Annotated in this window: 44 protein-coding genes (1 of these 44 running past the window's edge); 18 read left to right on the forward strand and 26 right to left on the reverse strand. The window is 66.7% G+C overall.

All coding sequences use genetic code 11. The features are described from left to right. Together ACIPVK_RS09805 and ACIPVK_RS09810 are read right to left on the reverse strand one after the other, a co-directional pair. A partial coding sequence (locus tag ACIPVK_RS09805) for a DUF6531 domain-containing protein (protein WP_407611791.1) occupies nucleotides 1-1,703 on the reverse strand: 1,703 nt, incomplete at its 3' end. Nucleotides 1,704-1,855: 152 nt separating this feature from the next. Next, the gene (locus tag ACIPVK_RS09810; protein ID WP_071214649.1) at nucleotides 1,856-2,137 is read right to left on the reverse strand and encodes a pyrophosphorylase; all 282 of its coding nucleotides are present in this window, start codon (nucleotides 2,135-2,137) and stop codon (nucleotides 1,856-1,858) included. Nucleotides 2,138-2,917: 780 nt separating this feature from the next. Between ACIPVK_RS09810 and ACIPVK_RS09815 the strand changes: the two genes are divergently transcribed. From ACIPVK_RS09815 to ACIPVK_RS09825, 3 genes are read left to right on the forward strand one after another with little or no spacing between them, the layout of a single operon-like run. Then, a complete protein-coding gene (locus ACIPVK_RS09815) occupies nucleotides 2,918-5,869 on the forward strand; it encodes a hypothetical protein (protein WP_407611792.1) in 2,952 nt (983 codons plus the stop codon). Beyond that, nucleotides 5,866-7,200: a hypothetical protein gene (locus tag ACIPVK_RS09820; RefSeq protein ID WP_407611793.1), complete on the forward strand. Its 1,335-nt coding sequence runs from the start codon at nucleotides 5,866-5,868 to the stop codon at nucleotides 7,198-7,200. The genes ACIPVK_RS09815 and ACIPVK_RS09820 overlap by 4 nt, the downstream gene beginning before the upstream one ends. 31 nt (nucleotides 7,201-7,231) lie before the next feature. Continuing rightward, the gene (locus ACIPVK_RS09825) at nucleotides 7,232-11,542 is read left to right on the forward strand and encodes an FtsK/SpoIIIE domain-containing protein (protein ID WP_407611794.1); all 4,311 of its coding nucleotides are present in this window, start codon (nucleotides 7,232-7,234) and stop codon (nucleotides 11,540-11,542) included. 23 nt (nucleotides 11,543-11,565) lie between these two features. Here the strand turns inward: ACIPVK_RS09825 and ACIPVK_RS09830 are convergent, their stop codons facing one another. From ACIPVK_RS09830 to ACIPVK_RS09860, 7 genes are all read right to left on the reverse strand, one after another. Further along, entirely contained in the window at nucleotides 11,566-13,539 is a 1,974-nt protein-coding gene (locus ACIPVK_RS09830; RefSeq protein ID WP_407611795.1) for a serine/threonine-protein kinase, read from the reverse strand. A 100-nt stretch (nucleotides 13,540-13,639) separates the two neighbouring features. After that, nucleotides 13,640-14,059, reverse strand: coding sequence for a DUF3151 domain-containing protein (locus tag ACIPVK_RS09835; RefSeq protein WP_407611796.1), 420 nt, complete (start codon nucleotides 14,057-14,059; stop codon nucleotides 13,640-13,642). Between the two features lie 2 nt (nucleotides 14,060-14,061). After that, nucleotides 14,062-15,084 (reverse strand): class II fructose-bisphosphate aldolase, encoded by a 1,023-nt coding sequence (gene fbaA / locus ACIPVK_RS09840; RefSeq protein WP_407611797.1) that lies wholly within the window; start codon nucleotides 15,082-15,084, stop codon nucleotides 14,062-14,064. Nucleotides 15,085-15,238: 154 nt separating this feature from the next. Next, entirely contained in the window at nucleotides 15,239-17,104 is a 1,866-nt protein-coding gene (locus tag ACIPVK_RS09845) for a peptidoglycan DD-metalloendopeptidase family protein (protein ID WP_407611798.1), read from the reverse strand. Nucleotides 17,105-17,564: 460 nt separating this feature from the next. Next, nucleotides 17,565-18,086 (reverse strand): Imm26 family immunity protein, encoded by a 522-nt coding sequence (locus ACIPVK_RS09850; RefSeq protein ID WP_407611799.1) that lies wholly within the window; start codon nucleotides 18,084-18,086, stop codon nucleotides 17,565-17,567. A gap of 312 nt (nucleotides 18,087-18,398) precedes the next feature. After that, nucleotides 18,399-19,829 carry a M23 family metallopeptidase gene (locus tag ACIPVK_RS09855; protein WP_407611800.1) on the reverse strand — a complete coding sequence of 477 codons (1,431 nt, stop codon included), beginning with the start codon at nucleotides 19,827-19,829 and terminating at the stop codon, nucleotides 18,399-18,401. Between the two features lie 202 nt (nucleotides 19,830-20,031). Further along, complete coding sequence (locus ACIPVK_RS09860; protein WP_407611801.1) at nucleotides 20,032-20,706, reverse strand: TrmH family RNA methyltransferase; 675 nt, start codon at nucleotides 20,704-20,706, stop codon at nucleotides 20,032-20,034. Between the two features lie 161 nt (nucleotides 20,707-20,867). Between ACIPVK_RS09860 and ACIPVK_RS09865 the strand changes: the two genes are divergently transcribed. Beyond that, entirely contained in the window at nucleotides 20,868-21,875 is a 1,008-nt protein-coding gene (locus ACIPVK_RS09865; protein ID WP_407611802.1) for a magnesium and cobalt transport protein CorA, read from the forward strand. Between the two features lie 137 nt (nucleotides 21,876-22,012). After that, nucleotides 22,013-22,807 carry an HAD-IIA family hydrolase gene (locus ACIPVK_RS09870; protein WP_407611861.1) on the forward strand — a complete coding sequence of 265 codons (795 nt, stop codon included), beginning with the start codon at nucleotides 22,013-22,015 and terminating at the stop codon, nucleotides 22,805-22,807. 28 nt (nucleotides 22,808-22,835) lie between these two features. Here the strand turns inward: ACIPVK_RS09870 and ACIPVK_RS09875 are convergent, their stop codons facing one another. From ACIPVK_RS09875 to ACIPVK_RS09885, 3 genes are all read right to left on the reverse strand, one after another. Then, on the reverse strand, nucleotides 22,836-24,041 hold the full coding sequence (locus ACIPVK_RS09875; RefSeq protein WP_407611803.1) for an amidohydrolase family protein: 1,206 nt from the start codon (nucleotides 24,039-24,041) through the stop codon (nucleotides 22,836-22,838). Nucleotides 24,042-24,292: 251 nt separating this feature from the next. Then, nucleotides 24,293-25,681 (reverse strand): xylulokinase, encoded by a 1,389-nt coding sequence (gene xylB, locus ACIPVK_RS09880; protein ID WP_407611804.1) that lies wholly within the window; start codon nucleotides 25,679-25,681, stop codon nucleotides 24,293-24,295. A gap of 14 nt (nucleotides 25,682-25,695) precedes the next feature. Next, complete coding sequence (locus ACIPVK_RS09885; protein ID WP_407611805.1) at nucleotides 25,696-26,526, reverse strand: DeoR/GlpR family DNA-binding transcription regulator; 831 nt, start codon at nucleotides 26,524-26,526, stop codon at nucleotides 25,696-25,698. A gap of 134 nt (nucleotides 26,527-26,660) precedes the next feature. Between ACIPVK_RS09885 and ACIPVK_RS09890 the strand changes: the two genes are divergently transcribed. After that, nucleotides 26,661-27,998 carry an MFS transporter gene (locus ACIPVK_RS09890; RefSeq protein WP_407611806.1) on the forward strand — a complete coding sequence of 446 codons (1,338 nt, stop codon included), beginning with the start codon at nucleotides 26,661-26,663 and terminating at the stop codon, nucleotides 27,996-27,998. Between the two features lie 58 nt (nucleotides 27,999-28,056). Continuing rightward, nucleotides 28,057-29,544 (forward strand): mannitol dehydrogenase family protein, encoded by a 1,488-nt coding sequence (locus ACIPVK_RS09895; RefSeq protein ID WP_407611807.1) that lies wholly within the window; start codon nucleotides 28,057-28,059, stop codon nucleotides 29,542-29,544. A gap of 84 nt (nucleotides 29,545-29,628) precedes the next feature. Here ACIPVK_RS09895 and ACIPVK_RS09900 read toward each other — a convergent pair whose 3' ends face one another. From ACIPVK_RS09900 to ACIPVK_RS09920, 5 genes are all read right to left on the reverse strand, one after another. Beyond that, nucleotides 29,629-30,186, reverse strand: a complete 558-nt coding sequence (locus ACIPVK_RS09900) for a gluconokinase (RefSeq protein WP_407611808.1) — start codon at nucleotides 30,184-30,186, stop codon at nucleotides 29,629-29,631. Beyond that, the gene (gene manD, locus ACIPVK_RS09905; protein ID WP_407611809.1) at nucleotides 30,183-31,412 is read right to left on the reverse strand and encodes a D-mannonate dehydratase ManD; all 1,230 of its coding nucleotides are present in this window, start codon (nucleotides 31,410-31,412) and stop codon (nucleotides 30,183-30,185) included. Before manD ends, ACIPVK_RS09900 begins: the two co-directional genes overlap by 4 nt. A gap of 56 nt (nucleotides 31,413-31,468) precedes the next feature. Beyond that, complete coding sequence (locus ACIPVK_RS09910) at nucleotides 31,469-32,923, reverse strand: mannitol dehydrogenase family protein (protein ID WP_407611810.1); 1,455 nt, start codon at nucleotides 32,921-32,923, stop codon at nucleotides 31,469-31,471. Next, nucleotides 32,920-34,329: a glucuronate isomerase gene (gene uxaC / locus ACIPVK_RS09915; RefSeq protein ID WP_407611811.1), complete on the reverse strand. Its 1,410-nt coding sequence runs from the start codon at nucleotides 34,327-34,329 to the stop codon at nucleotides 32,920-32,922. The genes ACIPVK_RS09910 and uxaC overlap by 4 nt, the downstream gene beginning before the upstream one ends. 82 nt (nucleotides 34,330-34,411) lie before the next feature. Continuing rightward, nucleotides 34,412-35,428, reverse strand: coding sequence for a LacI family DNA-binding transcriptional regulator (locus tag ACIPVK_RS09920; RefSeq protein WP_407611812.1), 1,017 nt, complete (start codon nucleotides 35,426-35,428; stop codon nucleotides 34,412-34,414). 299 nt (nucleotides 35,429-35,727) lie between these two features. Here ACIPVK_RS09920 and ACIPVK_RS09925 point away from each other — a divergent pair, with 299 nt between their 5' ends. The 4 genes from ACIPVK_RS09925 (at nucleotide 35,728) to ACIPVK_RS09940 (ending at nucleotide 41,224) form a co-directional block, all read left to right on the forward strand. Then, nucleotides 35,728-36,633 (forward strand): TRAP transporter substrate-binding protein, encoded by a 906-nt coding sequence (locus ACIPVK_RS09925; protein WP_407611813.1) that lies wholly within the window; start codon nucleotides 35,728-35,730, stop codon nucleotides 36,631-36,633. Beyond that, nucleotides 36,630-37,139: a TRAP transporter small permease gene (locus ACIPVK_RS09930; RefSeq protein WP_407611814.1), complete on the forward strand. Its 510-nt coding sequence runs from the start codon at nucleotides 36,630-36,632 to the stop codon at nucleotides 37,137-37,139. Before ACIPVK_RS09925 ends, ACIPVK_RS09930 begins: the two co-directional genes overlap by 4 nt. A gap of 2 nt (nucleotides 37,140-37,141) precedes the next feature. Beyond that, nucleotides 37,142-38,452 (forward strand): TRAP transporter large permease, encoded by a 1,311-nt coding sequence (locus ACIPVK_RS09935; RefSeq protein WP_407611815.1) that lies wholly within the window; start codon nucleotides 37,142-37,144, stop codon nucleotides 38,450-38,452. 393 nt (nucleotides 38,453-38,845) lie between these two features. Then, on the forward strand, nucleotides 38,846-41,224 hold the full coding sequence (locus ACIPVK_RS09940) for a glycoside hydrolase family 3 N-terminal domain-containing protein (protein ID WP_407611816.1): 2,379 nt from the start codon (nucleotides 38,846-38,848) through the stop codon (nucleotides 41,222-41,224). Nucleotides 41,225-41,324: 100 nt separating this feature from the next. On the opposite strand, the gene ACIPVK_RS09945 is transcribed toward ACIPVK_RS09940, so the two are convergent. Continuing rightward, the gene (locus ACIPVK_RS09945) at nucleotides 41,325-41,636 is read right to left on the reverse strand and encodes an ArsR/SmtB family transcription factor (RefSeq protein WP_407611817.1); all 312 of its coding nucleotides are present in this window, start codon (nucleotides 41,634-41,636) and stop codon (nucleotides 41,325-41,327) included. Nucleotides 41,637-41,749: 113 nt separating this feature from the next. Here ACIPVK_RS09945 and ACIPVK_RS09950 point away from each other — a divergent pair, with 113 nt between their 5' ends. Continuing rightward, nucleotides 41,750-42,850, forward strand: a complete 1,101-nt coding sequence (locus ACIPVK_RS09950; RefSeq protein ID WP_407611818.1) for an NADH:flavin oxidoreductase/NADH oxidase — start codon at nucleotides 41,750-41,752, stop codon at nucleotides 42,848-42,850. 244 nt (nucleotides 42,851-43,094) lie between these two features. On the opposite strand, the gene ACIPVK_RS09955 is transcribed toward ACIPVK_RS09950, so the two are convergent. The 6 genes from ACIPVK_RS09955 to ACIPVK_RS09980 are packed head-to-tail and all read right to left on the reverse strand — an operon-like array spanning nucleotide 43,095 to nucleotide 47,862. Further along, complete coding sequence (locus ACIPVK_RS09955; protein ID WP_407611819.1) at nucleotides 43,095-44,165, reverse strand: LLM class flavin-dependent oxidoreductase; 1,071 nt, start codon at nucleotides 44,163-44,165, stop codon at nucleotides 43,095-43,097. Nucleotides 44,166-44,183: 18 nt separating this feature from the next. Beyond that, entirely contained in the window at nucleotides 44,184-44,390 is a 207-nt protein-coding gene (locus ACIPVK_RS09960; protein WP_407611820.1) for a 4-oxalocrotonate tautomerase family protein, read from the reverse strand. Nucleotides 44,391-44,404: 14 nt separating this feature from the next. Next, nucleotides 44,405-45,889 (reverse strand): aldehyde dehydrogenase, encoded by a 1,485-nt coding sequence (locus tag ACIPVK_RS09965; RefSeq protein WP_407611821.1) that lies wholly within the window; start codon nucleotides 45,887-45,889, stop codon nucleotides 44,405-44,407. A 3-nt stretch (nucleotides 45,890-45,892) separates the two neighbouring features. Then, complete coding sequence (locus ACIPVK_RS09970; protein WP_407611822.1) at nucleotides 45,893-46,630, reverse strand: alpha/beta fold hydrolase; 738 nt, start codon at nucleotides 46,628-46,630, stop codon at nucleotides 45,893-45,895. A gap of 15 nt (nucleotides 46,631-46,645) precedes the next feature. Next, nucleotides 46,646-47,197 carry an amino acid synthesis family protein gene (locus ACIPVK_RS09975; RefSeq protein WP_407606878.1) on the reverse strand — a complete coding sequence of 184 codons (552 nt, stop codon included), beginning with the start codon at nucleotides 47,195-47,197 and terminating at the stop codon, nucleotides 46,646-46,648. After that, nucleotides 47,194-47,862, reverse strand: coding sequence for an amino acid synthesis family protein (locus ACIPVK_RS09980; protein WP_407611823.1), 669 nt, complete (start codon nucleotides 47,860-47,862; stop codon nucleotides 47,194-47,196). Before ACIPVK_RS09980 ends, ACIPVK_RS09975 begins: the two co-directional genes overlap by 4 nt. Nucleotides 47,863-48,877: 1,015 nt before the next feature. Between ACIPVK_RS09980 and ACIPVK_RS09985 the strand changes: the two genes are divergently transcribed. Together ACIPVK_RS09985 and ACIPVK_RS09990 are read left to right on the forward strand one after the other, a co-directional pair. After that, nucleotides 48,878-50,311: a purine-cytosine permease family protein gene (locus ACIPVK_RS09985; protein WP_407611824.1), complete on the forward strand. Its 1,434-nt coding sequence runs from the start codon at nucleotides 48,878-48,880 to the stop codon at nucleotides 50,309-50,311. Nucleotide 50,312: 1 nt separating this feature from the next. Continuing rightward, nucleotides 50,313-50,909 carry a cysteine hydrolase family protein gene (locus tag ACIPVK_RS09990; protein WP_407611825.1) on the forward strand — a complete coding sequence of 199 codons (597 nt, stop codon included), beginning with the start codon at nucleotides 50,313-50,315 and terminating at the stop codon, nucleotides 50,907-50,909. A gap of 158 nt (nucleotides 50,910-51,067) precedes the next feature. Here the strand turns inward: ACIPVK_RS09990 and ACIPVK_RS09995 are convergent, their stop codons facing one another. Then, entirely contained in the window at nucleotides 51,068-51,748 is a 681-nt protein-coding gene (locus ACIPVK_RS09995; protein WP_407611826.1) for a GntR family transcriptional regulator, read from the reverse strand. Nucleotides 51,749-51,859: 111 nt separating this feature from the next. Between ACIPVK_RS09995 and ACIPVK_RS10000 the strand changes: the two genes are divergently transcribed. Together ACIPVK_RS10000 and ACIPVK_RS10005 are read left to right on the forward strand one after the other, a co-directional pair. Continuing rightward, nucleotides 51,860-52,843: a flavin reductase gene (locus tag ACIPVK_RS10000; protein WP_407611862.1), complete on the forward strand. Its 984-nt coding sequence runs from the start codon at nucleotides 51,860-51,862 to the stop codon at nucleotides 52,841-52,843. Between the two features lie 73 nt (nucleotides 52,844-52,916). After that, entirely contained in the window at nucleotides 52,917-54,545 is a 1,629-nt protein-coding gene (locus ACIPVK_RS10005) for a BCCT family transporter (RefSeq protein WP_407611827.1), read from the forward strand. A 78-nt stretch (nucleotides 54,546-54,623) separates the two neighbouring features. On the opposite strand, the gene ACIPVK_RS10010 is transcribed toward ACIPVK_RS10005, so the two are convergent. Continuing rightward, a complete protein-coding gene (locus ACIPVK_RS10010) occupies nucleotides 54,624-54,977 on the reverse strand; it encodes an ArsR/SmtB family transcription factor (RefSeq protein ID WP_407611828.1) in 354 nt (117 codons plus the stop codon). 152 nt (nucleotides 54,978-55,129) lie between these two features. Between ACIPVK_RS10010 and ACIPVK_RS10015 the strand changes: the two genes are divergently transcribed. Together ACIPVK_RS10015 and ACIPVK_RS10020 are read left to right on the forward strand one after the other, a co-directional pair. After that, nucleotides 55,130-56,758 carry an ABC transporter substrate-binding protein gene (locus ACIPVK_RS10015; protein ID WP_407611829.1) on the forward strand — a complete coding sequence of 543 codons (1,629 nt, stop codon included), beginning with the start codon at nucleotides 55,130-55,132 and terminating at the stop codon, nucleotides 56,756-56,758. Further along, on the forward strand, nucleotides 56,755-57,671 hold the 5' portion of the coding sequence (locus ACIPVK_RS10020) for an ABC transporter permease (RefSeq protein WP_407611830.1). Its footprint extends 97 nt past the window's final position; 917 of the gene's 1,014 nt are visible here — the first part of the coding sequence; its start codon is at nucleotides 56,755-56,757; the stop codon falls past the right edge of the window. The genes ACIPVK_RS10015 and ACIPVK_RS10020 overlap by 4 nt, the downstream gene beginning before the upstream one ends.

Genomic DNA, 57,671 nt, shown 5'->3' on the forward strand with positions numbered 1-57,671 from the left:
TCGATGACACCTACCAGCCGTCCCCTGGCATCGGCGATCCAGGCGTTGGAGCGGGTCCCGTCCGCGTCGGAGACCACCGTGAGGCGGCCGGGCAGGTAGGCGAACCGGGTGACGCGGCCGAAGGCCGAGACCTGGGTGCGCACCCGTCCGTGCTCGTCGTAGGTGTTGACGGCCTCTTCGACGCCGGCGGCGTCGGTGACCGCCTCGATCAGGCCCGCGTCGTTCCAGCGGTAGCTGCGCACCCCGCCCGGCCCGGAGGCCGAGAGCAAGTGACCGTGCTCGTCGTATTCGAACTCCACGCGGCGTCCGTCCGAGGCCGTAAGCACCGCGATCCGCTCGCCCGCGAACTCGGCGCGCACCCAGCGGCCGCGTTCATGCGCCAGCTCCGCGATGCGTCCCTCGGCATCCCGGCGCACCAGCAATGCGGTGCCGGGGCCGGTGTCCGTGGACAGCCAGGTCCCCGCCGGGGTGAACATCCGGCGGCCGCCGGCGTTGTCGCGCACCACGAGGACCTCGGAGGCTTCAGTGGCGAACCTGCTGCGTTCGACATCATCGAGGGTTTCGGTGCCCAGCCAGGAACTTTCGCCGTCGGCCCGGTCCCAGCCCTCGCCGCGGCGGGGGAACCACAGGTGGCGCCCGTCGGCCAGCACCATCCAGGCGCCTTCGTCCTCCAGCTCGAGGCGGGTCTCGAACACCGAGGCCCAGCCAAGTCCGAAGACGCCCACGCGGTCGTCGAGGGAGTTGTAGGTCCTTGTGGCCACCAGCGCCGCCGCGGCCCCCGAGAATCCGAGGTCCACCTCGGTTTCCAGGAAGTTGCCGGTGGAGGTGTTTACCGGGTCGTTCGAATACCCGGTAGTCGGAGGGGCACCGAGGGCAAATGCCGCGTCGATGGCGATGTCCTGGCGGGTAGCTCCGACCCCTTGCGCGGCCAGGGCCGCCAAGAGCGAGGAGTCGGCAAGCCGCGAGACGTTTCCCTCCCCGCCGGCGGCGGCGAAGGCGTTGGCGATGGTCAGGGCCCAGGCGACGTCTTGTTCGTTGGCCTCGAGCCACTTGTCGAATCCGTTGACGACCCCGTTGGCGTGCAGGGAGCCATGGCTGCAGCGGGCCGCGAAGTCAGCAAGGTGTCCGCGCAAGGCCGCGGGCCTGCCGGCAAGGTCGGAATTGAGGTTCGCCGAACCCGTGGCGAAGGACCGAAGGTCGCTGGGCCGCGCCGCGGATACGCCGGCATTGGAGCCACCGCCCGGGGCGGGTGTCTGCCGGACGCCTGTCACCGGGGCCGAAGCTTGGATGCTCACTTCCTGCGCCGGAGGCCCGACGGGCGGATCCTCCTCGCCGAAGACCATGTCCCATCCTCTCAGGAGGGCATTTTCTTGGCGTTCGTCCCGGCGCTGCTTCCATTCCCTGGCCAGCCGGCGCCGCTCGTTTTCCTGGCGGGCCTCTTCCTTCAGCGATCTGGCGCCGTCGGCCGCCTCGCGCAGGCGTGCCGCGAGCTCGGTCGCGTCCGCGGACGCGACGCGTGCGTTGTCGGCAAAAAGCTGTGAGAAGTGCCCCTGGAACTCGGTGCCCGCCGTCGCCACCAAGGAGGACCGGGAGCCGGACTGCCCCTCGATGCTCGACGCCGCGAGGTTGAACGCCGAGATCAGGGCGTCTGCCGTCCCGTTGTCAAACACAACGTCATGCTCAAAGACGCCCAGATCGGCCACGCAGAAACTCCCTCATCACTTTGCGGGACCAAGAAGTCCCCCGTAAAAACTACCCGAGGCACCGTCGAAACGTCGGGTAGGAAGAATGGAAAACGCCCCCGCTGCCAAAGCGGCGCCATGGCCTGCGGCAACGGGGGCTAACCAAGGACCTGCTAGTTGCCGCCACCCGCGGTGAAAATGTTCGTCGAGATCTGGTTCAGCTGGCCACGCAGCTGCTCCAGCTCGGTGCGGGCCTTGTCGAGCGCGGCTTTGGTCTCCGGCCACGTTGAACCGCGGAACTGGGAAGCGAGGGGGCCGTCCCACACGTTCGGGTCCGAAAGGACCCGTCCCTGCGCATCCAGCTGGCTGATCTGATCGGTGAAGCCACCGTTGATGATCGCCTGAATCTGCTGAATGGCAGTCTTTGCCTGCTCCGTTGATAGGACACGCGACATGAAATCCTCCAAGAATCTTGGTGATGTCCCCGCGCAAATGCGCAATTAGGAGACTCGAACATGAATAACTCTAACAAGATGAAATGCCCCGCTCCAAGTACTACGCTCTTTAATTTGTCGTGTTCTCCGGAAATTCGACAACCGGCCGGCGGCACGGGATGCGGCCACTCGGCCTGAAGATGAGGCAAGGGCTGAGTGCCTCTCGCATGATCGGCCCACGCCTCATCTCGGGTCAACACATGCTGACAAGCACAGCCAAGGTCAGTGGCAGCCATCGGATTCGAAAGCCGCTGGTTAGTTGCCCATGAAGAGTTGCCAGCAATCACCCACGCGAAAAGTCTACGAAGGCCCCACGCAAACGGAAACCGGCCTGACAATGCTGTTCAGGTCCCATGTAATCTCGCCCCTTGAACCGATAGATACGGTTGCGCACATGCGGCCAGCCAAGGACTCCCGCACAGATGCACCGACCCGACGCTCAATCCAAGAAAAATCCAACAACATGAGATAGATGGCTCCGAATAAACCGAGCCATATCCGCGCAGGGCGCTCGCTGCGGCGCATTTGGAGGCCGCACTTCATAACGACATGTCAGTGATCGGCTTTCGCCACAGTGCAGGTTTATCGATTCGAGCGGTTTACGGCCTATTATTCAAGAGGAATTTGAATCACGAAGGGGAGCAAGTGGACAGCACACGCCCACGCAAGACGAACGCCGCACGACGAACACCGAGACCGAACTTTGTCCGCACGGCGGGCGCGATCCTTACGGTAGCCGCTGTGGCCTTCACGACCTCGTGCACCAACGCACCCAACGTCGTCGGCACGCCGTCGCGCGTGCTGCAGTCGGTGAACGTAGACCTCGCCTCCAACGGTTCGATTTCCGCGGTGAACGGGACCGCCATCTCCGTGGACGACACCACGGGCGAATCCTCAAGCGCCGATACCGCCTATGTTCCGGGCGAGGTCGCCAACGACCTCCCCGTCCGCGTGAGCATGCAGTACCGCACTGCGGAGAAGACCGGCACCAATCTCGAAGAGCTCACCGGCTACACCGGACGAATCGAGATCGGGTTAACGGTGGAAAACCTGACGGTGGCCCCGCGCGACGTGACCTTCGACGTTGCGGGCCAGTCACGCACCGAACCGGTGCTCGTGGGCGCACCCATGACCATCGCCGCCTCGACGGTGCTCCCCGGCGTCTCCCCCGGCAGCATCGTCGGCGAGTCCGGTTCCGGTGCGACCGGGACCAACGGCATCATCAGCGCCTCGCCCGAGGGCGAGACCGTCATCCAGTGGGCAACGCTCCTCGCCCCTCCGGCCACAGGCGCCAGCACCACGCTGCGCCTGGTCGCCGACGTCACCGATTTCGCCACCCCGGGCATCGATCTTGCCGTGCAGCCGGGCATGTCCACCGACCTCTCGGTCGACGGCGTGCTGGCCTCCGCGTTCGACACCAGCCCCACCTCCGAGCTCGCCCTGCAGCGTCGCACCATCGACCTCATCGCCGAGGTCAACGACGTGCTGAGCCGCGCGGGCTCCACCATCACCGATGTGCGCGGAAACCTCGAAAGCACCTCGAAGACCCTGGGCGTGAGCACCGCAGCGCACCTGAAGGAGAGCAGCGATTCGCTGGCCGGAACCCTCAGCGGGCTCAAGGACCAACTCGGCTCGCTAAAGACCGACCTGGATTCGACCGTCACCGGCGCCGAGACCACGACCCTCGCGCAGCTTTCCCAGACCGTCAACACCGTCGACGCCATGCTGGGCAATACTTCGGTTGCAGTGCCGCGGGCGACCATCAAGGGCAACGGCTGCGCCGCGATCGTTGCTCCCGCCGGCGAAGCCGCGACCGTCTACTCCAGCCTCGTGCTGATGTCCGCCCAGCTGGACGGCTACGCCCGCTCGACCGCCGGCTGCCGCGACGAGGTGGCCACGGCCCTGCAGAAGACTGTGGGTCCCGCCCAGCCCAATGCGGAGACCTGCACCGAGCCGTCCCTGACCTGTGCATTCCAGGCCTCCGCAATCACCGTGACCGGCGCACTGATCCAGCTCGTGGACCAGGGCGACAAGCTGGTTGCCACTCTTCAGCCCGAGGTCATCACCGGCGCGCGGGCCCAGCACCGGATCCTTTCCGATGGAATCGATGAGCTTTCTACCCAGGTCCAGGCGCTGGACGAGGCTTCGGCCAAGGGCGAGGCCAACAAGGACCAAGCCGCCAAGGACTCCATTGCGGCCCTGAGAACTTCGGTCGAGGACGCCTACGCGCCGCTCGACGCCGTGGACGAAGAAGTCGATGCCTTGATCAAGACCGAGCAGACCCGGATCAATAAGATCCACAAGATCGCCCTTGAAACAGTCAAGCTTGTCGAAGGCTGGGATGGCGGTCCGGATGAAGTCGCTCCGGTTGAAAGCGAGAACGAACTCGACTCCATGGTCGAGCAGAGCGCTGAGCTTGCCGCCAAGCTGTGCAATCTGATTGAAGAAGATGATACAGAGGCTGAAAAACCGGAGCCGGTCGGCAGTCGGTCTCTGCTTCCCGTAGACAACAACAAACCCACCCGACGGGAGATCAATGACCTTCGCGCGTACTTGACGGCGACTCCGTGCCCTGTCGCGGATGACAGCGAATCCGGGACATCTGGCGAACTCAAGGCACCGACGGGTTACCCTGCTCCATTGGACGAGCGCTTGGAGACCCAGCGCGACGAGCTGGCCGACCAGGCCACGGACCGGAAAAATACCTGGAGCGAACAGGTCACGGAACGTGCCGATTTCTGGAACGAGCGAGCCTCTGAACAGACTGCGGCATGGAAAGACGTGGCCTCGGCGACCACGGACCCCGACTCCGGTGACCCCATCAAGGTCTCCGATGAACCCATCAAGGCAAAAATCGAGGCCGCCAAGGCGAGCCTCGATGCGATCGATAATAGTGTCGACGCGCTGGAAACCAGCGTCACCGGCGGCGGTAGCCTCAAGGGCGCCATTGACGACCTGCGCAGGCGTGTCGAGGAGGCCAAGGCAAGCCGTGACTCCATGGGTGCGGCACTGCTGACCCTGCAAGAGCAGCAGGACAGCCTCGGAACCAGCATCGAAAATGCCTTCGCGGACACCCAGAGTGCCATGACCGAGGAAGTCACAGCGCTGATCAACAGCCAGATCCGCGTCGTTTCCGCACAGGGTGCCGAGGGCAGCGACGCAGTCGTGAAGGCCTTCGACCGCTCGGTGGCCGGCCTGTCCGCCACTGCCGCCGACGTCGAGGCCAACGCCAAGACCACGGTTGACAAGCAGCATGCGGAGCTTGCCGAGCAGGATGCAGGCTTGACCGAAGCGGTCAGCAAGCAGACCGCCGCCTCGCTCGAGAGCATCGCGCAGAGCACCGGGGCCTCGACGCGGGACGTCGAAGGCGCCTCGAAGCTCCTGGCAGCGGGCCTGTCCAAGGTAATGCTCGATTTGGGCGACCGCAAGGTCAACGGGTCCGGCCTGCTCGGATCGATGGCCACCAGTGCCGCCAAGGCAGACACGGCCGACTACCAGCTGGCGCTGGCCACCAAGAACGCCCAGGGCTACGCCAACGTGCGGGCCGAGGACGTCGCCGGGATCCTGCTGCGCCAGGCACAGTTCAAGGCCTCGCTCGAGGCGGTGTCGGCGCTGCCCACCTTCCACCTCGAGGTGCCGGCGGGCGCCGCGACGCAGACGCTGTATTCGTTCCGTCTGGGAAGTGCCAAGTGAACCGTTTCGTCACCCGACGCGGCCTCATGTCCGGCGGGGTGGTTGTCGTGGCAGTGGCCGCGGTCATCGCCCTTGCGGTCTTCCTGTTCCGGCCCTCCGACGCGGCCATCGGCGATCCCGTGGAGGCAAGCGTCCCGGTGGCGCTCACCGCCGCCAACGTCCCTGCCGAGACCAAGATCGGCGTCGTGGTGACGCTCGGTTCCGGGTCCGGCGCGGCATGGAAGGACGCGGCCCAGGGCGCGGCGGTCGCCGCGCACCGCTTCTCCCTGGCGGGCACGCCCATCGCCCTGTCCACCGCGGATGACCGCGGCACCGCCGAGGGCGCCCGCAAGGCCGTTGCGAAGCTGGCCTCCGAGGGCGTTGCCGGAATCATCGTGGCCACCGACGGCCAGCAGGTGGACGGCGCGCTCGAGGCCGCCGCCGAGGCCGGGATCCCGGTCGTTCTGCCCTACTACGCCGGAACGGTTGAAGCCGACGGCGCCTCCTGGCGCATCGCGCCGACCGAGGCCCAGGTGTCCCAGGCGCTGACCGCCGCCCTTGCTGGTGCGAAGCTTCCGCTGCTCATCGACGCCGGAGGCGGAGCCCCGGAATCCGTGGCCGTCAACACGAGCGTCTCCTTCGAACCGGGTGCCGATCCGGAAGCGCTGGCGGCGGACGTCGCCCGCCGCACCGGGGTGGCGGAACCCGACAAGTCCGACGGCACGCCGGGGCGCGCCCCGGTGGCCAACCCCGTCGACGCCATCCTGCTCTCCGGCAACCCGACGCAGCAGGCAACCGTCGTCCACGCCCTGCAATCCGCCAACGTCACGGTCCCCGTCGTGCTCACGCCCGGGGCCACGAGCCCCGCGTTCTCCTCCGGCCTCGCCCAGGCCGGCGGCACCGCCTCCGGCCGGCTGTCCACCGTGGGCGCCGACGCCGGGGACGCCGCGGCCCTGCGCCCCGACGACTCCGGCCGGGCCATGTCCGGGTTCCTGGCCGGCCTGCGGGTCCTGGCGCAAGACAAGGAGGCCAAGAACCTCACCGGCGACATGGCCTTCAGCGAGGTCGCGAACGCCGCCGACTCGCGCAGCCACGATGCCGTGGTGGCCCTGGTGCGTGCGGTGTCAACCGCCGGCAGCAACGATCCGGCCAAGGTGGCCAAGGAACTCGGTACGCTGAAGCTGGGCCCCGCCGACGGCATCGCCGGGCCTGAATTGGACTTCACCCGGGAAGATGCCATGGGCGGGGAACCGGTGGTGCTGCACTTCTCGGCCCAGGACCTGGGCCTGCGCCCGCAGGGATCCGGGGACGGCGCGACCGCGTCCTGGTTCGCGCGCCCCGCCTCCGACTGATACCCCGCCCCAACGACGAAAGGAGCGCGCGGTGCGCGTGCTGATCCGGCTGGATGGCCAGCGACTCGACCGGGAGCTGGGCAGCTTCGCTCCCGGCACGACGCTCGCGCAACTGGTCGCCGCCGCCGGGGCCAGCTCCCCCGCGCCGGGCTCCACGCTGTACGTGGACACCGCCGCGGTGCCCGCCGACACCCCGCTGGAGGAGCTGTTGCTGCTGGAGGGCAGCACCATATCGCTCATCCCGCGCCCGCGCCCGGTGTCGGTGCGCGGCTGGAGCGCCACCGTCTCCGGCGGCCTGGATGCCGGGGAAGTCATCGAACTTCCCGCCCACCGGCCGCTGGTCATCGGCCGTTCCCCGCAGGCGGACCTGGTGCTGGAGACCGAAAGCGCCTCCTGGAACCACGCCAGCCTCGAACTCGAGGACGGCGGCGTGCGGGTCCGCGACTCCGGCTCCACCAACGGCACGCTGCTCGCCGGGGAACCGGTGGGCCAAGAGGGCGTGCTGGTCACCTCCGGCGCCATCCTGGTCATGGGCGGGACCACGGTGCTGCTGCGCGAGGCCCTGGTGGAGAACCGCGCCCCGGAACCCGGGTCGCTGCACAACCTCACCCCCGCGCGCACCGCGCCCTTCAACCGGCCCCCGCGCCCCGGAAACCCGCCGGAACCCGACCCGCTGTCCCCGCCGGTGCGCAAGGACGTCCCGCCGGCCTCCAAGTTCAGCTACATCACCGTGCTCGCCCCGCTGCTGCTGGCCGGGGCCATGGTGATGATGCTGGGAGATGCCCGCTTCGCCATGTTCGCCGCGCTGAGCCCGGTCATGGCCGTGGGCATGTGGTTCGAGCAGAAGCACCGCCGCACCAAGAACCTCAAGGAAGAAGACGAGCGGTTCACCGCGGCCCTGGCCGACTTCGCCACCGAGGTCGGGCAGGCGGCGGCCGTGCAGGCCACGCGCCGCCACAGCGAAATCCCCGACCCCGCCACCGCCATGCGCATCGCCGCGCTGCCCACCACCGGGCTGTGGCAGCGCAGGAGCGGCTCGGCGGGCTTCCTGGCACTGAACGCCGGGATCGGCGACGTGCCCTGGGCCCCGAAGCTCGATGACCGCTCCGCCCCCGTGCCCGACCGCCTGGTGCGCGAGGCCCTGGAGAACAGCCGGATTCCCGCGGCACCGGTGCTGGTGGACCTCACCGACGCCGGCGTCGTGGGCATCGTCGGGGACCGCGCCGGGGCCCTGGCCCTGGCCCGCTCGCTGCTCACCCAGGCCGCGGTGCACGCCGGGCCCGCGGATTTGTCCATCGCGGTGTTCTGCGACCGCGGGCGCCACGACCAATGGGCCTGGGCCTCCTGGCTGCCGCACACCCGCCGGCTGGGCACCGGCACCACCGAACGCTGGCTCTCGGATGACCGGCGGCGCAGCGCCGCCCTGCTGCGGGCCCTGCGTGAGGGAACCGACGATTCCACCGGAGGCACCACGCTGCTGGTGCTCGATTCCGAGGTGCTCACCGAGGGCCGCGACGCCCCGGCGCGCGAGCTGCTGGGCCACGGCCGCTCCGTCCCCGGCCTCGGGGTCCGCGGCCCGGGGCAGGGACCGAGGGTGGCGGGCATCGTGATCGCCGCCTCCGAGCAGCAGCTGCCGGCCTCCTGCACCACCGTCATCACGGTCGGCGCGGACGCCGCGGCATCCGTGCACGACCTCGGCGAGCTCACGAACGTGGGCGACGTGGTGCTGGCCGGCATCGGCATCGAGGCCGCCGAGCGCTGCGCCATGGACCTGGCGCGCTTCGACGACCCCGAGCTGGTGGTGCCAGGCGCCGCCCTGCCCTCCCTGGTGCGCCTGCCCGAGTTGCCGGGCATGCCAGCCCCCGACGCGGCCTCGATCCGCGCCGGGTGGGCCAAGGCCAAGGGCTTCTCCGCCCCGATCGGCACCTCCGAGTCCGGGCCGATGTCCCTGGATTTGGTCAAGGACGGGCCGCACGGGCTGGTCGGCGGCACCACGGGCTCGGGCAAGAGCGAGTTCCTGCGCTCGCTGGTCGCCGGGCTGGCCGCCCGCAACGACGCCACCCGGCTGAACTTCATCCTCATCGACTTCAAGGGCGGGGCCGCGTTCGCCGCCTGCGAGGCGCTGCCGCACACCATCGGCACCATCTCCAACCTCGACGAGCAGCTGGCCGACCGGGCGCTGCGCTCCCTCGAGGCGGAAATGGCCCGGCGCCAGCGCGTCTTCGCCGCCGCCGGGGAGGACATCGACAACCTCGACGCCTACCTGGCCACGAACCCGGAAGAGCCCATGCCGCGGCTGCTGCTGGTGGTCGACGAGTTCGCGATGCTGGCCAAGGACTTCCCCGAGGTGCTCTCCTCGCTGGTCTCCGTCGCCGCGGTCGGCCGAACCCTGGGCGTGCACATGATCCTGGCCACCCAGCGCCCCGCCGGCGTGGTCAACGACGACATCCTGGCCAACACCAACCTGCGCGTGGCGCTGCGCGTGCAAAGCCGCGACGACTCCTCCAACGTCATCGGCGTGCCGGCGGCCGCGGGCATCACCCGTGCGCAGACCGGGCGGGCCTACATCAAGCTGGGGCAGGACGAGATCACCCCGGTGCAGACCGCGCTGGTCACCGGGCGCGCGTCGCGGTCGGCCGCCACCGAGCTGGTGCTCGACGAGGTCGGGCACTTCGGGACCCCGGTGCCGCCGCGCCCCCCGGCCCCGGGCACAGAATCCGACGCCAGCGACCTGGACGAGCTCATCGTTGCCATCACCGAGGCCCACCAGGCGGCGGGCTTCGGGGTGCCGCGCCCGGTCTGGCCCGTGGCGCTGGGCGAACGCGTCCAGCTTTCCGGCTTCGCCGATGCCGAAAGTTCCGGCACCGGCCCTGCCCACCGGGCCTCCGGGATTCCGGAGGTGGGCGCGGTGCGCGGGCGCTGCATCGAGGTGGCACTGAAGGACGAGCCGGAGGCCCAGCGCCAGTCCCCGGCAGGCTGGAACCTGGCCCAGGGAAACCTGCTGCTGCTGGGCATCGCAGGTTCCGGCACCAGCACCACGCTGGCCTCCCTGGCCCTGGCCGCCGCGGCCGCCAGGGACCCGAAGGAGCTGGACCTGCTGGTGCTGGACCTCGGCTCCCGCGCCCTGGCCCCGCTTGCGTCCCTGCCGCACACCTGCGCCTACGTGGGCACCGGCCCGGGAGCCCGGGAGCAGCAGGCCCGCTTCCTGCGCCACCTGCGCACCGAGCTGGCCCGCCGACGCGCTGATCCCGCCCTGCGCCGCGAAACACTGGTGCTCATCGACGGGCTGGCCACGCTGCGCGACGAGTTCCAGGACTACGACGGGCAGGGGCTGCTGGACGCGCTGAACCGGGCGTACGCCGACGGACCGGCCCTGGGGCTGTACTTTGCCGTGTCCACGACCCGCGCCAAGGCGGTGCCCTCGGCCATCGACGAGGTCACCATCCAGAAGTGGCTCTACCGGCTGGCGGACCCCTACGACTATTCGGCATTGGGCGTGCGCGGGTCCAACATCCCCGCCGCCGTCCCCGGGCGCTGCGTGGATGCCGGGTCGCTGCGCCAGATGCACATCGCCACCCCCGCCACCGACCTGGCGGCCGCGGTGGCCACCGTGGCCGCGCGCTGGCCGGAGGCCGAACCCAAGCCCGCGGCCATCGGCAGGCTGCCCGAGGAACTCACCGTGGCCGAACTCGGCGTTCCGGCGCAGCTGGACGCCGAACCGTGGCGCTTCCCGGTCGGGTTGCGCGAGGAGGACCTGGCCCCGGGCGTGCTGGAGGTCTACGAGGGCGAGCACGTGCTCGTCTCCGGGCCCGCGCGCTCGGGCAAGTCGACGCTGCTGCTGGGCCTGGCCGAATCGATCCGCGCCGCGGCCGCCGCGGACGGGAAACCGGTGGCCGTCTGGGGCGCCTGCGACAGGCGCTCCCCGCTGGCGACCGCGGACCTGGACCGGGTGGCGGTGGGACCGGAGGACCTGCCGGCGCTGCTGGCCTCGATCCGGCTCGAGCGCGGGCCGGTGGTGCTGCTCATCGACGACGCCGAGCGCTTCGAGGATTCGGACCAGTCCCTGGCCAACCTCTTGTCCTCCGGCCAGCAGGTCTGCGTGATCGCCGCGGGCCGCTCCGCGGACCTGCGGGGGCTGTATGCGCACTGGACCAAGACGCTGCGCAAGTCGCGCTGCGGGGTGCTGCTGGTCCCCGACGTCGACTACGACGGCGAGTTGCTGGGCGTGACCCTGCCGCGCCGCGCGCCGGTGGCGGTCACCCCCGGCCGCGGCTACCTCTGCGTCGGCGGGGCATCGGCCTTCATCCAGTCCGTGGGCCCGGGCGCGGCACCCGGCGCCTGAGTCGCCGGGGTTGAGGCGGCGGACTACTCGCGGGTGGTGATGGAAAACGGGTCGCTGGCCAGGTCGGTGAAGTTGCCGACCCCGGCCCGCAGGACGCAGCTCGGGGAGACCGAAAGCGCCGTGACCACGAGCCCGTCGGCCGAGACCGCCAGGGAACCTGAGCAGCCGTCGGAGAAGCGCACGCCCTTCTCGCCGCCGGCCACCGCGGCGAGCATCGCCGAGGCCTTGCCCTTGGACGGCGAGGCGTACAGCGGGTTGAGCACATCCGGCCCGCCGGGCCACACCGGCACCAGGGTGACCGGAAGCGCCGTCTGGCTCACGGTGCGCGCCGGGGTGGTGACCTGGATGTCGCGCAGGCGCTGCACCGGGTACGCCGAGCCGCCTGCCGCCGGGTCCGACACCGCGGCGGTGGTTGCGGCGGCCGCACCTTCAAGCCATTGCTCCAGGGCGTCCGCCCCCGCCAGCTCCACGGGGATCTTCGCGCTGGCGCTCACGCTGCCCTTGGCCGGGACGGTGATCCCGGCCAGGCTCCAGCCGCATTCGGCGGAAATGCCCGTCAGGCTCGGCTGGTTGCGTGTTGCCTCGACCTGCTCCCAGGTCGCCGGCGGGCAGGAGGCGGATGCGGAGGCCCCTGGAAGCACCTCGAGGAAGGGACCGGCCAGCGGCGCCTTCTGCGCGGCGTAGGTGATGGTCAGTCGCACCTCGTGGGCCTGCGCGTCGTATTGGGCGCTGCGGCTGACCGACAGCCCGCTGGGCAGCGGGGCGTCCTGCTGGCTCGCGGTGGAATCGGCGGCCGGCGCCGCGGCCGGGGCGTCGGGCTTCGCGAGCGCCACGGCCCCCACGACGATGGCAATGGCCGCCACGAGTCCACCGGCGATCAGGGCGATGGCCTTGCCGGACAGCCACTCCGGCCGCCAGCCGGCGCGTGCGGGAACGGGTGCCGGCTGGGTTCGGGGCCGCTGCTCGGGCCGGGGCATCGAGCGCACCACGGTGTGCTGGCCCGCCTGGCCCAGGTCGGGCAGAGCGGTATCCGCGGAACTTGAAGGGGCATCGGGCGCCGGCCCGGGTTCCGGCTGCGCCGCCGCGCCGCGCAGCACGGTCACCGGACGCTCGAGGGGTTCAAACGTCTCGGGCCCTACGGCAACGGGCAGGGCCGGCAGTTCGGAGAACCGGGACGCCAGGCGGCGCAACAGCGCGGCGGCCTCCGGGGCGCCCGGCCGCTGGCGCGGGTCCTTGCCCAGCAGCGATTCGACCGCCTCCCACAGTGCGTCGGGCACCGCCAGCCGCGGCGGAATGGTGGTCACGTGGCGGTAGGCGAGGGTGAAGTCGGTGCCGGTGCCGGAGAACGGGGTCCGCCCGGAGAGCAGCTCGTAGAGCATGATGCCGGTGGCGTAGAGGTCCGCGGCGGGCCCGACCTCGCCGGCGCTGAGCAGTTCGGGCGGCATGTAGGCGGGGGTGCCCACCAGCCCGGTGGTGTGCCTGGCCCTTTCGTGCACGACCGAGGCGATGCCGAAGTCGGAAACCCGCACGGCGTTGGCGAGTCCCGGTTTCCAGGGCTCGGCAAGCAGCACGTTGTCGGGCTTGATGTCCCGGTGCGTGGTGTTGTGGGTGTGCGCGTATGCGATGGCGTCGAGCATCTCGGCGCAGATTCCCAGGGCGTCGGCGGCGGGCAGTGTGCGGCGCTCCTCGAGCATCTCGCGCAGCGACCCGCCCGGCACCAGGTCCATGAGGATGGCCAGGCGTTCACCCTCGACCACGAGGTCCCTGACCGCGACGATGTTCGGGTGCCGCAACCCCAGCAGCACGGAGCGTTCCTTCACGAAGCGTTCAACGAGGGCGGGGTCATGCGCGTGTTCCGGGCGCAGCACCTTGGCCGCGAGGTCGGGACCGCCCGAGATCGCGCTGACCCGCCATACCTCGCCTACCGCACCGGAGCCGATGGGCTCGATGAAGCGATAGGAGGCGCCGAGCGCGTCACCGGGCTGCACGTTTGCCATTCTTCTTTGCCTGCTCCTTGGTTAAGCAGCAATTGTTCGTGCCGGACCAAAAGGTCGGCACGAACAATTGCCAGCAGGGCCCTTCCAGGGCCCGGCGGGATTACTCGGCTTCGAGCGCTGCGGCCGCGAGCGGATCGGAGTCGTTGAGGAAGCGGCCAATGCGCTCGACTTCCTCGGCCTCGCCGATGGCAGCGGCGGCGCGCTGCAGAGCGTAGAGCGAACGCAGGAAGCCGCGGTTGGGCTCGTGTGCCCAGGGCACCGGACCCTGTCCGCGCCAGCCGGCCTTGCGCAGGGCGTCCAGTCCGCGGTGGTAGCCCACGCGGGAGTAGGCGTAGGACTCCACGGTGCGGCCCTCGGCGTGTGCCTCGTCGGCCAGCAGTGCCCAGCCCAGCGAGGATGCCGGGAAGGCCGCGGCAATGTCCACCGCTTCGTCTCCGGCTTCCAGCCGCGCCTTGACCTCGGTTTCCTCCGGCAACAGCGTTGCGGGGATGCCGAGGAGGTTTGCTCCAAGATCTGCCATGGTTACTTCAGCGCCTTTCCGGCGGAACCGAGCTGGTTGGCTGCCTCGACGATGCGGGCGGCCATCGACGCTTCGGCTGCCGCACCCCAGACGCGCGGGTCGTAGGTCTTCTTGTTGCCGACCTCGCCGTCGATCTTCAGCACGCCGTCGTAGTTGGAGAGCATGTGGCCTGCCACCGGGCGGGTGAAGGCGTACTGGGTGTCGGTGTCGATGTTCATCTTGATGACGCCGTAGGACACCGCGTCGGCGATCTCCTTGTCCGAGGAACCCGAGCCGCCGTGGAAGACCAGGTCGAACGGGTTGGCCTTGCCGAGCTTGGCACCGACCTGTGCCTGGATGTCCTTGAGGATCTCCGGACGCAGCTTTACGTTGCCCGGCTTGTAGACGCCGTGCACGTTGCCGAAGGTCAGCGCGGTGATGTAGCGGCCGTTTTCGCCGGATCCCAGCGCAGCAACGGTGGCCAGTGCGTCTTCGACCGTCGAGTAGAGCTTGTCGTTGATGGCGTTCTCCACGCCGTCTTCTTCGCCGCCCACGGCGCCGATCTCGACCTCGAGGATCTGCTTGGCTGCGGCGGTGCGCGGCAGCAGTTCCGCGGCGATGCGCAGGTTCTCTTCAAGGGTCTCGGCGGAGCCGTCCCACATGTGCGAGTTGAAGTACGGGTTGCGGCCGGCGGCGACCTCTGCCTCCGAGGCGGCCAGCAACGGCAGCACGAATTCGTCGAGCTTGTCGGCCGGGCAGTGGTCGGTGTGCAGGGCGATGTTCACGCCGTAGCTCTTGGCTACTTCGCGCGCGAAGGCGGCGAAGGCCAGCGAACCGGTGACCATGTTCTTGACGGAGGCACCCGACCAGTAGGCTGCGCCACCGGTGGACACCTGAATGATTCCGTCGGATTCGGCTTCCGCGAAGCCGCGAATGGCAGCGTTCAGGGTTTGCGACGACGTCACGTTGACTGCGGGGAAGGCGTAGCCGCCGGCCTTCGCAGAATCAATCATGGCGTTGTACTGTTCCGGGGTTGCGATGGGCATACTGACTCCTGTGTAGATAAGGAATTGTGGGGAGTAGACCTCGTTGGCTGCCTCCATCCTATCTACATGTGTGCTGGATCGCTTACGGGATGACGCATGGCCCCGGAGGGTGACATGCCAAGGGCGCCGGTTCACGGCGCCCTTGGCATGCTATCTACTGATCCTTGTCCACCGCACCGCCCGGAGCGGCGGGCGTTTGGCCCGTGGTTGCCGCCGCGGGCTTCGGCGCCGGCTCCACGACCTTGGGCTTGGCAACCACAACCTTCTTGACCGGGGCGGGTGCTGCCACTTTCTTGACCGGTGCCTTCGCAACCGGCACCTTTTGCACCGGGGCCGGCGCTACCACTTTCTTGACCGGTGCCTTGGCAACGGGCTTCGACTTGGCCACAACCTTCTTGGGTGCCACCGCCTTGGGCGCCGGAGCCGCAACCGTCTTCGGCTTGGCCACCGCCTTGGGCGCCGGAACCGCGACAGCCTTCGGCTTGGCCACCACCTTCTTGGGGGTCACCGCCTCGGGCGCCGGAGCTGCGACAGTCCTTGGCTGAGCTGCAGGTGCCGGCTCGGCTTCAACGACCTTCGACTCTTGCACGACCGGTGCCTTTTGAACTGCAGGAGCCTGGTTGTCGGAGTCCTGCTCAGTCGGGGCGCCATCATCCGGTTCCGTGTTCGGCGCATCGACCTTGGGTTGCTCGGCCGGCCCGCCAACCTCGGCATCGGGTGCCTGGGGCGTTACTACCTCGGGCGATTCCGGCTCGTCGTCCGGGGCCGGCGGTTCATCTGCCGGATCTGCTGGAGGCTCCTCTACGTCGGGTTCGGGCAAGGGCACCGTGACCGTCGGGACCTCATTGGGCTCCGGGACCGTAGTGGTTGGATCCGGTGCCGTGGTCGTCGGCGACTCGCTCGGTTCCGGGCTCGTCGTATGTGGCAATTCCTCCTGGGTGTCCGGGGCCGGGGCCTTGGTCGTCGGCGGCTTGGGCGCAGGCTTGGGCGCAGGCTTGGGCGAAGCGTTTGGCTTCGGGGCCGGCTTGACGGTCGGCGCCGGTTTGGTGCTGGGTTGCTCCTTGACCTGTGGCGTCGGCTTTGGCTTAGCTGCGGGCTTGGGCTTGACTGCAGACTTGTGCGTTGGCTGCGGCTCGGCCTTGAGCTTGGCCTTAGGCACGTGCCGGCTCGGCGCCGCGCCTGAAACGTAAGACCTCGGCACCCAAACCCAATGGTCCGGGGTATCCCCCGTGTTGGCCGCATGGCTGCGAGGGGCGCCGCTGTTGCGGATCGGTTCCGCCGCAATGGTGGTGTGGCGCGAATCGATCATCGGGTTCGGTTGGCCCGCGACCGGAGGCAGGAAGTTTCGTGGATCGTTCCACCGGCCGTTGATGATCACCTCGAAGTGCACATGGCAACCGGTCGAGTTCCCGGTGGTGCCGCTGAGCGCAATGAGCTGGCCTTGCTTGACCGTGTCCCCGACCTTGGCGATGAGCATTGAGTTGTGGCTGTAGCCGGTATGCACCGATGAGCCGTGGTCGATGGTGACACGCATGCCGGAATGGCCGGCCCAGGCCGATTGGATGACCACCCCGTCCGCGGACGCATACACCGGGGATCCGCAAGGAACGGCATAGTCCTGCCCGACGTGGATCTGTGTTCCCGGCCCCGTCGGGTTGTGCCTCCAGCCGTACGGGCTGGTGATATGCAAGGTCGCGACCGGATGCATAAGTTGGATTTTTCCGGGCAGTGCCCCAAGCACGCCCACCCTTTGGCCCCCGAGGGCACCCACGGCATTCTGTTGCGTGGCGATGCTCGGCGCGAAGCCCGCATGCGTCACGTAAGAAGGCACAAGGCCACCGTCCCCCGAACCGGCGCTGGTGATGCCCAGCGATTGCGACGAGATTGCGTCGACGCCACTGAACAACGAGACCCTGACCGGTTGCACATAGGCAGCGGCCTGGTAACTCACTCCCCCGGCGGGTTGTGGTGCAAGTTGGTCCTGGGCAAGGCCCAGTCCCGGTGCGCCGGAAATTGCCACGGCCGCGGCCACGGCAAGGCCCAACGCAGAAATTTGTGGAATCTTGGTTTTTGCATTGCCGAGCTGGCTCGACACACGTCCCCGATTAACTTGATGTTTTTTCATCGGTAACAGCCCCCTGTTTGAGTCACCATGAAGTTTTTGCGCAGCCAAAAATGAGGTCGGCTTTCTGGCTATGAACCAGCGAGTTGTCCGTGTCACCCCAAGCAACTGAACACTTAGCGATCACCGTAACGCACCTGCGCCAAGGAATAAAGAGATATTTGCAAGACATTGCAAATATCTTCTGTGTCCTGACCCGGGTCATCTGTGACGATTCCGCGTCAGGACACAGGTGGCGCTCGACGCTTCGGGACATCGGTTTCGGTTCGCGCGGCTCGAGCTGCCTAGGGAAGCGGGTTAACCGCATAGTTAAGTTGAGGCTTCCCCAAGTCATCGTCCGGCTCGCACCGGTGACTTTTCAATATCCGAAAAGCTCCGTGCTTGTGACCACATCGCCCAGACGCACCCCGTCGAAGGCCGTATGCCACGGCTCCAAGCCCAAATGTGCTTTCATTGCCCGTTCAAAAATTATCGGTGCGGATGTTTTCCTAAAAGGAATATTCTCCGCCTCGATATCGGAAGCTGCTCGCCTGCGTTTACCCTTGAAATCCTCAACCTTGCAGTTGCCAAGGTCGCTGGCTCCGGTTTTGTACGCCGGCAGGTATTTCTTGCTGTCAACAGCGCGGTTTTCCAGAATCTTCCAGCGTCCCGGACGAAATAGAGCGTCGAATGTCAATCCGCCAAAGAGCGTCTTGGACTGAAGCGCATCTGAAATCCTTGAACCAACTTCATCCTCTGGTGCCACGAAGTCAAAGAGCACGACGTAGTGGGAGGCCAAGTAGGAAGACACAACTTGGCCGACCGCAGCAGTTCCGTCACGGAGCGAAATGCTAAAGACGTCTCCATCTTTGAGAGTGCTGATCTTTTCCGCCTTTGCCAATGGTTTCCTCCAACGGATGCTACGGCTCCTCAAACATCAGCATGCCAGCGAGAAAGAACCGGACGCGTATTTGTCCAGGAAAATACCCGCCAGGCGTCAGGACCGATTGCCCCCCCTGATCCACTGGCCCACGACTCACCCTAAAACCATGGCCGTTCCAAGGATATACAACCCCCGCGCGACCCTTTTCGCATATGATGCGCATCAGATTTTTCCCGACCGCCAAAAGAGAAAGAGGAGCACAAAGAATATAAGCATCGAAATCTGAATCGGAATACCATTCCTGTTCCGGTTGGAAGCGACGTGGAACGACTACGAGGATTCCGCTGTGGTTGCGGGCGAAGAAGGCGTCGCCGCGATGCCGTCACCGGTGGTCGGCGCACCACTTGGCGATTCCGTGGCCGGAGTTGCGGATCTCAATTCGGGCAACTTGCTCGGCGACACGGTCGACGCACTGGTCGACGACACGCTCGCACTGGTGTATTCCGACTCTGTCGGCTCGCTGCTCGGCGAGCTGCTCGACGCGCTTGTCGGCGACTCAGTCGGTTCGGCGGACGGCGAAACAGTCGGTGTCTCGGTGGTCGGGGACGGACTGGTCGGAGGCGTTGTCGCTTCGCTAGGCTCCGGCGTCGGGTTCGTTTCGGGTGCCGGCGTCGTTGTGGGCGAGGGCGTAGCCGGTGTAGGCGTGGCGCTTGGCTTCGGCGTTGGAGTTTGCGTCGGTTGCGGCGAAGGCGTTTCTTCGGGCTTGGCTTCTTCACTTGCCTTGGGCCGCGGAGTTTCACTCCCGGGCGCCGTTGCCGTCGGTGGGGCCTTAGTCGGCCCCGGCACTTCCACCTCGATGTCGTGCCCGTTTTCGCTCTCGTTTCGAGGATCGCCGGTGTTGCGGATCGGTTCGGCCGCGATGGTCGTGCGGCGCGAATCGATTTTCGGGTTCGGCTGGCCGGGGATGACGGGCAGGAAATTCCGGGGGTCGTTCCACCGGCCGTTGATGATGACCTCGAAGTGCACGTGGCAGCCGGTCGAGTTGCCGGTGGTGCCGCTGAGTGCAACCAGCTGGCCTTGCTTGACAGTGTCCCCGACCTTGGCGATGAGCCGTGAATTGTGGCTGTAACCGGTGCGCACCGAGGATCCGTGGTCGATGGTGACACGCATTCCGGAATGGCCGGCCCACGCCGATTGGACGACGGTCCCGTCCGCGGACGCAAACACCGGGGAGCCGCAAGGAACGGCATAGTCCTGCCCGATGTGGATCTGGGTGCCGGGCCCTGTCGGATTGTTCCGCCAGCCGTAGGGACTGGTGATGTGTCTGGAGGCGACCGGGTGGATCAATTGGATCCCTCCGGGCAAAACGCCCAGCGGCCCCGCGCTTTGTCCCACGAGGTTTCCTGCGAACAGGCCGGGTGTCCCGATGGAGCCGAGCGCCGAACCGGGGTCCGAGGCATCGGCGACCTGCACCCCCGCCGCGGCGCTGGTGATGTTTTCCATGTCCCAGGCAATGGCGTCGATCCCGCTCAGCAGCGAGACTTCAACCGGCCTGCTGTAGGAGGCCATATCGACCGCCAGCGGGGAAAACGCCGCGGGGACGGAGTCGATCTGGCGACCCGCAAGGGTCGGCGTGCTGGAGACTGCAAGTGCGGCAACGACCGCGAGCCCCACGGCAGCCGCCTTGGCTGCCTCTGGTTGCCTGCGCACCTTGCGTGGCTTGGGCAGCGGGAGCGGGTGATTGACGTGATGCTTCTTCACCAGCGGGTCTCTCCGTTCCCCGTGTTGAAAACTTGGCCGCTACCGACGCGCGTATTCGACGTCGTTCCCGCGTTGGGAACGGTGGCTGCCCAAGCCCACCGCGCGGGGCCGAGCGCCCAATACTCACGTTAACGGAACGGCGGCGGGGAAAGAAGGGATATCCGCCATACGTTTGGCTTTCAGGCCAACCGGCTACCTGCGGCTAGACGGTCTGGTTGAAGACGTGACGCCTGATCCACGCATGCATGGCGATGCCGGCAGCCGATGCTGCGTTGATAGAACGGGTGGAACCGAACTGCTCGATCGACAATGTCGCCTCGGCGCTTTGGTGGACTTCCTCGCTCAGGCCCGGCCCTTCCTGGCCGAAGACCAGCACGCAATTGCGTGGCAGTTCATAGGTTTCCAGCTTCTGGGAATCCGGGAAGATGTCGATTCCGATGATCGCCAGCCCTTCCCCCTCGGCCCAGGCAACGAATTCCTCGACCGTGGGGTGGTGGCGCACGTGTTGATAGCGGTCGGTGACCATCGCACCGCGCTTGTTCCAGCGGCGGCGTCCGATGATGTGCACTTCCTTGGCCAGGAAGGCGTTGGCGGTGCGCACCACGGTGCCGATGTTCATGTCGTGCTGCCAGTTCTCGATGGCGATGTGGAAGTCGTGGCGGCGCTCGTCGAGGTCGGCGATGATCGCTTCCATGGACCAGTAGCGGTACTTGTCCGCCACGTTGCGCCGATCCCCGTGCTCCAGCAGCTCGGCATCGAAGTGGTCGCCGGAGGGATACTCGCCCTCCCACGGGCCGACGCCCACCTCGGGGCGTTCCTCGTGGACGGGATCGAACTCAGTGGGCTCTGGTGCAGGGGAATCAACGGCGGAAGTCACTTCTCAAGGGTAGTCGCCATTGGCGGCACGCCGGATTCCTGCCGCGAAACCGCACCTTGGGTGGCCGCGCCCACACCGGCTTTCCGGCCGGTTGATGGCAAACTTGCCTAAGGCACGAATGGCTCGCCGGAGTTCCCGGCCCGGCACGCAAGGAGGGGTCCATGCCCATCATCGACAATGCGATTTACGTCAAGGGCAAGCGCGTGATCCATCCCCCGGACCTCAGCTCCACTTTCGAATCCATGAAGGAATACGGCGGCATGGCCTGGCTGGGACTCTACCGTCCCGACCAGGCGGAAATGCAGGAAGTCTCCGAGGAGCTTGGCCTGCACGAACTGGCGGTGGAGGACACGCTCTCCGGCCACCAGCGTCCCAAGCTGGAGCACTACGGGGACCACCTTTTTGTGGTGCTCCGCCCGGCCCGGTACATCGACGAGTCCGAAAAGGTCGAGTTCGGGGAATTGCACGTCTACGTCGGCGCCGACTTCGTCGTGACGGTCCGCCATGCAGAGTCGCCCAAGCTGGCGCAGGTGCGCCACCGCCTCGAAGAGGAATCCGGGCTGCTGGCGATCGGCCCCGAGGCCGTCCTCTACGCGGTCGTTGACCAGGTCGTCGACGAATACGAGCCGGTGATTGCGGGCCTGAGCAATGACATCGACGAGATCGAGGACCAGCTCTTCTCCGGGGCACCGGATGTCTCGCGGCGCATCTACGAACTGTCCAGGGAGGTCATCGAGTTCCAGCGTGCGCTCGCGCCGCTCGAGGACGTCCTGGCCCGCTTGCGCAGGGACTTCAGGCTCAGCGACATCTCCGAAGACGAGGCCCTGGAACTTGACCGCAAACTCATCGACGTCCAGGACCACGCGATCCGGCTCACCGAGCGCATCACCTCCTTCCGCGCGCTGCTGGCCAACGCGCTCTCACTGTCCTCGACCCTGGCCTCGCAGCGGGCCACCGAGGCGGGACTGGCGCAAAACGAGCAGATGAAGAAGGTCTCGTCCTGGGCAGCCATTCTGTTTGCCCCCAGCCTTGTCACCGGCGTCTACGGCATGAACTTCACGCACATGCCCGAACTGGATTTCAGCTTCGGATATCCGGCCGCGATCGGGTTGATGTTTGCCCTCAGCGCGGGGCTCTTTGCCATTTTCAAGAAGAACAATTGGTTATAGTCCCCACACTTGCTTCACGTGCGACCTCCGAACCTGAAAGACTGGGGTCAACTGCAGGTTGCCTTTGAAAGGAACACCCACACGTGTCAACGCATGAACCACGCAACGTCCACGACATTGAATGCTGGCTCACGGACATGGACGGGGTGCTTGTCCACGAAAACCAGGCCATCCCGGGCGCCGCGGACATGATCGCGCATTGGGTCTCCACCGGCAAACGCTTCCTGGTGCTGACCAACAACTCCATCTACACCCCGAGGGACTTGCGTGCACGACTGCTCTCCTCCGGGCTGGATGTTCCCGAGGCGAACATCTGGACCTCGGCCATGGCAACGGCGGAATTCCTGCGCCGCCAGCGTCCGGGCGGGCGCGCCTTCGTGATCGGCGAGGCCGGGTTGACCACCGCGCTGCACGATGCCGGTTTCATCCTGACCGACCAGGACCCCGAATACGTGGTGTTAGGCGAGACCCGCACGTACTCGTTCGAGGCCATCACCAAGGCAATCCGCCTGATCGCCGCCGGCGCCCGTTTCATCACCACCAACCCGGATGTCACCGGCCCCTCACCCGAGGGCCTGCTGCCTGCCACCGGATCCGTGGCGGCATTGATCACCCAGGCCACCGGCAGCGCGCCCTATGTGGTTGGCAAGCCGAACCCGATGATGTTCCGCTCGGCCCTGAACCGGATCGACGCGCATTCGGAAACCACCGCGATGATCGGGGACCGCATGGACACCGACATCGTCGCGGGCATGGAAGCAGGGTTGCTGACCATCCTGGTCCACACGGGAATCACCCGTCCCGGCGACGTGGCATCGTTCCCGTTCCGCCCGGATGTGGAACATGATTCGGTGGCCGAGATCCTGGCCGAGCTTCGCGAGGGACGCGTCGGCGAGGATTCGTTCGTTGCCACCGGGCCGCACGAAGACTGATCCGTAGCCAAGTCACGGTGGCCCACGGCTAGGCAAGCTTCAGCTGGTCCGCCACCACGCGCCCATCGTGGATGACGGTGCGGTCGGACCCGCGGTCCATGACCGCGCTGGAAACTGTTTCGCCCGCGAGCAACACCATGTCGGCCCGGTCCCCCACGGACAGGCCCGGGCGGTCGGTCGTCGAGCGCAGCCGGGCCAGGCCCCGGTCCATGATGCTTGCCCCGCCCCAGGTGGCGATGGCCGTGGCATGTTCGATCAATTCGTCCTGGCGCAGCCCGTGGGTGAAGGCGAGCTGCCAGGTGCGCGAGAGCAGGTCGCAGTCCCCGTAGGGGCTCCAGTAGTCGCGTTGGCCGTCCTCGCCCAGGCCGACCCGGATTCCGGCTGCGGTCATCGCCGCCAGGTTGAATTGCTTGCCCGAGGTGGCCGGGGCAACCGTTGCCCAGGAAATATCCAGGGCGCTCATCCCCTCCAGGACCCGTGCGGTGGCCGCCTCGGAAACGTTGCCCAGTTCGTAGGCGTGCGAGAGCGTCACCCGCCCCTCCATGCCCAGGGCCCGGGTGCGTTCCATGATGAGTTCGGTGCTGAAATGTGCCAGGTGGCCCGGCTCGTGGAGGTGGATGTCGACGTCAACCTGGTACTTCTCTGCAAGCCCGAACACGATGTCCAGGTGCCGCACCGGGTCCCGGTCCAGCTGGCAGGGGTCGATGCCGCCCATGACGGTGGCGCCGAGCTTCAGGGACTCCTCCAGGTAGGGCACTGTTCCCGGTTCAAGCAGCAGTCCGGCTTGCGGGAAGGCCATGATCTGCACGTCTGCGGAAGCCGCGAATTTTTCCTTGGCGGCCAGCACCGCCTCGAACTTTTCCAGCTTGCAGTCGACATCGATCTGGGCGTAGCTGCGCACCCGGGTCGTGCCGTGGGCAATCATGCGCTCCAGGGTTCCGGCGACCCGCTCGAGCAGGGAAACCTCGGCGTTGCGCCAATTCTGGCGGTCGTTCAGCATCATGCCCCAGACACCCGGCGCCCCCGTGTGGGCGCGGAAGGGCAGCCCGACCCGGGTCGAGTCCAGGTGCACGTGGACGTCCGAGAATGCGGGAAGGGCCAGCCGCCCGCGGCCGTCGGTGCCGCCGTCCACGGGAAGCTGGGGGTTGTGCGGGGCCATGCCGCCGATCAGCCCGTCGGTGATTTCGAGGTCCACGGCTTCCCGGCCCCACGGCCTCACGTTGCTGATCAGCACTGTGCATTCCCCTGTTCGCGTTGACCGCCGGATTACTTCTGCGGCACAAGCCCCAACTCTTCCATGTCGGGAATGCGAGGGGAAGCCCCGCGGATTGCCTGCGCCAAGTCCCCCTTGACGTGGGTTCGACTCCGGCCAGGGACTTCCGTCTCGACCGTCCGGCGCGGGGTCACCGACACTCGTGGCGGACAACGGACTGCGGAAGAGGTGCCCCATCGGGTGCCGGGCTCCCACCGATCATGGCGCCCTGGCTACTCCCAGCCCTCAGTGGCGTCGCGCACCTCGGCGTAGCGTTCGTAGATCTCCGGTCGGTGCGCCGCCTCGTAGCGGTTCGAGTCGACGGACTTCCAGGCGGGAGGTGCTGCCGCACCGCCCAGTGCCCAGGCCGCTTGGCGTGCCGCCCCCAGGGCCACGTATTCGGCCGTGGCGGGCACGTCCACGGCAAGCCCGAAGACCTCCGGGGCGATGCGGCGCACGGCCTCGGACTGCGCCCCGCCGCCGATGAGCAGGATCCGCCCGGTGGCGACGCCGGTGGCGTTTTCCAGGGCCGCCACCGCGTCCTTCATGGAGCACAGCAGGCCCTCGACGATGGCGCGGGCGAATTCCTCGCGGCTCGTGGTTGCCCGAAGTCCGTGCATCAGGCCGCTCGCGTTGGGCCGGTTGGGGGTGCGTTCCCCGCCGAGGTACGGCAGCAGAACGGCGGAGGAGGCACCCGCCTCGGCGCCCAGGGCCAGCCGGGTGAATTCCGCGTGGTCGACCCCGAGCATGCGTGCCCCGAAGTCCAGCACCGGTGCCCCGTTCAGCGTGCAGGCCAGCGGCATGTAGCGACCGGTGGCGTCGACGAACCCGGTGACAAGCCCGCTGCCGTCATGGACGCTCTCATCCACCACCGCGGAGGCGACGCCGGAGGTTCCGATGGATACACAGACATCTCCCGGCCCCAGGTCCAGTCCCAGGGCCGCTGCCATGTTGTCCCCTGTGCCGGCGGCGATCCTTGCCCCGCCCCGGGTGGCCCCGACGATTTCATTGGGTGCGGCCAGGCGGGGAAGGTTGACTCCGCGGCCCAGCGCCGCGGCGGCGAGGTCGGGAAGGAACTTCCGTGCGGCGGTCGAGTAGTACCCGGTGCCGGAGGCATCCCCGTGGTCGGTGGTCATTTCCGTGCGCCCGCCCAGCTGCCACGTCAGGTAGTCGTGGGGCAGCAGCACGGAGTCGGTGCGCTGCGCGTTTTCGGGCTCCACGTCGCGCATCCAGCGCAGCTTGGAGGCGGTCAGCGAGGCCACCATGACCGATCCCACGGCATCGGCGCAGCCCTGGGGCCCGCCGAGCTCGGCGACCAGGTCCCGGGCCTGCGGGGCGGAGGCGGTGTCGTTCCACAGCATGGCCGGGCGCACCGACTCCCCGGCCGCGTCCAGCGCGACCATGCCGTGCTGCTGCCCGGCCACCGAGACCGCGGCCGAGCGTTCGAGCAGCCCGGCGGTGCTTGCCTCCATGGCCTCCAGCCAGCGAGCGGGCTCGATCCGGGTGCCCTCGGGGTGGGGCTGGCGGCGCTGTTCGATGACCTCGCCGGTCTCGGCGTGCACCAGCACCGCCTTGCAGGATTGGGTGGACGAGTCAATGCCCAGGACGTACTGCGAACCCATCGAAGGCCCCTTCGTTACTGTGTCGCGGCGACATGGATGGTGACGCCAAGCTCGTGCAACCGGGCGCGGTGGTGTTCGGGCAACGCGTCGTCGATGACGACATCGTCAAAGTCCCCCACGTCCATGACGTGGTAGAGGCCGGCGGACTCGAACTTCGTGCTGTCCACCAGCAGCACCTTGCGCGCCGCCATGGAGATCATGGCGCGCTTGGTCAGCGCGGCCTCGGCGTCGGGGTGGAACAGCGCGTCGTTTTTCAGCGCGGTGGTCGACACGAAGACCACGTCGGCGGTGATGCGGTGCAGCTGTTCGACCACGACGGATCCGAGGAACGAATCGGTTTCCGGGTAGTACTGGCCGCCCAGGCCCACCAGGGCGATGTGCGGCTGGCCGGCGACGATGTTCATCAGCTGCAGCGAATGGGTGATGACCGTCGAGGGGTGGCGTCCTGCGAGGAAGGGGCCCATGGCGCCGACGGTGGTCGAGTCGTCCAGGCCCACTACGGCCCCGGCGGGGATCAGCTCCGCCGCTCTCCGGGCCAGCGCTTCCTTGGTGGCCGAGTTCATGTGGCGGCGCAGCCGCACGTCGCGTTCGGCCATGCGGCTGGTGATGGCGCGGGCTCCCCCGCGGACGCGCTCGAGGCGGCCGTCCCTGTCCAGCTGCTCGAGGTCCCGGTGGATGGTCATGGCGCTGACGCCGAAGTGCTCGGCCAGTTCCTCGACCTTGACGCTTTGGGCCTTGGCAACGTAGTGCGTGACCTCGTCGCGGCGGGTTTCCGGGGGCAGGCCAAAGCGTTCGGGCCCGGCAGCCGCCCCCACGCCGATCTCTTCAATAGTCACAACATTCATGATAGATCCGTCACCCGTTGAATCAAAAAGTGCAATACCTGCATGGAACTTAACACATTTCTTGTGATCTTTGTCTTGTTTGGTGTTAGATTGGTGCGATCACTACGACGACGTGCAGGACGCAAGGGAGCGACATGACCGTGGAAGCACAGCCAAGCATGCAAAATGGTGCGAACGAAGCCCGCGAGGGCATCCTCGAACGCATGGGCCTGCCGCGCCCACTGCTCTGGGGTTTCGTCGGGCTGATGCTGTTCATGATCGGCGACGGCGTGGAGACCAACATCCTCACGCCGTTCCTGACCGCCGAGCACGGATTCACCATCCCCATGGCCGGGACGCTGGTCACCGTCTACGGCATTGCCGTGGCCATCGCGGCCTTCCTCTCCGCCTCGCTGTCAGACCTCTGGGGACCCCGGAAGGTCATGTTCATCGGCGCCGGCATCTGGGTGGCCTTCGAAATCCTCTTCCTGGTGGTGGCCCTGAACGCCTCCAGCGTGGCGCTGATCTTCATCGCCTACGGGCTGCGCGGCTTCGGATACCCCTTCTTCGCCTACGGGTTCCTGGTCTGGATCAGCGCCACCGCCAACGCCAAGCGGCTGGCCGTGGCCATTGGCTGGTTCTACGTCGCCTTCAGCGCCGGGCTTCCCACCCTCGGCGCCCTGACCGCCAGCGCCTCGCTGGACCTCTTCGGGCTGGACTACTACCAGACGCTCTGGATCTCCCTGGTGCTGGTGGTTGCCGGTGCCGCCGTGGCGCTGCTCGGGGTGAAGGAAAAGACCGGGCGCGGCCCGCTGGTGGCCAATTCCGACGAGGTGTTCAAGACCCTCGCCTTCGGCTTCACCCTGCTGCGCACCAACCGCAAGGCACTGATGGTCATGCTCACCCGCACCATCAACTCGATCCCCACCTACGGCATGGCGATCTTCTTCCCCGCCCTGTTCACCGACCAGTTCGGCTGGAGCGTGGGCCAGTTCCTGATCCTCACCACCGTCATCTACGCCGTGAACATCCCCTGCAACCTCTTCTTCGGCGCCCTGGGCGACAGGCTCGGCTGGAGCAAGACGGTGACATGGTGCGGCGCGGTGCTCTGCGCGGTCTCGATGCTCGGGCTCTACGTGGTCCCCGCCTTCGCAGTGTCCCGCGACTGGGACTCGGCCTATGCCCTGACGCTGCTCGTCGGAGCCTTCTTCGGCATCGGGCTGGCCGGGTTCGTACCCCTCTCGGCCATCGCGGTGTCCCTGGCCCCGAAAAACCCCGGTGCGGCCATGGCCTCCTACAACCTGGGCATCGGCGCCGCGGTATTCGCCGGACCGCTGCTGGTGGCCGTCCTCTACTCGGCCCTCGGCGCTGCGGGCATGGTCTATCTCTTTGCCGCCCTCTACCTGGTGGCGGCCGTGATGTCCCACGCCCTGCGTGGCACCCAGCCCGGCTTCAACGGCGTGCCGCTGCCGAAGCCCGAACGCGTTTCCTAGCAACCCGCGCCCCGACTTCCCCGATTTCACATTCGATCCAAGGAGCACCGAACCCGCCATGGAACTGAACAACACGGCCCTCGCGCACATCCCCGCCCCGGTGGCCGTCCCCGGCTACGACCGCTCCGCGGTGAGCGCCGGCATCATCCACTTCGGCGTCGGCGGCTTCCACCGGGCGCACCAGGCCATGTACCTGGATGAGCTCATGAACCAGGGCAAGGCGCTGGACTGGGGCATCCGGGGCATGGGCGTCATGCCCTCGGACGTGCGGATGCGCGACGCGCTGGCGGCCAGCGACGGCCTCTACACCCTGGTGGTGAAGAACCCCGACGGCACCCGCGAGGTCCGGGTCATCGGCTCCATCATCGACTACGTCTTCGCCCCCGAGGACCCTGCCGCCGCCGTCGAGGCACTGGCCGACCCCGCCATCCGCATCGTCTCGCTCACCGTGACCGAGGGCGGCTACAACGTCCACCCGGTCACCGGGGAATTCGACCTTGCCAACCCCGCCATCGCCGCGGACCTGGCCGACCCCGCAACCCCGGGCACCACCTTCGGACTGATCAGCGCCGGACTGAAGCTGCGCCGCGAGCGCGGCATCGCCCCGTTCACGGTCATGAGCTGCGACAACATCCAGGGCAACGGCGAGGTCGCGCACAAGATGTTCGGCGCCTTCGCCTCGGCCCTGGATGCCGAATTCGGCACCTGGGTCGAGGCCAACGTGCCCTTCCCCAACTCCATGGTCGACCGCATCACCCCGGTCACCACCGACGCGGACCGGGCGGATGTCGCCCAGCGCTACGGCATCGACGACGCGTGGCCGGTGGTGTGCGAGGACTTCACCCAGTGGGTGCTGGAGGACAAGTTCGTCTCCGGCCGCCCGCCCTACGAGGATGCCGGGGTGCGGCTGGTCGCCGACGTGGTCCCGTACGAGCTGATGAAGCTGCGCCTGCTCAACGCCACCCACCAGGGCCTGTGCTACTTCGGGCACCTGGCCGGGTACCGCGCGGTGCACGACGTGGCCCGCAACCCGCTCTTCGCCAACTTCCTGCTCCGCTACATGGACGAAGAGGCGACCCCCACCCTGGCGCCGCTGCCCGGCGTGGACCTGGCCGCCTACAAGCTCAAGCTCATCGAGCGCTACAGCAACGAGTACGTGGCCGACACCGTGGCCCGCTTGTGCGCCGAGTCCTCGGACCGCATCCCGAAGTGGCTGATCCCGGTAGTCCGCGAGAACCTGGCCGCGGGCCGCCCGGTTGCACTGTCGGCCGCGATCGTGGCTTCCTGGGCGCGCTATGCCGAGGGCACCGACGAGCAGGGCAACGCGATCACGGTGGTGGACCGCCTCGCCGATGAACTGCGCGCCGTGGCCGGTGAGAACCGCGAAAACCCGACGGCGTTCATTGCGCAGCGCGAGCTCTTCGGCGACATCGTCGATGACGAGGCCTTCGCCGCACCGTACCGCGCCGCGCTCGCCTCGCTGCACGAGCACGGTTCACTCGCCACGCTCGAGGCGATCATGGCCGGGGAGCCGGCCGCCCAGTAGCCGCATTCCCCCTTTCGGCGCCGGATGCAGCAAGGCCCGGCCCCCGGGAGAATTTCCTCGGGGGCCGGGCCTTGGCGCGTGGAATCAGGCGCGCGCGTCCAACCAGGCGGCGGCTTCCTGCGCCAGCTGTGCCGGCGTGGCCGCGATGTCCAGCACCACTCCGGCTTCGTCGCTCTCCAGCGGCTCAAGCGTGGCCAGCTGGGATTCGAGCAGGCCCACCGGCATGAAGTGCCCGGGGCGGGCGCTCATGCGTTCGGTGAGCAGTTCGACGGTGCCGTGCAGGTGGATGAACACCGTGCCCGGGGCCTGCGCCCGGATCAGGTCGCGGTACTTGCGCTTGAGCGCCGAGCAGGCGATGACCATCGATCCGGATTCGGCCGAGCCGAGGCGTTCGCCGACCTCGCGCAGCCACGGTTCGCGGTCCTCGTCGTCCAGCGGGTGACCTGCGGCCATCTTCTCGATGTTGGCGGCCGGGTGCAGGGAATCCCCGTCGAGGAATCCCGCCCCCAGCTCCGCGCCCAGCAGCTCGCCCACGGTGGACTTGCCGCAGCCGGAGACACCCATGACGATGACCCGGTGCAGCATGGTGGACTTCTGCGTTTCCACGCCGTGCGCGACGGCTTCCATGACGTGCGCGCTCACCAGTCGTGGACGGTGCCGTCGATGAGACGGTTGTAGGGCAGGTAGGCCTGCTGGTACGGGTAGGACAGCGCGGCTTCCTCGTTGAACTCGACGCCCAGGCCCGGCTTGTTGCCCGGGTGCAGGTAGCCGTCCTCGAAGGTCATCGACTGCTCGAAGACCGTGTTGGTGGCGTCCGAGTGCTGCATGTACTCCTGGATGCCGTAGTTGTGGATGGCCAGGCCCACGTGCAGCTGGGCGGCGAAGCCCACCGGGGAGATGTCGGTCGGGCCGTGGAAGCCGGACTTGACCTGGTACTGGGCGGCGTAGTCCATGACCTTCTTCAGCGGCGAGATGCCGCCGAAGTGGGTGGAGGCGGCGCGCACGTAGTCGATGAGCTGTTCCTTGATCAGCGACTGGAAGTCGTAGACCGTGTTGAAGACCTCGCCGATGGCGATCGGGGTGGTGGTGTGCTGGCGGACCAGGCGCAGCGCCTCCTGGTTCTCGCCCGGGGTGCAGTCCTCGAGCCAGAACAGGTCGTAGGGCTCCAGCGACTTGCCGAGCTTGGCGGCCTGGATCGGGGTCATGCGGTGGTGGCCGTCGTGCAGCAGCGGGATCTCGGGGCCGAATTCGTTGCGCACGGCCTCGAAGACGGTCGGAAGGTGGCGCAGGTAGGCGCGGGTGTCCCAGTCCTCTTCCACCGGGTAGGCGCCGCGGCCGGCGGGCTCGTAGTCGTAGCGTTCGCCCGAGGCCTGGGTTTGGGCGGCAACGCCGTAGACGGCCTTGATGCCCGGGACGGCGGTCTGCACGCGGATGGACTTGTAGCCCAGTTCCAGGTGCTCGCGGATCGAGTCGAAGAGCTGCTCGGTGTCGGTGCCCGAGGCGTGGCCGTAGGCGCGCAGGCCGTTGCGCGAGGCGCCGCCCAGCAGCTGGTAGACCGGCATGTTCGCGGCCTTGCCCTTGATGTCCCACAGGGCCATGTCCACGGCGGCGATCGCGGCCATGGTGATCGGCCCGCGGCGCCAGTAGGAGGAGCGGTAGAGGAACTGCCAGGTGTCCTCGATGCGGTGCGCGTCCTTGCCGATGAGCAGCTGCGCGACGTGGTCCTTGAGGTAGGACGCGACCGCAAGCTCGCGGCCGTTCACGGTTGCGTCGCCGATGCCGACCAGGCCGGATTCGGTGGTGACCTTGAGGGTCACAAAGTTGCGTGACGGGCTGGTCACAAATACTTCTGCCTTGATGATTTTCATGGCAATCCTTTCAAATGCGCGGTGCAACGGTGCACCGTTGGTGACGGGGAGGAAAGTTAGTGGGTGAAGCGGCCGCGCAGGGCGTGGATGGCGGAGACGGTGTCGGCGTTCTTGGCCAGTTCCGCATCGATCACGGCCACCAGTGCCGCGGTCTGTTGCGGGGTCCCGGTGCCAAGGGAGGCATCGGACAGAACGGCTTCCAGGGCAGCGGCGTTCGCATCCGCGACCGGCGTTCCGGAGGCGCGTTGCGCCGCCAACTGGTCGCACCAGGCCGCCAGCAAGCGCAGGGCCGCGACGCCGTCGCGCCCGGCGGCCTGCTCGGCGCGGAACACCGGCAGCGCCCGTGCGGCGAGCTTGATCGATCCGTCCGTGGCGATCTGGGCCAGGTAGTGGGCGATGCGCGGGTTTTCGAAGCGTTCGCGCAGGGCCAGGCGGTATTCGGGGACCTTGAGTTCCGGCTCGGTGAGGTGCGCGGAGGCGGCATCCCAGAATTCCTCGACCCAGCCGGAAACGGCGGGGTCGGCCAGGGCCTCGGCGACGGTGGCGTGTCCGCGCAGCTGCCCGGCAAAGGACATGAGCGTGTGGGCGCCGTTGAGCAGCCACAGCTTGCGGCGCTCGAAGGCCTCCAGGTCCGCGACGAACTGCGCGCCGGCCTTTTCCCAGGCGGGACGCCCGGCCGGGAAATCGCCGGAGAGCACCCAGGAGGAAAACGGCTCGGTGACCACCGGGGACACATCCCTGAAGCCGGTCTCGGCCGCCACCGTGGCGCGGTCAGCGTCGGTGGTGCGCGGGGTGATGCGGTCGATGGAGGTGTCGACGAACGACACGTTCGCATCGATCCAGCGGGCCAGCTCGGTGTCGATGGCCTGCGCGAAGCCGAGGATGCCGGCGCGGGTGACCGCTCCGTTTCCCGGCAGGTTGTCGCAGGAGACAATGGCCAGCGGCCAGCCGTCGCCGGAGCGGCGGGCGGCAAGGCCCACGAGGATCCGTGCCGCCGCGGTGGAGAGCTTCAGCTGGCCGAAGTCCGCCGCAGTGCTGGCGAAGAGGCCGGCGTCGTAGCGTTCGCGCAGCACCGACATGTCGGCCCGCACCGCCGCGTCGTCCAGGTCCAGCGCCGGTTCGCCGGCGCCGGCGGCCATCTTGTAGCCGGCCTCGGTGATGGTCAGGGTGAGGATCGCGGTGGACGGGCTGGCCAGCAGGGTGGTCAGGGCCGCCATGTCGTTTCCGTCGTGTGCCTCCACGATGGAATCGATGACCTCGAAGCTGTCGGCCTCCGCCTCGCGGCGGATCAGGGTGAACAACCCGTCCTGCGAGGCGAGCTCCCGGGCGGCGGTCGCGCTGCGTCCGGTGAACGCGGCGATCCCCCAGCCGTCGTTCGCCTTGGCGGTGTACCAGGCCTGGTGGGCGCGGTGGAAGGCGCCCAGCCCGATGTGCACCATGCGTACCTCGGCCTTGGGCGCGGGGTGGGTGGTGCGGTTCAGTTCCACGGTTTCCTTCGTTTGGGTGCTCACAGCTTGAAAGCCCGGCGCGGTGCGGCGTCGACGATGTCGACGATGATCTCGTGCGCGCGTTCCTCGGTGATCCGGTGCTCGGCGACCAGGCGGGCCAGGAAGGAGGCCTCCACGCGGCGCGAGGCGTCGTGACGAGCCGGGATCGAGCAGAAGGCGCGGGTGTCGTCGATGAAACCGGAGGACCGGGAGAAGCCGGCGGTCTCGGTGACGGCGGAGCGGAAGCGCATCATCGCATCCGGTGCATCCAGGAACCACCAGGGCGCCCCGATGAACACCGACGGGTAGAACCCTGCCAGCGGTGCGATCTCGCGGGAGAACACGGTCTCGTCGATGGTGAAGGGGATGAAGTGGAAGCCCTTGGCGGTGCCGAAGTCGTTGAGCATTGGCTGCAGGCCGGTGGCGAAGTCCACGGCGAAGGGGATGTCGTGCCCGGTGTCGCCGCCAAACCTGTTCAGCGTGGCGGTGTGGGTGTTGCGGTGCACGCCGGGGTGCATGGTCATGACCAGGCCGTCTTCAACTGCCATGGCCGCCTGCTGGTACATCATGTGCGCCTCGAAGGCGAAGGCCTCGGCGGTGGTGGCGGTGCCGGCCATGCCCTTGGCAAAGAGCGCGGCTGCCTCGTCACGGGAAAGCTTGAGCGTGGCCGCGGAGTGCGAGCCGTGGTCCGAGGACACCGCCCCGTGCTCGACGAAGTACGCACGGCGGTTGGCCATCGCGGCCATGTAGCCGTCGTAGCCGGTGGCCCCCTGGCCGGCGGCTTGGATCAGCGCGTCGGCCTTGGCGGCGAAGTCGGCGCCCCAGAACTTGATGTAGGCGTCGGGGCGGAAGGTCGGCAGCACGCGGGAGGTGAAGGATGCGTCGTCGGCCAGCGCGCGGTGCGCGGCCAGGTCGTCCAGCGGGTCGTCCGTGGTGGCCATGACCTCGATGTTGAAGGAGTCCATCAGCGCACGCGGGCGGAAGCCCGGCTCGTCGATCTTCGCCTGCAGCGCGTTGAACGTCGCCTCGGCGGTTTCCTCGCGGATGTCCAGATCGTCGATGCCGAAGACGTCGACGAATTCCTGGCGCAGCCAGTAGCCCGATGCGGTGCCGTCGAAGGCCTTCCAGTTCTTGGCGAAGGTGCGCCAGGCGTCCAGCGCGCTGACCTCCGAGGTGCCGCCGACGCGAAGCTGTTCCAGCGGGACGCCGTTGGCGTGCAGCAGGCGGGTCACGTAGTGGTCCGGGCTCAGCAGCAGCGCTGCGGGATCCGGGAACGGGGTGTCGTTGGCGATCATCGCCGCGTCCACGTGGCCATGCGGCGAAATGATGGGCAGGTTTTCCACGTCTTTGTGGAGCGACCGGGCTATCTCGCGGACACCGGGGTCTGCGGGCAGGAGCCGATCGGCGTGGTTCGCAATCGAGGAAGGCATGTATTGATCGTCCGTATCCGTGGCAGGTATTGGCAACAAGTTGCCATGAGTTGCACCACTAGTCCCGCGGCGCGGTTTTCCCCTAGTTGCGGGGGCGTGCGGTGGAGCCGCGCAGCACCAGCCGGGTCGGCAGCACCACGGCCTGTTCGTGCGTGGAAACGGCGCCCCGTGAAATCGCCAAAAGGCTGCGCACCGCGGTGGCCCCCAGGGCGTGCAGGGGCGCCGCCACGCTGGAAAGCCCCGGGACGATCAACGAGGCGCCCGAGGAGTTGTCGAAGCCAATGATCGAGAAATCCTCCGGGATGCCGAAGCCATTGGCCTGCAGCCTGCGCATCAGCCCGAGGGCCAGCTGGTCGTTGTAGGCCAACACCGCGGTGGCCTTTCCCGTGGCAACCTTGTCCGCCGCCCGCGCCCCGCCGTCCATGGTGGGTGCGGCGGATTCGACCTTGGTGATGCGCACGTCGAGCTCCAGGCCCGCCTGTTTCACGGCTCCCCAGCGCATGGAGTCCGCCCACGAGGCCTCGGGGCCGGACAGGTAGGAAACCTCCTGGTGGCCCAGTTCCTTGAAGTGCTCGATGGCCCGGCGCACCCCGCGCACGTTGTCGGTGATCACGCTGGCCACACCCTTGACCCCGCGGTTCATCACCACCGTGGGCTTTTGCTTGGCCATGGCCCGGATCGCGGCGTCGGACATGCGCGAACTGCTGAGCACGATGCCGTCCACGATGTCCATGGAGCGCTCGATCGCCTCGCGCTCGATGACGCCGGATTCCCGGGTGTGCGCCAGGAGCATGGTGTAGCCGTTCAAGGCGGCTTCCTCCTCGGCACCGCGGATCATCTCGAAGTAGACCGGGTTGGAAATATCGGCCACCACCAGGGCAATGGTCCCGCGCCGGCTGCGCCCTTGGGCCATCGGGCGGCGCACGCTCACCGCCTGGTAGCCGATCTCGTCGGCGACCTTGCGGATGCGTTCGGCCGTGGCAAAACTGACCCTGCCGGGACGCGCAAAGGCCCGCGAAACGGTGGACGCGGAAACCCCCACGATGCGCGCAACATCGTAGATCGTTGCCGGACGGGGTTCTTCGGGTTGGGGGCTCACCCTCCCATCCTTGCGCGCCCGGCCGATAGTTGAAAGTCCGTGGCAACTAGTGGCAACAATTGGCTCGCGGTGCGTTGTGGCGTACATCATCAATGCAACCGTCAATGTGGCCGGGAGATGCCGTTGCAGGCATCGCCTCGCAAGGGCTAAGGGGCAACGTGGCCCCCTCGCCGGCCGGAAAGTAGCCTCCAGAGATGAAACTTCGCGTATTGCGAGCCGTCGCCCTGGCATCAGCAGCCGTACTTGGTCTAAGTGCGTGCACCGCTGGAGTCTCGGGGACCGCAGAAGCGGGAAAGACCATGGTTCTTTCCCTGAACCAATCAGAGTCGCACCCCTCGTACATTGCCCTGACCGGATTCGGCGAGCGCCTGAAGCAGGCCACCGACGGACGCTGGGACATCAAGGTCTACCCCAACGAGACCCTCGGCGCCCAGCAGGAGGTCATCCAACTGGTTTCCGACGGCTCGGTCGACATGGCCATCGCCTCGGGCACCCAGCTGGAAAACCTGAACCCGGATTTCGCAACGCTGAACCTCCCCACGGTCTTCAACAGCATCGAGCACCAGATCTCCGTGCTGCGCAACCCCGGAATCGTCGGCGAGCTGTTCTCCTCGCTCGAGGAATCCAAGAACCTCACGGTGCTCGGCGGCCTCACCCAGGGCGACCGGAACCTGTACACGGCGCAGGGGCCCATCGAGAAGCCGGCGGACCTGGCCGGCATGAAGGTCCGCGTCCAGGAATCGGACATCCACATCAAGATGGTCAACGCCATGGGCGGCTCCGCCACCCCGATGTCCTACGGCGAGGTCTACACCGCGATGCAGTCCGGCGTGCTTGACGGCGCCGAGAACAACGAGGTTTCCTACGTCACCCAGAAGCACAACGAGGTCGCAAAGCATGTGGCCCGCACCCGCCACCTGGTGGGCCTGGACTACATGCTCATCAACTCCGAACTCATGGAGAAGATGAACCCGCAGGACCGCGAGATCCTGGAAGCCGAATGGCAGAAGACCGTTGACGAGCACGTCAAGCTGTGGAAGACGGACACCCAGGCCGCCATCGACAAGGCCACCGCCTCCGGGACCAAGTTCAACGACGTCGACGAAGAGGCTTTCCGCAAGGCACTGGCCCCCGTGGTCGAAGGCGCCCTGAAGGGCGATGAGGCCCACGAACTCTACGACAACATCAAGGAGGCCGGAAAGTGAACGCGGTGAAGGCAGTCCTCGACGCCACCCTGAAGTGGCTGTGTGTCATCCTATTCAGCGCCCTCGTGCTGGTGGTCTGCTGGCAGGTCTTTAGCCGCCAGGTCATGCACGCCCCCGCCACCTGGACCACGTCCCTGGCCCAGTACCTCTTTGTCTGGCTGGCCCTCTTCGGTTCCGCCTACGTCTTTTCCGACCGCGGGCACATTGCCGTGGACTTCCTGGTCCGGGCCCTCAAGATCAATGAGAAGCGCACCACCGAGGTCTTCGTCCAGGTCGTCATCCTGCTATTCGCGGTGTTCGTGCTGATCTACGGCGGCATCCGCGGCGTCGACATGACCTGGAGCCAGAAGATCTCCGGGCTTCCGCTGAACATCGGCGCCATGTACCTGGCCCTGCCGATCTCCGGGCTCATGACGGCATTCTACGCGATCCACCACCTGGTTGAGGCGCTGCACGGACGCGGCCTGCCCAACGACAACGACGAAGAAATCCGGGAGGCGATCTAGGTATGGATGCAGCACTTGTAGCAGGCATAGTCCTGGTCGTCGGCATCGCCGTGCTCTTGCTGGCACGCGTCCCGATTGCCGTGGCCGTGGGCATTTCCGCCTTCCTGGCCGTGGCCGCGGTTATCGGCCTGGAAAAGGCCTCCTTCGTCGCCGCACAGCGGATGTTCACCGGCATCAACTCCTTCACGCTCTTGGCGATCCCGTTCTTCATCCTGGCCGGCGTGCTGATGAACAACGGCGGCATCGCCGGGCGCCTCATCGATGCGGCCAAGGTCTTGGTCGGACGCACCCCGGGTTCCCTGGCCCAGACCAACGTCGTGGCCAACGCCCTCTTCGGCTCGGTCTCCGGTGCCGCAGTCGCCTCGGCCGCAGCCGTCGGCGGGGTCATCGGCCCGCGCCAGCGCAAGGAAGGCTACGACAGGAACTTCTCCGCGGCCGTCAACATCGCCTCGGCACCCTCGGGCATGCTGATCCCGCCGTCGAACACCCTGATCGTGTACTCGCTGGTCTCCAGCACCTCGATTGCCACGCTCTTCGTCGCCGGCTATATCCCGGGCATCCTGTGGGCCCTGGCCTGCATGCTTGTCGTGTGGCTCTACGTGCGCAAGCGCCCGGAACTAAAGAACCACACCAAGGTCTCCCTGCCGGTGGCGCTGCTGACCATCTGGCGCGCGGTGCCCTCGATCCTGATGATCGTCATCGTCATCGGCGGTATCCTGGCCGGCGTCTTCACCCCGACCGAATCCGCCGCGATCGCCGTGGTGTACTGCCTGATCCTGGGGTTCGTCTACAAGGCCATCAAGGTCGGTGACCTTCCGCGCATCCTGATCGACGCCACGTTGACCACCGCGATCGTCATGCTGCTGGTGGGCGTGTCCACGATCATGGCCTGGGTCATGGCCTTCTCCGGCATTCCGGGAGCCATCTCCTCCGGTTTGCTGGGGCTGACCGATTCTCCGACGATGATCCTCATCCTGATCATGGTCATCCTGCTGATCGTCGGCACGTTCATGGACCCGACCCCGGCCATCCTGATCTTCGTGCCGATCTTCCTGCCGATCGTCACCACGTTCGGCGTGGACCCGATCCACTTCGGCATCATGGTCACGTTCAACCTCTGCCTGGGTACTATCACTCCGCCGGTGGGCAACGTGCTCTTCGTCGGCGCCCGGGTGGCGGGCCTGCGCGCCGAGCCTGTCATCAAGGCCCTGGTGCCGTTCTTCCTGGCCCTGGTGGCGATGCTCTTCGTCGTCACGTTCATCCCGCAACTGTCCATGTGGCTGCCGGACGTGCTGGGCCTGCTGGCCGAGTAGCGGCGAGCGCTTCAACCGCCTTGGCGCCGATGCGGTGCCGGAACCATTTACGGGTTCCGGCACCGCACTCGTTTAAGCCCGGGATTGCGTCAAGGAATTGAGCCAAGACCGCCCCGGTCCTCTGGGGTTCCCGGCGAAACCGGCGGCGGGTTTCCCGCGTCCTTTCGGGCTTCGGCCCTGCACTCCAATGAAGGCGGCGCAGCATGTCAAAGGCGCTTTTTTGGTGACCGACCGGTGCTTTTGGCAGGCGGAAAACCCGTGGATCGAGGGCAATATATGGCAACCACGTGCACTTTCACAGTGGTTCGCGTCACAGTGGATCTGCATCCAATGGCGGGCGTCACAACGGCCCCGTCATCGGTACTCGTACCCTGACTCAACGGAGAGCTCACCATGACTCGAATGTTCCCGCCGTCTTCGAAACGGCGCCGCACCGCGGCGGCCCTGGCACTGCCCCTGATACTCACCCTGGGGGCGACGTCCGCAAGCGCGCTGCCGCCGCAGGAGGGCACTGGCAAGCCCGCCCCCGCGGCCGTGGAAAAGAATGAAGGCAACCACGGAAAGCCGCCGACGCTCGGTGTCCGCATCAAGGACACCATCACGGTCAAGGGCCGCACATTCAAGGATCTCAACGCCAACGGCAAACTCGATCCCTACGAGGACTGGCGCCTGTCCGCCGGCGAGCGCGCGGCGAACCTGGTGTCGCTGATGACGCTGGAGGAGAAGTCCGGCCTCATGCTGATCGACACGCTCAATGCCGCCTGCGACCCCGTCACGAAGACGCGCGGCACCCTGGACCCCGCGGCAGCCGGCTACATCAACGACCAGAAGATGCACCGCTTCATCTTCCGCAACACCGTCACCAGTGAGGACCAGGCGGTGTGCGGCGCAACCGGCGGCGGCTTCCAGGCCAGCACGTCCCTGACGCCGCAGGAAGCGGCAACGTACATGAACTCCGTCCAGGAGCTCGGCGAGGCCACCCGCCTGGGCATCCCGATGCTCTACAAGTCCAACGCGCGCAACCACATCGACCCGAACGCGCGGGCCGGCATCAACGAATCCGCCGGCGCATTCACCGCCTTCCCCAAGGAGGCGGGCATTGCCGCCGCGGCACTCGGCGAGGAAGCGCTGCGCACCGGCGAGGCGCCCACCACCGGCGACATGTCGGTGGTGGAGGATTTCGCGAACGTCATGGGCGACGAGTGGGAGTCCATCGGGCTGCGCGGGATGTACGGCTACATGGCCGATCTCTCCACGGAGCCGCGCTGGTACCGCGCGCACGAAACGTTCACCGAGGACGCAGACCTGAACTCCAACATCATGACCACGCTCGTTCAGTCCCTGCAGGGCCCGCTCGATGCGGAAGGCTCCTCGCTGAGCCCGGAAACCCCCGTCGCGCTGACCATGAAGCACTTCCCGGGCGGCGGCCCGCAGGAGCTGGGCCTGGATGCCCACTACTCCTTCGGCAAGACCCAGGTCTACCCGGGCGACGGCTTCGGCTACCACCTCAAGCCCTTCGAGGCGGCCATCAAGGCCGGTGTCTCCTCGATCATGCCGTACTACGGCGCCCCGGTGGAGGTCACGCACGACGGGGTCACCTACGACTCGACCGGCATGGCCTTCTCCAAGCAGATCGTCAACGACCTGCTGCGCGACAAGCTCGGCTTTGCCGGCTACGTCAACTCCGACACCGGCATCATCAACGACCGCGCGTGGGGGCTGGAGGACAAGTCCGTTCCCGAGCGCGTGGCAGCGGCCGTCAACGGCGGCACCGACACCCTCTCCGGATTCCACGACGTCAAGACGATCACCGACCTGGTCGATTCCGGATTGGTGAGCGAGGAACGCATCACGCTGGCCGCCACGCGGCTGACCGAACCGCTGTTCAGCATGGGCCTGTTCGAAAACCCGTACGTCGATCCGGCGGTCGCCGGCGACACGATCGGCAGCGCGGCGAACCGCGAGGTGGGCCTGGAGTTGCAGCGCAAGTCCGCGGTCCTGTTGCAGAACAAGGAAGCGGCAGACGGAGACAAGGTCCTGCCGCTGAAGCCCGAATCGGACGTTTACGTCCTGGGTGAGATCTCCGAAGAGAAGGTCGCGGACTACGGCTACAACGTGACCAACGGCAACACCGAGGACCCGGCCGCACGGCCGAGCGCCGCGGACAGCGACGTCGCCCTGATCAACATCACGGTGAACAACAAGAACACCGGTTCGTACGTCAGCAACGATCCGGAATCGGGCATGAACCCCGAGCACATCAACCCCTCCAAGCTGGAGGGCGTGGAAGGACTGGACGGAAAGAGCCCGTACGGCGCCGCGGATGCCTGCGTGACCCAGGGCGCCGAGGAGTGCACCGATGACGGACTGCGCTTCGGCGGGTCGCTGCCGTGGGAGTCCAGCGTCCTGGACTTCACCGGCATGGCGGAGTCCGAGTCGTGGGAGATCACCCCGTCGCTGGACACCATCAAGCAGGTCATGAGCGAGGTCGAGGACCCGTCCAAGGTGGTCCTGCACGTCTACTTCCGCCAGCCGTTCGTCATGGACGAGGCCAGCGGCCTGCGTGACGCCGGTGCGATCGTGGCCGGATTCGGCATGAGCGACACCGCCCTGCTGGACGTCCTCTCGGGCAAGGTCGCCCCGCAGGGCCGGATGCCGTTCGCGCTGGCCGGAACTGCCGAGGCGATCCGCGAGCAGTTCAGCGACCTGCCCGGCTACAAGGAGACCACGGACGGCGAGCTCTACCCGTTCGGCTTCGGCCTGGGGTACTGATCCCCGCCGCACGATGCTGAAGCAGTAGCGGAAGGCATCCACCCCGCATCGGGGTGGATGCCTTCCGCTTTGCGGCTGCACGACCCCTGGCCGGAGGGCATCAGGCCTGGGCGTCGGCCCGCAACACCGCATCCAGCAGCCCGGGGAAACGCTCGTTGAGCACCTGGGCACGAAGGTTGCTCAAGATCGCGGTTCCGCGATAGTGCTGGGTGATGACACCCGACTCCCGTAGCACCCGGAAGTGGTGGGTCGAGGTCGACTTGGTCACCGGCAACTCGAAGGCAATGCAGGCCTGGTCTTCGTGGCCACCGGCCAGCTGCCGCACAATCCTCAGTCGCACCGGGTCGGCGAGCGCGGCAAGCACCGTTTCCAGGCGCAGCGTTTCCGGCTCCGGGTGCTCAAGGGTTCGCATGGCGCCTTCATTCCTTCCGTCAACGACACATTGATTGGTAGTACGACGATGATCGGACTAGCATTCAGGGGGTAGTACGTAATCCATCGTACCAACCCGAAGGAGTCCACCACATGACCCAGCTGTTCGAGCCGTTCACGATCCGTGGCACCACTTTTTCCAACCGCGCCTGGATGTCCCCCATGTGCACCTACTCGGCACTCCCCGACGGCGCGGGGATCGGCCAACCCAACGACTTCCACCTGGCCCACTACGCATCCCGCGCGGCCGGCGGCGTCGGCCTGGTGCTGGTCGAGGCGACCGGCGTCAGGCCCGAGGGGCGCATCTCACCATTCGACCTGGGGCTCTGGAACAACGGCCAGGTCGAGGCGCACCGCCGACTGGTCGATGCCATCGCCTCCACCGGTGCCGTGGCCGGGCTTCAGCTCGCCCACGCCGGCCGCAAGGCATCCATCGAGCGCCCATGGCTCGGCGGCGACCCGGTCTCCCCGGCCCAGGGAGGCTGGGACACCCTGGCTCCGAGCGCCGTTCAGTTCCCCGGCCTGCCCACCCCCGGCGAGATGACCATTGCCGATATCAAGGACGTCGTCGAGGCCTGGGGATCGGCGGCGCGGCGCGCCCTGGACGCGGGATACGAGGTCGTCGAGGTGCACGCCGCCCACGGCTACCTGCTCCACTCCTTCCTGTCCCCACTGAGCAACAAGCGCACCGACGCCTACGGCGGCCCCCTGGAAAACCGGGCCCGCATTGTCCTTGAGGCCATCGACGCGGTCCGCGCGGTGTGGCCGGCGGACAAGCCGGTGTTCCTGCGGATCTCCTCGACCGACTGGGTCGCCGAGGACGCGAACGACGAGCGCGAGGCCTGGACCGTGGAGGATTCAACGACCCTGGCCGGATGGGCGCACGAGCGCGGGGTCGACCTCGTCGACGCGTCCTCCGGCGGGCTCGTTCCGGCCAGCATCCCGCACACCGTCGATTACCAGAGTGCCAACGCGGCGGCGATCCGGAACTCGGTCGGGGACGGCGGGCCGGCCGTGGCAGCGGTGGGACGCATCACCGATCCCGTCCAGGCCAACGAACTCGTCGCCGGCGGCTCGGCCGACGCGGTGTTCCTGGGGCGCGCGCTCTTGCGCGATGCGTCCTGGGCCAACAACGCCGCAGCCGCCCTGGGCGCCGAGGGGCGCTTCATCCTGCAGTACGACTACGCCGTGTAGTCCGCCGGGGCGGAGGTCGTCACGCCTGAAGGCCTCCGCCCCGTACGCCGCCGGCTCCTCAGTGCTCCGGGTGCTCGGGGTGCAGGGGCGAATGCGGCGCCTTTCTGGTCTCCCGACTGACTTTGCCCCCCCGCTTCCGACGCCGGGGCGGTGGCTCGCGGGGGGGGGCTTAGACGACCACTGCCCGACCTGTTGAAACAGTTCGGGCAGTGGTCGTGCAGGAGATCGTGCTCGTGCGGTTCTTCTACTTGTTCAGCGCGGGCACTGCCTGCTCGCTGAAAGCGGGCATGACCTGCTCGATGAACAGTTCCAGTGAGCGCTTCTTTTCCTCATGGCTGAGGGTGTTGTCGGCCCAGAAGCTGTACTCGGTGACTCCCAGCTCCTCGTAGCGGCGCAGGCGCTCGATCACCTCCGCGGGGGTGCCGATCATGGCGGTCTTGTGCAGGGACTCCACCGAGAACTCGGGGCGGACCTCGAACTTCTCCACCGGGCTGGGTTCCAGGAAGCCATTTTCCGGGACGGTCTTGTTGCCAAACCAGGCGTCGAAGGAACGGTAGAACTTCTGGATTCCCTCGGCCGCCGGACGCCAGCCCTCGGTGTCCGCTTCCGAATGCACGTGGGTGTGGCGCAGGACCATGATGTCCGGACGGCGTTCGATTTCCGGGTGGTTGGCAATGGCGGTTTCGTATTTCTCCACCAATGACGCGACTTCCTCGTCGCCCTTCATCAGCGGGGTGACCATGACATTGCAGCCGGTGGCCACGGCGAAGTCGTGGGATTCGGGGCTGCGGGCGGCAACCCAGACCGGGAGGTCCTTCTGCACCGGCTTCGGGACGCTCGTCGAGGTCGGGAACTGCCACACCTTGCCGTCGTGGGCGTAGTCCCCGGCCCACAATGCCTTCATGGCAGGGATGATCTCACGCAGGTGGTCGCCGCCGTCCGCCGCTGGCAGGCCGCCAAGCATGCGGTCGAACTCGAATTGGTAGGCCCCGCGTGCCACGCCCACTTCGGCGCGGCCGCCGCTGATGACGTCGAGCAGCGCCAGTTCCCCGGCGGCACGGATCGGGTTCCAGAACGGGGCGATGATGGTGCCGGAGCCGAGCCTGATCTTCGAGGTCTTGGCCGCCAGGTAGGCCAGCTGGGGCAGCGGGTTCGGCGAGACGGTGTACTCCATCGCGTGGTGCTCGCCGATCCAGATCGTGCCGAAGCCACCTTCCTCGGCCATGAGGGCCAGTTCGACGAGGTTCGCCCAGTGGTCCTCGTAGGAAATGGAATCGTCGTAGCGCTCCATGTGAACAAACAGCGAAAAACGCATCAGGCGTCCTTTCAGAAATTAGTGGCTTGCAGAAGAAGCGTCGCGCTCGGCAATGGTCACGTTTTGGCGTGACCAATGTGCGCGTTCGACTTCCCTGACGATTACGGTGACATTCTCGGGTGCTGCGTCGACGGTGGAAACCGCAGCCTGGTGCAGCGCGTCGATGAAGGCCCGCAGCTGTTCCGGGCTGCGGCCCCGGGCGATGGAAACATCGATCAGAGGCATCGGAGGTTTCCGCCCTATCCGCGCATGACGAAGGGGTCGGCCACCGGGCCCTCGTCGGTGTTGATCCACACGCTCTTCAGTCGCGTGTACTCGTACATCGACTCGATGCCGTGTTCGATTCCCACCCCGGAGCTCTTGAAGCCCTGCCGCGGGGACATCGGGGACATGGCCCGGTAAGTGTTGACCCAAATGGTGCCGGCCTCCAGCCTCCGCGCGACGCGGTGCGCCGTGGCCAGGTTCTGGGTCCATACGCCGGCGGCCAGGCCGTACTCGGTGTCGTTGGCCATGGCGAGCAGCTCGTCCTCGTGTTCGAAGGGCATGATGGCCGCCACCGGGCCGAAGATTTCCTCCCGCACCACGCGCATGTCGTTGTCCACATCGGTCAGCACGGTCGGCTCGTAGAAGTAGCCGGGCAGCTCGAGGCCCTCCGGGCGTCCTCCGCCGGTGTGCACCGTCGCGCCTTCCGCCGCTCCGATCTTCACGTATGACGAGACCTTTTCGAGCTGGTCGGCGAAGGCCAGCGGTCCAAGCTCCGTGTCGTCCAGCAGCGGATCCCCGATGCGGATCGAGCGGGCCCGCTCGGTGACCCGTTCCAGCAGTTCGTCGTAGACGGACTTGTGCGCAAAGACCCGGCTGCCGGCGATGCAGGTCTGGCCCGCTGCGGCGTAGATGCCTGCAACGACACCCATCGCCGCGTTCGCCACATTGGCATCGCCGAAGACGATGTTCGGGCTTTTGCCGCCCAGCTCCAGCGTGCACCCGATGAACCGGCTGGCCGCTTGGGCGGCGATGTGCGAGCCGGTCCCGGTGGAACCGGTGAACGAGATCTTGGCAATCTTCGGATGGCTCACCAGGGCCGCGCCGGCCTCGGCGCCCAGACCTGTCACCACGTTGATGGCACCGGCGGGGAATCCGGCCTGGTCGGCAAGCTCGGCCAGGAGCAGGACCGTGCGCGAGGTGTACTCGCTCGGCTTGATCACCACGGTGTTCCCGGCTGCCAACGCAGGGGCGATCTTGGAGGTGGTCAGCGTCAACGGCGAATTCCACGGGGTGATGGCCCCGACCACCCCGAGAGCCTCGCGCTGGGTGTAGTTCAGGATGTCCGGGTTGGTGCTCGGGATCTGCGAGCCCTGGATCTTGTCGGCCAGCCCGGCGTAATAGTAGAAGTACTCGGGCAGCATGCGCATCTGCCCGCGCATCTCGCGCAGCAGTTTTCCGTTGTCCAGGCTTTCGCACATCGCCAGCTGCTCGGCGTTCTCGCCGACCAGGTCGCCGAGGCGACGCAGCAGGTGCCCGCGCGCGGTGGCCCCGATCCGCTTCCACGCGGCGGACTCGAAGGTGCGGTGCGCTGCGGCGACCGCCCGGTCCACGTCCGCGGCGTTGCCGCGGGCGGCCTCGTAAAGCACCTCGAGCGTGGCCGGGTTGGTGCTGGCGAAGTAGGTTTCCGCCGACGGGGCGACGTGTTCTCCGTCGATGAAATGGGTGAGGCGGTCAGTCACGGGTCATCCTTCCGAGTTGTCGATCAAAGTGGTCACGGCGGCAGCAAGGGCCGGCGCGTTCTCGATGGGCAGCATATGCCTGGCCTGGGGCACCACCACTACCTTGCAGCCCGGGATCGAGCGCCCGAGTCGCCGGGACATCTCCGGCGTGGAACCGGGGTCTTTCTCGCCGGTGATGGCCAGCGAAGGCCGGGTGATGGAGCCGAGCTCGCCGGCGATCTCTTGGTCGCCATGTGCGAACACCCGGTAGGCGTGCAGATACGATTCCAGGTCGTTGCCGGCCAGGACCTTCCGCACGGCCTGCACCTGCGCCGCCGGAACGCTGGTTGTCGCACTGGGGAACCAGCGTTCGATGGCCCGGTCGACACCCGTGGCGAATTCCGATCCCGCGGTCGCAAGACGCTGGGCCACGGCTGCCGTTTCCTCGGCCGTGCGCTTGCAGACCGAGTTGACCGAGGTCAGCGTCAGCGCCTTCTCCGGGGAATAGCGGGTGATGTATTGGGCGATGAGTGCCCCCAGCGAGAACCCGACGAGGTGGACCGGCCCTTCGGGCAGCCGTGACATCACGTCCTTCGCCAGGGTCTCCAGTGATTGCGGTTCCCGCAGGGGCAGTTGCGCGCCGTGGCCCGGCAGGTCCAACGCGAGGGTCGGGCGGTCGCAGATCGCCTGGAACGTTTTCCACATGCTCTTGTCCAGGCCGACCCCGTGCAGGAGCACGATCTGTGGTTCGAGGACACCCATCACTACCGGCCGTTCCTAGAGCTCGGTCGAGAGCGCGGCCAGGCGCTGCTGCGGACGTCCGCCCGTTGCCGCGGCCAGGGCGATGATAATTTCCCCGGGGTGCGGGGCATCGGCGATGCTGACCTCGATGCTCTGGTGGTGCGAGCGGATGGTCGCGTCGGTGAAGTGCTTCAAGGGGATGTCGAAGTGCACCCCTGCCGGGCCGCGCTTTTCCACTGCCGGCAACAGGGTGGTTGCCTGCGCCGCATCGCGGAAGTGGTTGCCGAACTTCAGGGTGTGGATCAGTGCGGAACCGTGCTCGATTTCCCCTTCAAGCCCCACGATGGCGGCCTTGCCATAGGCCTCCAGCGGCGCGCCCAGCGCCTCGATGACCTTCGGCGCCAACAGCGCGCCGAGGTCGGAGGCAACGGCGTCGATGCCGGCGTTCAGGTCCTCGACGAAGCCCTGGCCGGCCCATGGGTTCTCGAAGATCGCCGCCACGATGGCAACACGTGCGACGGGGTCGACGTCGCGGCCCCCCTCACGGGCGGTTTCCTCAACGATGGTCACAAGCTTGCGGTATTTCACAGTGTAATTTCCTTCAGGATCTCGGAGGTGACGGGAATGTCGGTGTTGCGGTCCCCGATCCGCGCGAAGGGGCGGGGGCCGGTGGATGCGGCCGCGACTACGGCGATTTCCGATGCGTTTGGCGCATCCGACAAGAAGATTTCAATGGTCTGGTAGTGGCTTCGGGTGGCCGGTGCCGTCTTGTGCCACATGGGGATCCGCAGCCTTTCACCCGGCTGGCCGAATCCGTCCGCGAAGCACAGGATGGACGTTCCTTCCAGCGCCTCGCGCATCAGGTTCCCGAAGTACGGGGTGTGGATCAGCGCTCCGGCGTGTTCGATTTCCCCGCCGGCGCCGACGAGGGCCGCCTTGCCGAACGCCTCCACCTTCCCTGCGCCTCCCAGCACGTCCAGCAGCCGGTCGGTCAACAGCTTCGACAGCAGCGGGGCGATGCGCTCGGCTTCCGGGGCGAGCTCGAAATCGTTGCCGGTGCCCATCCACGGGTTGGCTATCACCGCGGTCGAGGTGGCCCGCAGGATCGAGCCCCCCTCGATATGGGGGATTTCTTCGCTGAAAGTGGAGATCTTGCGAAGTCCGATGGCTGCGGCAATGTCGTCATAGCGGTCCAGCGTCGAACGGGTGCTGAGATCCACTGTTCTAGTCACCGCTAGTGGAGTTGTTGTCATGTCCTGGAGCTTTCTGGTCTATAACGTCGTTGGTTCACTCTTGGCTCGGGAGGGCCTGGGCGTGATCGGTCGCGGTTTGTTGCGCCCAATCGGTTGCCTGGCCTCCCCTGCTCCGAGCGGCTGACTTGTCTGGCGTGTCCCCGCGGTATCCGGTGCACTTCCGATCCGGGTGCGTCTTGATTCCAATGTCCGCACCGCGTCCCGGGAGTTCATTCCCTGCCCGGCGAGCAAGAGTCCGCCGGCTCTGTGGACGCCGTCAAGGCGTCTCAAGACCAGTGTTGCCCAAACTCAATGTGTTGCATACAAGAACTGTAGTCTTTTCGGAGTCCGTGTGCAAGAAGTCACTACCCAAGTATCAGTATCCAGTGAAATTTGGGCACACTGTTGCGTACTTCACACCAAGTGCTACCATCTGATGCATGCAACAAATCCAGAACTTTCTTGCGAACCCAGGCTTCGCAGGCGACGGGCGCTTTGGATCCAGCAGTGCTGGCACCTTGCAGGGCGCCTGGCGTGCCAGGGCCATCGTCGACCGTTACCGCGGATCGCGGGGCTACTTAGGCAGGGAGGTCTGCTTCGTCGAAGACCGGACCTGGATGATCTCCAGATCCGGTCCCGGGAAATCTGCACACCCGATATGAGTTGCCCGCGCGAACCCATATCCCGTAATACCGGCACCACCCGATCGGAGCCGGTACCGCGGCTAGAGCCCGCAGGCCATCGACTGTTCCCGGATCCACACACCTGCACCGGAAGACAGTCCCTCCGGCGGCCAGCAGGCAATGCATGGCCAGTTGTCACGGAATACATCAAGACAAGCCACTTCCATCGGTCACGGGCCTCGCGCCCAGATCACTGAATGGCTGACGCCACCCACGCAACATGGCGCCAACCGAACCGGGGATGCCGCTGGCGCCATCCCGCCGATCCACGGCCCTGTCGGTGCGGTCCTCCCCACGAGGCCCGCACCGACACATGGCCATTTCGCATTCACTCACAGACAAAGGACACAACGATGTCACAGTACGATGACTCGCAACCCGCGTACGGCACGTCCCTCACCAAGGCGGAGCCATTCGCTACCGAGGAAATACCCGACGGCGAACGCCACGGCCACTCCCGCAACCAATTCACCTTGTGGTTCGCCGCCAACATGGTCCTGGCCGTCATGGTCTCAGGGTTCTTCTCCTCGATGTTCGGCCTTTCGGTATGGCAGGGTTTGAGTGCCGTTGCAGTCGGAACCCTTTTGGGCGTGATCGTCATGGGCGTCTTGGCCGGTATCGGAACAAAACTTGGGGTTCCGCAACAGGTCCAGGGCAGGGGGCCCATGGGCTTCTACGCCAACTTCGCGCCCATCACGTTGCTGACCATCGTTTCGGCCATCGGCTGGACCGCCGTCAACACCGTTTTTGCCGTGATCGCCCTGCGGATGCTGGTCGACGTGCCTTTCTGGCTCGCGGCATCACTGATTTTCGCGGTGCAATCGGTCTTCGCCATATGGGGCCACAACCTGGTCCACCTCGTCAACAAGATCGCTACGGTGGTGCTGGCCGTCCTTTTCGCCGTCATCACGGTCCTGTCGATGCGCGAGGCGGACTTCAGCGCCGCGGTTAACGTCGAGGCGCCCCTGTACATGGGGAGCTTTGCCGGATGGGCAACCTTCGCCGGATTCTTCTTCGCCTACGTGATGACGTGGACCCCGTTCGCTTCAGACTTTTCTCGCTACCTCCCGCGCCGGACTTCGCACGTCAAGGTGATGGCCTACACCGCGGCCGGGAGCTTCGTCGCCATGGTCTGGCTGGGTGGCATCGGCGTGCTCGTGTCGAGCTTCGCCGGCGAGCTGGATGCTATCGCGGCGCTGGCCGAACTCACCGGCTCCTGGGCGCCGGTGGCCATGATCACCGTGGTGCTCTCCACTCTGCCGGTCAGTGCAATGAACCTCTACGGCGGTTCCCTCTCGCTGCTCACCATTCGCGTCCCGGTCAACCGCGTCGTCGGAGTGATCCTGATTGCCGCAATCAGCCTGTGGATCACGCTGCTGATGCAAACCAATCCCTACGGCAACTTCTACGACTTCCTCTCGGTCCTGGCCTACCTGGTCGTTCCGTTCAGCACCATCTTGTTGCTGGACTACTACCTGCGCATGCGCCGAAACCTCACGCTCGCCGTCACGGAACTATTCGACAACCGCCGTGCGATCGAGTGGGGTTTCGTGGCCTGGATCGTCGGATGCTTCGTCTCGTCCCTGTTCTGGAACACCAGCTTGTGGACCGGGCCGCTGGCCAATACGTTCGTGGCATGGGGAGACCTCGGCTTCGTCACCGGAGCCATCGCTTCGACGATTGCATTCCTGTTGCTGTACCGTCTACCCGTACTGCCCTTCATGCGCACCGCCGGCCGAAACCAGGCAGCGAGCGTTGCACGATCCGAGACTGCGGAGGCCAAGTAACATGACCTGGAATTCTCCGGGGAGCACCCCCCATGCCGATACGGCACTCGTGGCCATCGACATGCAGGTGATCTTCCAGGACCCACACAGCCAATGGCACGTATCGACGTACGAGCAGGCGGCTTCACGAGTCGGCCAGCTGGTTGCCAGGTTCCCCTCGAACGTCATCTGGACGAAGTTCGTCCGGGACGCCGGGGAACACGGCAGCTGGGGAGCCTACTACGACAGGTGGGACTCCTGCCGGTTGGAGCCCGGAGCGGCGGAGTGGGGCTTGACCCTGCCGGTGAAGGCCCACGACCGGGTCTTGACCTTGCCAACGTTCTCAAAGTGGGGTCCGGAACTTGCCTCGTTGACAGAAAACCAGGAACATCTGATCGTATGTGGCGTCGCCACGGACTGCTGCGTGCTCTCAACGGTGCTCGGTGCCGTCGATGCTGGAAAACGCGTCACCTTGGTGGCCGACGCGTGCGGCGGGGCGACACCCGAGGCCCACGACCAGGCGATAGGCCTCGTGAAGCTGTTATCCCCGATGGTCAGCGTTGTGGATACTGCGGACCTGCTGGACAGCGTCGCATCCGTGGCGAAAGTACCCTGCTAGGCCAGCCTTCGGGATCCCGGGCTGGACCTGGAACCGACGAAACGGCCGTGCCGGGATGAACCAGTATTGGTCTTCCCGTCACGGCCGTTTCCATGCGCCGGGGGCGGTTCAGGGCGTCCGCGTCCGATGGCGGGTGCGGCACCCATCCATTCCAGGCGCTACGAGTCGCGGTTTCCGCCCAGCAATTCGCGGGCCGATGCGTAGACGTGGTTTCGCATCGCGGCTTCGGCCCCGAAGTGGTCCTTGTCCTGGATCATCTGCAGCACCAGTCGGTGCTCGCCGCTGGACGCCGAAATCCGCCGGGGATTCTCGACCGTCTTGAGGACCAGGCGATGGAAGGCCAGCTGGTTCATGAGCAGCCTGTAGTGTTCGACCAATTTGGTGTTGTCAGAACCATTGACCAGGGCCCAGTGGAACTCATGCACCAGCTGGGCGTAGCGTTCCGAGTCGCGGGCTGCAGCGGCGGCTTCCGAGGCCTTGACGTTCTTCTCCAGGAATTCAAGACTGGGCGTCCTGCCTCGCCGCGCCATCAGGCCGGCGGCCAGGCCCTCCAGACCTTCCTTGAGCTGGAAGAGTTCTACGATTTCCCGCTTGGTGGGTTCACGGACGTACGTCCCGACCTTGGGCCTGATTTCAATCAGGCCCTCTCGCTCGAGCTGCTTCAGCGCCTCACGCACCGGGGTCCGGCTGACGTCGAACTGCTGCGCCAGGAAAATTTCGGAGAGCGGCTCACCGGGAGGATAAGTTCCCCCAAGCACCAAATCCCGTATCCGGGCAAGCAATGAGTCGTCCGAAGGGGGTGGTGCCCCGAGATTGCTGACTTCCGCTATTCCTTGCATACAAGAACACTACGATGCATGCAAGATCAAGTCAATTTGCTCCCGACTCTTCGAGTAAAACCCCATAGATTACGTGAGTTATGAGAAAGATTCACGGACCGGTTGACGCATATGGTGACGGGGATTACAGTCTCTAGTATGCAACAGATATTTGAAGACACTCTGAAGGACGCTTGGACCGCCGCTTGGGATCGCGGCGAAGTGGAAGCTCTTAACGCCATCTCCACCTCCGATTACACCCGTCACGGCAAATCGGGCGGATCGTCGATGACCCTGGACCAGTACCAAGAGGAGATTCGTGCCATTCGCCAAGGATTCCCCGACCTGACCACCACCATTGACTCGATCTTGGTAGATGGCGAGCGGGCGGCCATCTTCTGGAAGACCACCGGCACGCACACCGAAACGTTCCTCGGCGTGCCCGCCACCGGCAAGTCAGTGGTGACCCAGGGATCGAATCAAGTTGATCTGCGCGACGGCCTGATTCACCGTGAAACCGTCACCTGGGACGGGACCGAACTGCTCAACTCACTCGGAATCCGCTCGCTATCCGATGCGATTGCCGCAGAGAAGGCACCGGAAGCGGAAGTCGTGATGGCAGATCTGTCGGGGGAACCCGATCTTGAGGCGATGAAGGCGTTCAACCGCCAGTTTGTCACCGGGGTGACCGTGGTGACCACGATGGAGGACGGAAAGCCCAAGGGCCTTGCAGTCAACGCCTACTCCTCGATCTCCCTGGAACCGCCGCTGGTCATGGTGTGCGTGCAGAAGACATCGTCGACGTACCCGGCGCTGTTCGCCTCCACCCACCTGGGAATCAATATCCTCTCCCGCGAACAGAAGGGCACCGTATCCACCTTTGCCTCGAAGTCGAGCGACAAGTTCGCGGACATCGAGTGGCACCAAGGCCCGGAAGGCAGCCCGTTGATCGACTCCTCATCGGCCATGATCGAGGCGGAAATCCGCGAGCGCTTCCAGGCGAAGACGCACACGATCTTCGTCTGCCGCGTTCGCCATGCCGAAGGCACCGACATCGAACCCATGGTCTACAAGGCGGGGCGTTTCTACGACGGCGCAAACCTGGCTTCCCTCTAGACCTGGCCAGAGCACCACCAACTAAACGGACCGCACGTTCCGGCGGACCACAGCAGAGAAGCAGGAGACCACCATGGTCGAGAAGATACTGGTCAAGAAGTCCAGTCCGGGTCCGACTCAGCCGAACCCAGCGTCACGGCGCCCCGACAAGCCCCGGGTAGGTGCCGTGTTCGGAGCATCCCTGGTCCTTCTCGCTGGGTTCCTGCTCTGGGCCAGCATTTCGCCAGAAAGCCTGGGCAACCTCATGACCAACAGCATGGACTGGATTGCACAATCCGTCGGCTGGAGCTATCTGCTGGTAACGCTGGGATGCATCGGCCTGATGGTCTACTTGGGCGCGAGCCGCTATGGCAGCATCCGGCTCGGCTCAAACGACGACAGGCCGGAATTCTCAACGTGGGCCTGGCTCGCAATGATCCTCTCGGCCGTGATGGGGATCGGCCTGATCAGCTACGGCGTCGCCGAACCGATCACCCACTTCATGGCTCCCCCGCACGCCCTGGAAGAGCCCGGGACCATGGCTGCCGCCGTGCGGGCGCTGCAATTCAGCTTCTTCGACTGGGGCCCCCATGCTTGGGCGGTATTCGGCGTCTTTGGTCTGGCCATCGGTTATTCAACCCACCGCAAGGGGCGCCCGGGACTGGTATCTCCCATGTTGCGCCCCGTGCTGGGACGACTGGTGGATGGCTGGTTCGGAAAGCTCGTCGATGTATTTGCCATCCTGGCAACGCTGTTCGGAACCACAACGTCCCTTGGCCTGGGTGCCGCTCAGATCGAAGAAGGGCTGAACCGGGTCTTCGGGCTGCCAACCGGACTGAGTGTCCAAGTAATAATCATCGCCATCATCACCGTCCTATTCACGCTTTCGGCGCTTTCGGGGGTTGATCGCGGCATCAAGTACATCAGCCAGGTCACCATGGCCCTTTCGGCCGGCCTCGCACTTTTCGTCCTGCTGATGGGCCCGACCAGCTTCATCGGCAATATCTTCTTTCGCTCCATCGGGCAATACGTCAGCGATTTCTTCCAGGTTTCCCTGATCACCCCGTCCACCCCCGATGACCTTCAGTGGATGCAGTGGTGGACCTACTTCATGATGGCTTGGTGGCTCAGCTGGGGCGCATTCGTCGGAGTCTTCCTGGCGAAGATCTCCAAGGGCCGGACCATCCGACAGTTCGTGGCGGGCGTCTTGGGCGTCCCCAGTCTGGTGTTCTTCGCGTGGTTTACCATCTTCGGCGGAACCGCCATCAAATTCGAGATGGACGGCGCCCCCATCGCTGCGCAAACCGCGGAAAACCTGAACTCGGCATTCTTCGCGATGCTCAACGAGCTGCCCCTGGTTCAGATCACGTCCGTGGTCACCATGATTCTAGTGGCCCTGTTCTTCATCTCGGGGGCCGATGCGAACACCTATGTGTTGAGCATGATGTCCAGCAAGGGACACCTGTCACCGACCCGGCCGGTGTTGACCCTTTGGGGCGTTCTGACCGGTGTCAGTGCAGTGCTCCTCCTGTTGGTCGGCGGGCTGGCAGCCTTGCAACAGGCGGCGATGCTGTCCGCATTGCCCTTCACCATCATCGTGGCCCTTCTGGGGATATCGCTGACCATGGAGCTGCGCAAGGATCCGGAGTTCGACGTGTTGCGAAAGTCCAGGTTCGACCTGCGAAAGACCGTGTACGGACAAGGGCAGAAGCCAGAGCAGTAATCTTCGCACGACCCGAGGAATCAACCGCCCCGTCGGCAGCCATCGCTGCCGCCGGGGCGGCTTTCGTTGCTGTGCCCGCTAGTGCTCCGGGTGCTCGGGGTGCAGGGGCGAATGCGGCGCCTGCATCTGGTGCAACAGCCTGTGGACCTCGGGGTGGGTCAGGGTCCAGCGCCGGTAGCGCCCGTCGGCACGCACGCCCACCACGCCGGCCTTGTGCAGCGTTGCCAGCGCCTGGGTCACGGTGTTCGCGCCCAGGGACGTGGCGGCAGCCAACTGGCTGACCGAGGAGTCCGGGGCCGCATGCATGGCGATGAGGATCTTCATCCGGGTGGCATCCGCGACCAAGGCAAAGACGTCGATCCAGTCGGGCATGTTCTGCTCGGAGGCGGCCACCGCGTCCGCCCCGATCTTGCTGTGTTCCGTTTCCGGCATGTGCCGCCCTCCCGTCCCGCGTCCTTGGCTGGTGCTCGATCTCACCGGGCCGCCGCCCCCGACCCGTTATCTGTCTGCCTGGACAGATGTAAGGTAGGGGAAACACCCGATTCACACACCGGTGACCCCAGCGAAAGGCCAAAGCCCCCAACGTGCGCAAACTCCAACGCCTGATGCCGCTGGCCGTTCTTGCCTCCATTCTATTGGTCGGCACCGGCTGCGCACCCGCCGCTCCCGGAACGGGTGCAACACCTTCGGAACAAGGCTCCCTGGCCCTTCTCACCGCGGCCTTGCCGGAGACGCTGAACCCGCTGGCGGGGTTCGACAACAACGGCACGGGCAAGGTCAATGAATCGCTCTACACCCTGGCAGGTTCCCCCGACACGTTGCCCCGGATCGTACCGCTGTTGGCCGCGGCGGAACCGACGGTCTCCAAGGACGCGCGCACCTGGACGGTTCCGCTGCGCCGAGACGCCCGGTTCAGCGACGGGACCGACTTTGATGCCGCCGACGTGGTGGCAAGCTACAAGGCCATCATGGATCCGGCGAGCGCCTCGCCGATCTTCGGCAGCCTATCGAACCTCCGGCGCGTGGAGGCACTGGATGCGCACACCGTCCGGTTCACGCTGCGCGAGGCCCAGGTCTCGTTCAAGACGGCCATGCTCATCGGCATCGCCCCGTCCGAGGCCATCGTGCCCGGGCAACGTGTCGAGGAATCGGCCTTGAACCGTGCGCCCGTGGGCACCGGCCCCTACGTGGTGGATTCGATCGGCCCCTCGCGCCTGGTCCTGGCGGCCAACCCGGATTACCGCGGCGGGGAGGTCGCGCTCAAACGCGTCGCCTACGAGGCCGCACCCGATGACAATGCCCGTGCCCAACGCATGCTGGCCGGGGAATACGACGGCACCACACTGCCCCCGCGCCTGGCCCAGACCTTTGCCGCAAACCCCGAATTCGAGCTGGTCACGGCCACCTCCGCAGACTGGCGCGGACTCTCCCTCCCGGCGGACAATCCGCTGACCGGCGACCCCAAGGTGCGCCTGGCGCTGAACCTTGCCGTGGACCGGCAAGCGCTGATCGACGGCGTCCTGGCCGGTGCCGGGCGGCCGGCACACACCTTCGTGCCCGCCGAATACGGCGATGCCTTCGATCCCGGGGCCGTCTTCGCCCACGACCCGCAGCGCGCCGCAGGGCTGCTGGACGAGGCGGGATGGGTTGTCGGCGAGAACTCGATGCGCTCCAAGGACGGGACCCCGGCCGCGTTCACCCTCATGTACAACCCAGGGGACCAGCTGCGCCGCGACCTGTCCCTGGCGTTCTCGGCCCAGATGAAGCAGCTCGGCATCGACGTCTCCGTCGAAGCCGCGACCTTCGACCAGGCCGAGCCCCGGGCAGGCACCGATGCAATCATGCTTGGAGGCGGCGACACCCCCTACGACGTGGACACCCAGCTGTACAAGATGCTGCATTCCTCCTACCCGGAAACCGGCGCCTACTACGACAACCCGAGCAGGTATGCCGACCCGGCCATGGACCGGGCCCTGGAAACCGGACGCACCACCCTGGATGCGGCCAAGCGCGCCACCGCGTACCGCGCGGTCCAGCGGCTGTACGTGGGCGAACCGTCCATGGTCCTGCTCGCGTTCATCGACCACACCTACGTCCAACGCGCCGCCGTCTCAGACACCTGGCAGGGCACCGGGACCCTGCTGGAGCCCCACGACCACGGCACCGCATGGGGCCCCTGGGTCAAGCTCGGCCAATGGGTCCCCAAGCAATGAGCACGCAGGCCCCGCCGGCGCCCCTGACCCGGGGGCGCTCCCGTGCCCGCGAGGCCATCTCCCTGCTGGGGCGGCGCACGCTCGTGGCGGTTCCGGCCACGGCCGGGATCACCGCCGCGGTCTTCTGGCTCGCGTCCCTGGCTCCCTTCAACCCGCTGGCCCTCTATCTGGGCTCGCAATACGAACACGCGACCCCGGCGCAACGGGATGAGCTGGCCGCCCAACTCGGGCTCAACGATGCCTGGTACGCGATCTGGGGGCGCTGGGTTTCCGGCATCTTCCGCGGGGATTGGGGAACCTCCAGGGTCTTCGGCCAGCCGCTGGCACAGGTGGTGTCCGAACGGCTTCCCTACACCGCCTTGCTGGTGTCCTCGGGGCTGCTCGTGGCCATTGCGCTCTCGGTGCTGTTGGCGGTGGGTGCAGCCCGAAGACCGGGATCGGCCGTTGAAGCCGTGGCGCTGGGCCTTGTCCACCTTGCCCAGGCCATCCCGCCGTTTGTGCTGGGACTGGCGGCCATCGCCGTCTTCGCGATCGGCCTGGGATTGCCGGCCGGAGGCGCCGCGTCGGGAGGGGCCGACCCCACCCTCGGCGGCGTTGCACTGCACCTGGTCCTGCCGGCGGGCGTGCTGGCGGTGACCCTGCTGCCTTGGCTGGTGCTGAACTTGCGGGCCTCGGTGCTCGAGGCGCTGGATTCCGATGCGGTGCTGGCCGCGCGTGGTCGCGGGCTGGGCGAGTTCACGGTGCTGCGCACCCACGTGCTGCCGGTGGCACTGCTGCCCTTCATGACGGTGGTGGGCTCCCGGCTGGGCGAACTGGTCACCGGGGCGCTGCTCATCGAGGCGGTGTTCTCCTGGCCTGGACTGGCCTCGGCCACGGTGTCCGCGGCGACCGCGGGCGATTTCCCGCTGCTGGC

This window comes from Paeniglutamicibacter sp. MACA_103 (assembly GCF_045798555.1).
GTDB lineage: Bacteria > Actinomycetota > Actinomycetes > Actinomycetales > Micrococcaceae > Paeniglutamicibacter.

Excerpts from the sequence above, each read along its gene's own strand:
- xylB (WP_407611804.1), bottom strand. The coding sequence starts at position 25,681 with ATGGGTTCGCAGTACGTCCTGGGCATTGACTCGTCCACCCAATCCTGC.
- ACIPVK_RS09870 (WP_407611861.1), top strand. The coding sequence starts at position 22,013 with ATGGACGGGGTGCTTGTCCACGAAAACCAGGCCATCCCGGGCGCCGCG.
- ACIPVK_RS09895 (WP_407611807.1), top strand. The coding sequence starts at position 28,057 with ATGGAACTGAACAACACGGCCCTCGCGCACATCCCCGCCCCGGTGGCC.
- ACIPVK_RS09865 (WP_407611802.1), top strand. The coding sequence starts at position 20,868 with ATGCCCATCATCGACAATGCGATTTACGTCAAGGGCAAGCGCGTGATC.
- ACIPVK_RS09980 (WP_407611823.1), bottom strand. The coding sequence starts at position 47,862 with ATGACAACAACTCCACTAGCGGTGACTAGAACAGTGGATCTCAGCACC.
- ACIPVK_RS09885 (WP_407611805.1), bottom strand. The coding sequence starts at position 26,526 with ATGAATGTTGTGACTATTGAAGAGATCGGCGTGGGGGCGGCTGCCGGG.
- ACIPVK_RS09985 (WP_407611824.1), top strand. The coding sequence starts at position 48,878 with ATGTCACAGTACGATGACTCGCAACCCGCGTACGGCACGTCCCTCACC.
- ACIPVK_RS09890 (WP_407611806.1), top strand. The coding sequence starts at position 26,661 with ATGACCGTGGAAGCACAGCCAAGCATGCAAAATGGTGCGAACGAAGCC.
- fbaA (WP_407611797.1), bottom strand. The coding sequence starts at position 15,084 with ATGCCCATCGCAACCCCGGAACAGTACAACGCCATGATTGATTCTGCG.
- manD (WP_407611809.1), bottom strand. The coding sequence starts at position 31,412 with ATGAAAATCATCAAGGCAGAAGTATTTGTGACCAGCCCGTCACGCAAC.
- ACIPVK_RS10010 (WP_407611828.1), bottom strand. The coding sequence starts at position 54,977 with ATGCCGGAAACGGAACACAGCAAGATCGGGGCGGACGCGGTGGCCGCC.
- ACIPVK_RS09960 (WP_407611820.1), bottom strand. The coding sequence starts at position 44,390 with ATGCCTCTGATCGATGTTTCCATCGCCCGGGGCCGCAGCCCGGAACAG.
- uxaC (WP_407611811.1), bottom strand. The coding sequence starts at position 34,329 with ATGCCTTCCTCGATTGCGAACCACGCCGATCGGCTCCTGCCCGCAGAC.
- ACIPVK_RS10000 (WP_407611862.1), top strand. The coding sequence starts at position 51,860 with ATGGTGACGGGGATTACAGTCTCTAGTATGCAACAGATATTTGAAGAC.
- ACIPVK_RS09990 (WP_407611825.1), top strand. The coding sequence starts at position 50,313 with ATGACCTGGAATTCTCCGGGGAGCACCCCCCATGCCGATACGGCACTC.
- ACIPVK_RS09935 (WP_407611815.1), top strand. The coding sequence starts at position 37,142 with ATGGATGCAGCACTTGTAGCAGGCATAGTCCTGGTCGTCGGCATCGCC.
- ACIPVK_RS09955 (WP_407611819.1), bottom strand. The coding sequence starts at position 44,165 with ATGCGTTTTTCGCTGTTTGTTCACATGGAGCGCTACGACGATTCCATT.
- ACIPVK_RS09950 (WP_407611818.1), top strand. The coding sequence starts at position 41,750 with ATGACCCAGCTGTTCGAGCCGTTCACGATCCGTGGCACCACTTTTTCC.
- ACIPVK_RS09940 (WP_407611816.1), top strand. The coding sequence starts at position 38,846 with ATGACTCGAATGTTCCCGCCGTCTTCGAAACGGCGCCGCACCGCGGCG.
- ACIPVK_RS09995 (WP_407611826.1), bottom strand. The coding sequence starts at position 51,748 with ATGCAAGGAATAGCGGAAGTCAGCAATCTCGGGGCACCACCCCCTTCG.
- ACIPVK_RS09970 (WP_407611822.1), bottom strand. The coding sequence starts at position 46,630 with ATGGGTGTCCTCGAACCACAGATCGTGCTCCTGCACGGGGTCGGCCTG.
- ACIPVK_RS10005 (WP_407611827.1), top strand. The coding sequence starts at position 52,917 with ATGGTCGAGAAGATACTGGTCAAGAAGTCCAGTCCGGGTCCGACTCAG.
- ACIPVK_RS09830 (WP_407611795.1), bottom strand. The coding sequence starts at position 13,539 with ATGGCAAACGTGCAGCCCGGTGACGCGCTCGGCGCCTCCTATCGCTTC.
- ACIPVK_RS09945 (WP_407611817.1), bottom strand. The coding sequence starts at position 41,636 with ATGCGAACCCTTGAGCACCCGGAGCCGGAAACGCTGCGCCTGGAAACG.
- ACIPVK_RS09810 (WP_071214649.1), bottom strand. The coding sequence starts at position 2,137 with ATGTCGCGTGTCCTATCAACGGAGCAGGCAAAGACTGCCATTCAGCAG.
- ACIPVK_RS09835 (WP_407611796.1), bottom strand. The coding sequence starts at position 14,059 with ATGGCAGATCTTGGAGCAAACCTCCTCGGCATCCCCGCAACGCTGTTG.
- ACIPVK_RS09925 (WP_407611813.1), top strand. The coding sequence starts at position 35,728 with ATGGTTCTTTCCCTGAACCAATCAGAGTCGCACCCCTCGTACATTGCC.